The organism is Panacagrimonas sp. (genome assembly GCF_965216805.1).
Lineage (GTDB): Bacteria > Pseudomonadota > Gammaproteobacteria > Nevskiales > Nevskiaceae > Panacagrimonas.
The window spans coordinates 1,204,391-1,261,230 of record NZ_CBDCGN010000003.1 but is presented as its reverse complement, the minus strand read 5'-3'; the positions used below and the strand labels follow the sequence as shown (position 1 = coordinate 1,261,230).

Here is a 56,840-nt window from a genome sequence, read left to right as displayed (position 1 = left end):
TAGGCATCGACCGAGCCGTCGCCGGTCGGATAACGATCCATAAAGCCGAGTTGGCCGTGGGGCCGCCACACTTTCCAGGGCACCAGCTCGTATCCGGAGGCGGACAGGCCGGCCTCCAGATGCTGACGAAACGAGGTCCTGCAGTTACCGAAGCCCTGGCTGCGAACGGCGTCGTTGAAGTCGTCGCTCTTGACCAGCATGTCGCCCTGCGCCAGCAGCATGCCGACCACGCCCAGGCTCTCGCCCGGATGCACCACCATGCGCACGTCGTACTCCTCCGGCAGCGCGGGGGTCAGCACCGCCAGCCGCTGGATGCGCTCGCGCTGAGCCGGATCGTAGGGGCGGTGCTGGGGAGCGGCGCAGGCGGTGGTCGCAAGGGCGGCCAGGGCGATGAGCCAGTTATGAATTGCCGCCATGTGCCACTCCGTGCCTGTGGATCCCGGATCGCCTCGGTCGCGCCTGAGCGGCGCTGATCCGGTGCTCGTGGTGCACAGATTGCAAGAAGACCCATGACGATACGGTTGGGCACCGATAATCGGCAGCATCCGGCGGCTCCGGCGGAAAACTGACGCCCGTGACCGCCACGTGACGGAATTCCGGCAGTCCCGCCGGCAAGAAGGCGGAACTGTCTGCGGCGGCTCAGGCCAGCATGCCGGGCACGTCGAGCAGGGTCATCATCCGACCTTCGCGCGTGACCAGTCCCAGCACCGCGCGCGAGGGCGTGGCACCGGCCGGCGGCGCAGACTTGATCGCGCTGTCGGCAATCTGGCGCACGTGCGCCACCCGGTCCACCCGCGCGGCCAGGGTTTCGCTACCGGCATCGAACACGATCAGCGGGCCTTGCGGATTGGCGGCCGCAGCCAGGCCCAGACGCAGGCGCAGGTCGACGACGGTGACGATCTGCCCGCGCAGGTTGATCACGCCCATGACCTCGGCGGCGGTACCCGGTACGGGCTCGATCTCGGCCTGGGCCAGCACCTCCTGCACCGCCAGTATCGGCACGCCGTAGAGCTGGCCCGCCAGCTCGAAGCCGATCCAGCGCTGTACCGCCTCGCCGCTGCGAAACACGTCTCCGGGGCGATGTACGGCGGGTGGCCGCGCCAGGTCGGCGGTGACGTTGAGATCGATCATGGCTGGGCGTGCTCCTTGGGCGGACCGAGTGCAGCGAGATTGCGCTCGACTGCCGGCGCGGCGGCGGTGGGCAGAGCCGGCAAGTCCTGTGCCTCCTCGGCCAGCACCACGATCACGACGCGTCGGTTCTGGTTGCGGCCCCGCGCGTTGCCGTTGTCCGCGGCCGGCTGGTACTCGGACAGGCCGGTCACGGTCATGCGCCGCGGGTCCACGCCCTGGCGGGCGAAGCGATGCACCACGCTGGCGGCACGGGCGCTGGACAGCTCCCAGTTGGACGCAAACTCGCGGGTGGAAATCGGCACGTTGTCGGTATGGCCTTCGATCCGTAAGCGATTGGGAAACGGCTGCAGCACGCCCGCCAGGCGATCCAGCACCGGCAGCGCCGCAGCGCCCATCTGCGCCGAGCCGCTGGCGAACAGCAGGTCGGTCTGGATCTCCACTTCGAGCCAGAACTCGGTGCGCCGCACCACCACCAGGTCCTGCGCGATCAGTTCGCCCAGGGCCGCGTGAACCTTTTCGCCGATACGCGACAGCGCCTGCTGATGGCGCGCCGCCAGCGCCCGCGCCTGCAGTTCGCGCCCCGGCATGCGCGCGGTGATGGGGCCGGCGATGCGCGGCTTGTGCAGGCCCAGGGCATCGACATCCGCCCCCGGCGGTGGCGGTGCACCCTGAATGATCTGCGGCCGACGATCACCCGCGGGCGTGGCCTTGGGTCCGACCTGGATCGGCGCGGTCGAGCGTGGCGGTCCGCCGAACGCGGCCTTGAGCGAATCCGACAACACGCGGTACTTGCCCTCGTTGACCGAGGACATCGAGTACATCACCACGAAGAACGCGAGCAGCAGCGTGATCAGGTCGCCGTAGGGAATGGCCCAGGCTTCGTGATTGATGTGGTCTTCGTGTTTGTGTTTACGGGCCATGACGAGCAGCCGGGAATCGGCAATCGGGCATCGGGAATCGTCGAAAGCGCCCGGCACAACGACCCCGGGTTCGCAACGGCCGGCCGTCACGATTCTCGATTCCCCATTCCCGATTGCCGGTCTTCATCAGTGCAGAAACCCCTGCAGCTTGGTTTCGATCACGCGCGGGTTCTCGCCCTGGCTGATCGCGATCAGGCCCTCGATGATCATCTCGCGCACGCGGGTCTGATCCCCCACCACACCCTTGAGCTTGGACGCCATCGGCAGGAAGAACAGGTTGGCGCTGGCGATGCCGTAGATCGTCGCGATGAACGCCGCGGAGATGCCGTGGCCGAGCTTGGACGGATCGGCCAGGTTCTGCATCACCGCCATCAGGCCCATCACCGCACCGATGATGCCCAGGGTCGGCGCATAGATGCCCATGCCCTCCCACACCTTGGCGCCCATCAGGTCGAAGTGCTCCTTGGCCTGCATCTCGGTTTCCAGCGTGTTGCGGATGCTCTCGGGCTCGGCGCCGTCCACCAGCATCTGCAGGCCCTTGCGCACGAAGGCATCGGACTCGGTGGCGATGCTGCCCTCCAGCGCCAGCAGACCCTGCTTGCGCGCCGCATTGCTCCATTCCACGATCCGCGCGATCAGCGCCGCGCCTTCCAGCGCCGGCGGCTTGAAGATCCACTTGGCCATCTTCATGCCGTGCTTGAAAGTCCTCATCGGCGTCTGCACGGTGATCGACCCCAGGGTGCCGACGATCACGATCACGAACGCCGCCGGTCCCCACAGCGCAGCGACGCCGCTGCCCTTGAGGATGGAGCCGCCGATCAGCGCCACCATGGCGAGCACAAAACCGACGATGCTGAGCACGTCCATCTCAATGCCCCCGCGCGTGGGTCTGCACCAGACCCGGCACGTCCACGATCAGCGCCACGCGGCCCTGTGGCGTCACCGTGGCGCCGGCTACTCCTGAAAGGCCCCGCAGAGAGGCACCCAAAGGCTTGATCACCACTTCCTCGCGACCGCGCACCTGGCGCACGATCAGGCCGTAACGTTCCTCGCCGAGCGTCACCACCACCACGTGACGAACCGCGGCCTCGACCGTCGTGGCCGAAACCCCGGCCCACAACTCCAGATCGATCAGCCGCAGGTTTTCGCGCTTGAGCGGCACCACCTTCCAGTAGCCCATGTCGCGAACCGCGGTCGGGTCCAGCGCAAACACATCGGCCACCAGGGTCAGCGGCAGCGCGAACTGGCGCTGACCGGCGTCCACCATCAAGGCCGGCAGTATCGCCAGGGTCAGCGGCACGCGCAGATGGATCACCGAGCCCTGCCCTGCCTGTGACTCGATCACCGCGGTGCCGTTGAGCGCCTGGATACGCTGCTTGACCACATCCATGCCGACGCCACGACCGGACAGATCGCTGACCTGTTCCTTGGTCGAAAAGCCGGGCATGAAAATCAGTTGCAGGCATTCGTCCGGCGTCAGCCGCGCCGCGGAAGCCGGGTCCATCAGGCCTTTTTCCACCACCTTGCTGCGGATGCGTTCGGGATCGATGCCGGCGCCGTCGTCACGCACGCTGATGCGGATGTGATCGCCCTCCTGGCGCGCTTCCAACCGCACCTGTCCGGCCGCCGGCTTGCCGCGCGCCAGGCGCACCTCCGGCATCTCGATGCCGTGATCGACGCTGTTGCGCACCATGTGCACCAGCGGATCGGCCAGGCCTTCCACCAGGTTCTTGTCCAGATCGGTGTCCTGACCCACCAGGGTCACTTCCACCTGCTTGCCCAGGCTGCGCGCGACATCGCGCGCCAGCTTGGGAAAGCGCGAGAACACCTTGCCCACCGGCTGCATGCGCACCTGCATTACCGAGCCCTGCAGGCCGCGGGTGATGAAATCCAGCTCGCGCACCGCACGCGCCACGTCGCCGCCGGCGCCGGTGGCCAGAGCCTTGAGCCGGTTGCGCACCAGCACCAGCTCGCCGACCAGATTCATCATGCGGTCGAGCTTGACCGTGTCCACCCGCACGGTGGTTTCCGCGGCGGGCGCGGACACGGGGTTCTTGTCTTTGGCCCCCTCTCCCCCGCCCGAGCGGGGTAGAGGGTTGGGGTGAGGGGGGCTCGCAGAACCGAACTGCGCTCCGTTTGTTTGCGGCGCGCCCCTCACCCCGCTGTCGCGGAGAGAGGGAGCCAGGCCCTCGGGCGCGGCAGAACCTTTCTTTTGAGACGCGAGCTGATCCAGCAGCGCGTCAAACTCGTCTTCAGTGATCTCATCCGGCTTGATGCCGGTGGACGCCACCGATTTGGGTGGCTGCTTCTGCGCGGCGAGTTCGTCGAGCAAGGCGTCGAATTCGTCTTCGGTGATCGTGTCTTTCGATGCCGGCGCACCCGGTGCCTTGCCGCCGTGCAAGTCGTCGAGCAGGGCCTCGAACTCGTCGTCGTCGATCAGCTCGGGATCACGAGCCTCTGCAGGCGTCGGCGTGTTCTTCTTCGCCTTTTTCTTCTTTGCAGGCGCTTGGGCCGGCGCAGACGCAGACACGACGGGTGCCACCTCCATCAACGCATGCAAGACCTGGATCAGTTGCGGCGGCGCCGGCTGCGGATCTCTGCCGGCACCCAGATCAGCCATCATCGCCTGCACCTGGTCCACCGCCTGCAACACCGCGTCCATCAGGGCGGCATCCACCGCGCGCTTGCCGTTGCGCAGCGCGTTGAACACGTCCTCGGTGGCGTGGCACAGCTCGACCAGGGCGTTGACGCCGAGAAACCCGGCACCGCCCTTGACGGTGTGAAAGGCGCGGAAGATCGCGTTGAGCAGATCGGCATCGTGCGGGCGCGATTCCAGCTCCACCAACTGGTTGCCCAGGTTCTCGATCAGCTCGCCGGCCTCGGCCAGAAAATCTGCGCGGATATCGTCGTCGACGGCGGGCATTTGGGCTTAAAACCCCAGCTCGGCGAGCAGAGAATCGGCATCGTCCTGGCTCACCGCGACGGGTGTCACGCCATCGATGGCCGGGCCGTGCAGCACGCCTTCCGGCGCCTCGGCCGTACGGCCGCTGCCGAGCCCGCCGGAGGCGCGCAGTAGTTCGATCAGCGCACCTTCGACACTCTTGACCAGTTGCGTGACCTTGCGGATCACCTGTCCGGCCAGATCCTGATACTCCTGCGCCTGGGCCAGACGCGACAGCCGCTCGCGCAGGTTCACCGCGCTTTCGGCGATATGGCTGCGGGTTTCGTCCACGCTCACCACCAACCCCGACAGCGAGTACGGCGAACCCGAGTACGAGTGTGCGCGCTGGCAGGCCGCCGCCAGATCGTGCGTAGCCAGCGCAATGTCCTGGGTCAGCTTCTGGCATTCCTCCACCAGGTCCAGGGTCTTGTGGGCGGCCTCTTCGGTGACCTTGGCCACGTAATCCAGACGCGAGCAGGCATCGGGAATCTCGCGCCCGGCCAGGCTGGACAGGCGATCATCAAAGCGCAGTTCGCGCACGGCGTCGTGCAGGCTGCGGGTAAGTTTGGCCACGCTCACGAACAGGCCTTGTTCGCGCGCCTGCAGAAAGCTGGCGAAGCGCGCTTCGAAAGCGGTGTCGTCACCGGCCTGCAGCAGCGCAGTGAGTTCCTGCAGGCGCTTGATCTGTTCGGCGCGGCCCGGCGTGGCGTTCAGGGGAGCGTTCACGGGAGCACTACGCGGCTTCGGCGAGGCGCTGGAAAATCTTGTCGAGCTTTTCCTTGAGCGTCACCGCGGTGAAGGGCTTGATGATGTAGCCGTTCACCCCCGCCTTGGCCGCTTCGATGATCTGGTCGCGCTGCGCTTCGGCGGTGACCATCAGCACCGGCAGCCCGGCCAGCTTGGGTTCGCCGCGTATGGCGCGCAGCAGGTCGATACCGGTCATGCCCGGCATGTTCCAGTCGGTCACCACAAAATCGTAGCTGCCGGCCTGCAGCAGCGGCCACGCGGTCTTGCCGTCGTCGGCTTCGTGGGTGTTGGTGTAGCCCAGGTCGTGCAGCAGATTCTTGACGATGCGCCGCATGGTCGAGAAGTCGTCGACGATGAGGATTTTCAGATTCTTGTCCATGCTTCTGTCCCGATATTGATGAGAAAGAGTCCTAACGCAAAGGCGCAAAGGAAAGGTAGAGAACGCAAAGATCGTGGGGTGCGGCGCTTTTCATCCTTCGCGTCCTTATCTTTTTCCTTCGCGCCTTTGCGTTGAAATACTTTTTGATCGGCCGACGAAACTAGCCCAGCGCCACGCCGGCCCAATCGCCCAGCCGCGCACGCAGGCGCACCAGCGCCTGGCCGTGGATCTGGCACGCGCGGCTCTCGCTGACGCCCAGCACCTTGCCGATCTCCTTGAGGTTGAGTTCGCGCTCGTAATACAGCGACATCACCAGGCGCTCGCGTTCGGGCAGACGGCCGATCGCCTGCGCCAGCTCCTGCTGGAACTCCTCGCGACCAAACTGCTCGTCGGGGTCGCCGTGCTCTGCCACCGCGTCATAACCTTGGCCGTCGTCGTAACCGTGACTGGACAGCACCTGGCAACGCGCCGCATCGGCGACGGCATCGTGATAGTCGTCCAGCGACAGGTTGAGGCGCTCGGCCACCTCGGTGTCCCGCGCTTCGCGTCCGGTCTCCTGCTCGATCGCGCGCATCGCCGCCTCGACTTCGCGCGCGCGCCGATGCAGGGAGCGTGGCGCCCAGTCGCCGCGGCGCAGTTCGTCGAGCATGGCGCCGCGAATGCGGATGCCGGCGTAGGTTTCGAAGCTGGCGCCGCGATCGCCCTGGTAATGGCGCGCAGCTTCCAGCAGGCCCAGGCTGCCGGCCTGGATCAGATCGTCCACCTCCACGCTGGCGGGCAGACGCGCCGCCAGGTGATAGGCGATGCGCTTGACCAGGCCCGCATGCAGATGGACCAGGTCGGCGTCCGGGTGCTGCGCGGCGCGGTAACGCTGCACGGCTTCCTGCGGCAGCGCGCTCATGGCCGCGCCTCGTGGCGGATCGACGTGCGCATGTTCAGACCAGCGCCGGGACCAGCTCGCCGCCGCCGACCAGGCGCTCGACGAAGAATTCCAGATTGCCGCGCGCGCCCTTGGGACTGCCCCAGGCTTCGGCCTTCTTGGCCAGTTGCATGAAGGCCAGCGAGGCGGCGCTGTTGGGATACGCCTGCACCACCGCCTGCTGGCGGCGCACGGCGCGGCGCAGCCATTCGTCCTGCGGCACGAAGCCCATGAAGTTGAGCGTGACGTCCAGAAAGCGCTCGGCCACACGGCGCAGGTTTTCGTACACCTCCTTGGCCTCGGTGAGGTTCTGCACCATGTTGGCCAGCACCTGCACGCGCTCCACGCCGTGATCGCGGTTGAGCACCTTGATCAGCGCGTAGGCATCGGTGAGCGAGGCCGGGTCATTGCAGATCACCACAATCACTTCCTGCGACGCCTGGGTGAAGGTGATGACGGAATCGGCGATACCGGCCGCGGTATCCACGATCAGCACATCCAGCGGACGGCTCAGCTCGCTGAACGCGCGCACCAGCCCGGCGTTTTCGGCGCGCGTGAGTTCGGCCATGTTCTTGCGACCGCTGGAGGCCGGCACCACCATCAGACCGGCCGGGCCTTCCAGGATGGTGTCGTCCAGCGAGCACTGCCCTTCCAGCACGTGCCACAGATTGCAGCTCGGCTGCAGGCCCAGCATCACATCGACATTGGCCATGCCCAGATCGCCGTCCAGCAGCATCACCTGCTTGCCGGACATCGCCATCGCGGTGGCCAGGTTCACCGACACGCTGGTCTTGCCCACGCCGCCCTTGCCGCTGGTGATGGCAATCACCTGCACCGGCTTGGCGGGGCGCAGCAATCTCAGGCCCGCGGCCTGGTCATTGAGCGGCTTAGACATTCACGACTCCGGCGAACTGCATGGAAATCTCTTCGTCTTCCGCATCGGGGCGCGTCGCCAGCGCACGGTTGGCGCGCAGCACCAACTGGTCGGGCCGCGCGGCAGACAGGTCCTCGGGCACGCGCTGACCGTCGGTGGTGTAGGCCAGCGGCAGCGCGTGGCGGATCAGGCAGGAGATGGCACCACCCAGGCGCGAGGCCTCGTCGAGCTTGGTCAGAATCACCGCGCTCGGATCGGACGGCGCAAAGCGGCGGAACTGGTCGTCGAGGTCCGAAGCCTGGCTGCTGGCCGACAACACCAACGCGGTGCGGTTGGGTACCGGCAGACCCGACAACATGGCGAACTGCCTGGACAGGTTTTCGTCGCGCGGCGACATGCCGGCGGTATCGATCAGCACCAGCTTGCGGTCGCGCAGCTTGTCCAGCGCCTGGCACAGCTCGGTGTGGTTGTCCGCGGTGAGCACCGGCACGCCGAGCAGACGGCCGTAAGTGAACAACTGCTCCTGCGCGCCGATGCGGAAATGATCGGTGGTGACCATGGCCACGTCGCGCAAGCCCCAGCTCTGCACGTAGCGCGCGGCGAGCTTGGCGATGGTGGTGGTCTTGCCCACGCCGGTGGCGCCGACCAGCGAGATCACGCCGCCGGCGTCCAGCCATTCGGTCTTGAATGCAGGAATTCGGCGCGACAGCATCGCCATCGGCAGATAGCGCGCACGATCCGCGGCGATGCTGTCGGGCAGCTCGCAGGCCACTTCGCGCGCCAGCTTCAGTTCGATGCCGCAGGTGACCAGCTTGCGCACCACGTCGGCACGCACCGGGTTGCGCGTCTTGAGCGTGTTCCAGCTCTGACCCGCCAGTTGTTCTTCCATCATCTGGCGCATGCGCTGCATCTCGCGGCGCAGAAATTCGAACTCGTGCTCGGGGGCCGGCGTCGGCGTCGGCTTGGTCTGCAGGCCCGCCACACTCGCCGCCTGGTTGCGCGGCGGCACCGCGCGAACGGGGGCAGCCTCAGCGGAGCGCTGCTGCTCGCGTAGTTGGCGTTCGAAGCTCGAAGCCGCGGCCACAGGCTTGGCCGGCGGTGCCGACGGCACGCTGGCTGCGGCCGGCGCAGCGTCGGAGCGCAGCGCGGCGTGCTGCACCAGCGCGGCGTCGTAGTCGGTGGCGGCCACCACTTCGATGCCGCTCTCCATGCGCCGATTGGACAGGATCACCGCATCTTCGCCCTGTTCCTCGCGCACCATGCGCATCGCTTCGCGCATGTTGGGGGCAATGAAACGCTTGATCTTCATCTCAGGCTCCTACCGCCCCAGCAATGCGAATGCGGCGGGACTCGGGCACTTCGTTGTAGGCCAGCACCCGCAGCGCCGGGATGGTCTGGCGGGTGAAGCGCGCCAGCACCGGGCGTAGTGCCTGCGGCACCAGCAGCACCGGCACGCGGCCCTGGATTTCCTGTTGCTGAGCTTGATTGGCGAGCGACTGGTGCATGCGTTCGGCGAGTCCGGGTTCCAGGGCGGCGTTGCCCGTCGAAACGCTGGTCTGCAACACCTGTTCCAGTGCGGGCTCCAGAGTGAGCACTTGCAACTCCTCGTCCAGCCCATTGATTTCCTGCACGATCTGGCGGCTCAGCGCGACCCGCGCAGCGCCGATCAGGGCGACGGGATCCTGGCTGCGCGGCGCCGCCTCCGCCAAGGCTTCGGCAATCACGCGCAGGTTCTTCAGCGACACCCGCTCGCCCAGCAGGCCTTGCAGCACCTTGACGAAGATCGCCATCGGCAGACTCTTGGGTACCAGGTCTTCGGCCAGCTTGGGCGAGGTCTTGGCCAGGCTGTTGAGCAGCTGCTGTGCTTCGTCGAAACCGAACAGTTCGGCGATGTGCTCGCCAATCAAATGCGATAGATGCGTGGCCACCACGGTGGCGGCATCCACCACTGTGTAACCCAGGGATTGCGCGTGCTCGCGGCGGCCGCGCTCGATCCAGACCGCCTCCATGCCGAAGGTGGGGTCCTTGACCGTGATGCCCTCCACCGTGCCGAACACGCGCCCCGGGTTGAGCGCCAGCTCGCGATCCGGGTACAGCACGCCATCGGCCAGCGGCACGCCGAGCAGGGTGATGCGATAGGCGTTGGGCGCCAGTTCCAGGTTGTCGCGGATGTGCACCGGCGGCACCAGAAAGCCCAGCTCCTGGGTCAGCTTGCGGCGCACGCCCTTGATGCGCGGCATCAGCTCGCCGCCCTGGCGCTGATCCACCAGCGGGATCAGGCGATAACCCACCTCCAGACCCAGCGGGTCTTCGGGTTGCACGTCCTCCCAGCTCAGCTCCGCCGGACGGTCGGTCTTGGGTGCTTCGACGGCCGCCGATTGCGGCTGTCGCGCGCGACGCGCCATCAGCCAGGCGCCGCCAGCGCAAGCCCCCGCCAGCAGCAGGAACACCAGGTTGGGCATGCCGGGTACCACGCCCACCAGGCCCAACACGCCGGCCGCCACCCCCAGCACCTTGGGCGAGGAAAACACCTGCTTCATCACCGTGCCGGCAATGTCCTGCGAGCGCGACATGCGCGTCACCAGCACCGCCACCGCCACCGACATCAGCAGCGACGGCACCTGCGCCACCAGCCCATCGCCGATGGTCAGCAGGGTGTAGTTGCGGCCCGCGGTGCCGATGTCCAGCCCGTGTTCCATGGTGCCGATGAACAGGCCGCCGATGATGTTGATGAACAGGATCAGGATGCTGGCGATGGCGTCGCCGCGGATGAACTTGGAGGCACCGTCCATGGAGCCGTAGAAGTCGGCCTCCTCGCGCACTTCCTCGCGCCGCGTCTTGGCCTCGTCGCGCGTCAACAATCCGGCGTTCAGATCGGCATCGATCGCCATCTGGCGGCCCGGAAGGGCGTCAAGAATAAAGCGCGCCGACACCTCGGAGACCCGCTCGGCGCCCTTGGTCACCACCATGAAATTGACGATGGTGAGGATCACGAACACCACGATGCCCACCGCGAAACTGCCGCCCACCACGAACTCCCCGAAGCTCTCGATCACCTGGCCCGCCGCGTGCGGGCCCTCGTGCCCGTGCATCAGCACCACGCGGCTGGAGCCCACGTTCAAGGCCAGTCGCAACAGCGTGGCCAGCAGCAACACGGTGGGAAACGCACTGAAATCCAGTGGCCGCATGACGTTGACCACCGCCAGCAGAATCACGATGGACAGCGCGATGTTGAAGGTGAACGCCAGGTCCAGCACCACCGGCGACAGCGGCACCACCATCATCGCCAGGATGGTCAGCAACAGCAGCGGCGCGCCCAGGCCGCTACGCCCCAGCACCTGCAACCTGCCCAGAATTCCGTTGGTTTGCGTGGCCATGCCTTCTTCCGTTTCGGAAGGGCCAGGAGCAAGTTCCGGGCTAGGCCTGCGCGCGCATTACTATCTTGCTCCCCTCTCCCATGGGAGAGGGGCCGGGGGTGAGGGCCAGCAGAGCGTGGGCTAACCGGTTCCGCGCGCCGATGCTTCACAACTCATCCAGCGGAATGCACACCCCACGCCCGCCGCGGTTGAGCACATGCGTGTAGATCATGGTGGTACTCACGTCCGCATGGCCGAGCAGTTCCTGCACGGTCCTGATGTCGTAGCCGCCCTCCAGCAGATGCGTCGCAAACGAATGCCGCAGCACGTGCGGTGACGCAGGGCCTGTGATCTGCGCACGCACCGCCGCCCGACGCACCAGCTTTTGAACGGCGGACTCATCCAGATGATGACGCCGTGTCACACCGCTCAAAGGATCGGCCGACAAGCCGCTGGACGTGAACACGTACTGCCATCCCCACTCCCGCGACGCATTGGGAAACTTGGTGGCCAGCGCATCCGGCATCCACACACCCGCCACGCCGGCCGCACGGTCCGCGTCGAACAGCTTCCTGCGCTCCGCGAACCGCGCCATGAGCGGCTCCATCAGCGCGTGCGGCAACATGGTCACGCGATCCTTGGCGCCCTTGCCCCAACGAACCGTGATCTGGTGTCCCGTCACGTCGACATCCTTGACCCGCAGACGCAGGGCTTCCATCAGCCGCATCCCCGTGCCGTAAAGCAGTCGAACCACCAGCGCTGCCTGCCCCGACGAATCGGCCAGCTGCGAAAACAGCGCCTGCACCTGCGCCCGGCTCAACACCGTGGGCAAACGTTCCGGCTTCTTCGCGCGCGTGACACCGGAAAGCCAGGGTAGCTCCAGCTCCAAAGCCTCCATGTAAAGAAACAGGATGGCGCTCAGCGCCTGATTCTGCGTACTCGCCGAAACCTTGCGCTCCACCGCCAGACTGGTCAGAAACGCGTCCACCTCGACAGCCCCCATGTCCCGAGGATGCCGCTTGCCGTGAAACAGGATGAAGCGTTTAATCCAGTCCACATACGACGATTCGGTGCGGAGACTGTAATGCTTGGCGCGCAAACGATGCCGCACCTGATCGAGCAAGTGCGGCGCCTGCGCAGTGGCCGGGTTTGGTTCCATGTGAGACCTCCGCAAATCGGCGAAGTGCTGGACAAACAACGGAGTACAAAATCCCCACAAAGATTATACGGACGCGCGGCCGGGATAGGCTGCTGGCCGTGTTCCATCTAATTGGCGTTGAGGCTGTAGAAAAACTACAGCCATGACCGAATCCGAGCCCGAAGTGCACGCGACAGTCGCCTCAAACTGGTTTCAAAAAATTAGGCGGCGCCTTATCGCACTGTCGCGCTCGAAATGGGACCATCGGCGAAGAGCGAAACCGCTCTTCGGAGTTTTTCTACACTCTCGTTGGGCGTAGCTAATGGACATCCTCTCCTTCATCGCAGCCCTTGTGTCGTCACTGGCTTGGCCAACTGCTGTCACGTTGATTGCGCTCGCGTTTCGCAAAGAAATAAGGGCGCTTCTTCCCTTTCTGAGAAAGCTAAAGGCCGTGAACCGCCCCGGTTTTCCCGGAGGCTCGTTGTTGTGAGTCACGCCGCGAGGGCGAGACTCGGGATTTGTGAATAGTAGGCAGCTTCTGCTTCGGCGGGTGGGATGTTGCCAAGCGGTTCCATCAGTCGGCGATTGTTGTACCAGTCCACCCACTGCAGCGTGGCCCACTCGACGTCTTCGCGGCGTTGCCAGGAAGGCCGCCGGTGAATCACCTCGGCCTTGTACAAGCCGTTGATGGTCTCGGCCAGCGCGTTGTCGTAGGAATCGCCCACACTGCCCACGGAAGGTTCGAGACCCGCGTCGGCAAGACGCTCGGTGTAGCGGATCGACACGTACTGGACACCTCTGTCGCTGTGATGCACCAGCCGATCCGGGCCGACCGGTTTGCGCTCATGCAGCGCCTGCTCCAGCGCGTCGAGCACCAGGTCGGTCCGCGCCGAGGACGAAGCCCGCCAGCCGACGATGCGCCGGGCGAAGACGTCGATGACGAAGGCGACGTAGACGAAGCCCTGCCAGGTCGACACGTAGGTGAAGTCCGAGACCCACAGCTTGTTCGGCCGATCCGCCTTGAAGTGACGACGGACATGATCCAGCGGGCAAGGTGCGTTGGCATCACTCACCGTCGTGCGCACCGACTTGCCGCGGATGACGCCACGCAAGCCCAGGCGCTTCATCAGGCGCGCCACCGTGCAGCGGGCCAGATCAAAGCCTTCGCGCCGCAGTTGCCGCCACACCTTGCGCACGCCGTAGACCTGGAAGTTTTCGTTCCAGACCCGTTCGATCTCCGGCACCAGCGCTCGATCTCGCTGGTCCCTCGTAGAACGGCGCTGTGGGTCTGCCTCGCGAGCCGCGTGGGCGTAGTACGTCGACGGGGCAATCGGCAGCACCTTGCAGATCGGCTCGACCCCGTGGACCGAGCGATGCTCGTCGATGAACGCCTTCATCGTTTGAACGGGCGGTCGAGCTCCGCCTGCGCAAAATACGCCGATGCCTTGCGCAAAATCTCATTGGCCTGGCGCAGTTCACGGACCTCGCGCTCCAGCGCCTTGATCCGCTCGCCCTCGGCCGTGGTCAGGCCGGGCCGTACACCGGCGTCACGCTCGCCCTGGCGCACCCAGCGCCGCAACGTCTCGGCTGTACAACCAATCTTGGCAGCAATCGATTCAATCGCTGCCCACTGCGAGGTGTGCTGCGCCGCGTGCTCCGCCACCATCCGGACCGCGCGCTCCTGCACTTCCGGGGAATACTTCGATGCTCTGGTCATGGCTCCATTCTCTCAAGTGAGGGAGCCTCCGAGATTCCCGGGGCGGTTCACATCTGGAGCGCAATCGTGCGTGCTCTCTCAGCCACGTATAGCGGCCAAATGTTGCCCAACCAGGCGCTCTAGCCGACCCCACAGCCTCCGCTTCGCTACGGCTGCGGGTCGGCTGAGCTACGGCGTTAGAGCCCCAGAGTGAACTTATGGATAAGAGAGAACCGAATAATTTTGTCAGGTGTCTTATAGTTGCCTTGGTATTGGCACTATGCGCCCTCGTGTACTTTAATTTTTTCCGTAGAGAGCCGCCTTACCAGATAACCTCGGGATTGCTCGCTGTTGCGGCTCTAATAGTGCTTCTGTCGTTATCCGAATCCTTTGATCACCTATCCTTTGGAGCTCTTTTATCTTTAAAGCGGAAGGTGATAGAAGAGAAAGAATCGAATGAGTTGCTCCGAAGCGACAACCGAGAGCTAAGATCCCAGTTAGTAACTCTTGTTGCGAATATCCAACAGAGTCAAGTCAATAACACGTTTAATGCACCACCAGAAGCTTGGGCAAAACTGCTTGGGGTGGTTCCATCTTCGGATAAGAAGGAGGAAAGCGAAGAAACCGAGGTTGAAGAGCCTGTTGCGCCTGCTCAAGCACCAGTGGCCCAGGAGATGACCACCAGACAAAGGTTTGAGCGCTATCACGCAGCCGAGTCTGTGGCTATTAAGAAGTATCTTGACTCTATCCAGGTTCCTCAATCAGAGAGAATTCTCAACGCAGAATTTTCGTCCTCCTTCCAAAACATAGACCCAATCATGGATCGCAAAATTGTTTTCGACGCCTATGTGAAAGCGGACACACGAGAGCGGTTTATTGAAACAATTAGGGCTAGAAGCTCAGCCGGCATGTTCTCAGATCGGCTTTACGTAATGCTTAACAAAATATGGCTATATCGCCAAGCCAAGAAGGCCCAGGCAGAACTGATACTGCTGATTGTTGAAATAGAGGACGACGAACCTCTTAATAGACTAAGGTCAAGCAATAGGCTCATCGAGTTTTTCCAGCCCGCAATTGCAAACGATATTCTGAGAGTTGAATTCTGCAAAATTTCTTCTGAGGAAATTGAAATTGAGCTGGCAGGCAATCAGCAAAGTCTGCTCTAACAAATTCTTGCAGTCGGACCAAATCGTACTGTCATGCCTTTTGCAAAAAGCGCAAAAGCCACGCCAGCAAACTTTGGCCGCTGAAGAAAAGCGTTAGCCTTTATGGCCGAGCGAAATTTGGTCCAGCAGACCGACGCGCTACTTCGAGCCATCGGCCACACGGTTGTCCGATTTCAGCAAGTTGAGCAGTGGCTGGCTGAAGAATTGGCGCTTCTTCTCCGCATGCATGAGAAGGAAGACCAGTACCTTGTCTCAGCAGCAATGAGTTTCAAGCAGAAGGTTGACCTTCTTACAGAGATTTTTCCCCGTCGGGCAGAACGGCACCCGAATCTTCCCCAAGTAGATGTGGCGGATGTTCGGAAAGCACTTTATGTAGCCGAGGAATACCGAAATAGGGTGGTTCACTCGTTCTATGCGGTGGAGTGTAGCGATTCATCCAAGTGGATCCGCATGAAAGGTTCACTCCGGGGGCGGGCTGGGTTTTCTCTCAATTCGGCCGATGCCAATGTCCAAATTTTTGAGGAATGCAACAGCGCACTCGGAGTGATACGCGAGTGGAGCCTCAAAGAATCGGAAGCTCTGCGCGAGGCCACTGCAGTTCTCGTCAAGCATATGAAGGTTGGGGGCTTATGAAATGAGCGACCGGGAACATAGGTAAAAAATAGTCCGGAGACATCGGTAACCGTCACCGGTGCCCCCCGCGTCAGAATAGTTGCCGCCTTGATAGGACCATCCCTGGGGGCGTCAATGAAGGTAGAACGTGGCTCGATACGGACAAGGATTCAAGGACCGCGCGGTAGCGCGGCTGTTGCCGCCTGAAAGCGCGGCGGTGGAAGACGTGGCGTTAGCAGTGGGAGTGGGTGCCCAGACCTTGCAGCGTTGGCGAGAGCAGACGCAGTCCGGGCCGGTGAAGGCTCGGACGTGGACCGCGGGATCGCGTCTGGAGGCGGTGATTGCAACAGCACCGATGGCCGAAGCGGATCGGAGTGTGTGGTGCCGGGAACAGGGTGTATTTCCGACGGAGTTGGAGAAGTGGCGGGCCAGCGCAACGGCCGCACTGGCGGAACCCGAAGAAGCCCGTGCCAGTCCGCAGGCGACGCGACAGGACCGCAAGCGCATCAAGGAGCTGGAGCGCGACCTGCTGCGCAAGGACCGGGCGCTGGCGGAGACGGCGGCTCTGCTGGTCCTTTCAAAAAAACTCGCGGCGATCTTCAACAAGGCAGAGGACGAATGATCGACCTCGAAGATCGCCAACGCCTGGCCCACAACATTCAAATCGCCCAGGGTGCCGGTGCCCGGCTGCACGCCGCGTGCGACACCGCGGGCATCGACACCCGCACCCTGCAGCGCTGGAGAGCGTGCGGGGGGCTCGTGGACGGCGATGGAAGGCCCCAGGCCGTCCGACCCACACCGGCGCATGCCCTGAGCCTGGCCGAGCGTGCCGAGCTCTTGCGCGTGGCTAATGAGCCGCGCTTTGAGGCCGTGCCGCCAGCGCGCATCGTGCCGATGCTGGCCGACGAAGGCGTGTACCTAGCCAGCGAGTCCAGCTTCGCGCGTGTGCTGCGAGCACATGGCCAAGCCACTCACCGTGGACGCGCCCGCGAGCCGCACACGGTACGCCCACCGACCACCCACATCGCCACTGCACCGCGCCAGGTGTGGTGCTGGGACATGACCTATCTGCCGGCCACGGTGCTGGGACGCTGGTATCACCTCTACCTGATTCTCGACCTCTACAGCCGCAAGATCGTCGGCTGGGAGGTCCATGACCGCGACCATGCCGATCACGCAGCGCATCTGGTGCGGCGCACCGCCCTGGCAGAGGGCATTGCGGCCCTGGTGAACAAGCCCGTGCTGCACGGCGACAACGGCGCCACGCTCAAGGCCACCACGGTGCTGGCGATGCTGCACTGGCTCGGAGTGAAGCCCTCCTACTCGCGGCCGCGGGTGAGCGACGACAACGCCTACGCGGAATCGCTCTTCCGCACCGCCAAGTACCGGCCCGAGTTTCCGGCCAGAGGATTCGAAGACCTGGCGGCAGCGCGCGCCTGGGCAGCCGGCTTCGTGCGCTGGTACAACATCGATCATCGCCACAGCGGCATCCGCTACGTCAGCCCGGCACAGCGCCACGACGGCAGCGATGGTCCGATCCTGGCGGCGCGCCACGCGCTCTACGCCCAAGCCCGCGAACGAAACCCTGCACGATGGTCAGGCGCAACGCGAAACTGGTCGCCGGTACTCGCCGTCACCCTCAACCCCGAACGCGACTGCGTCATCAACACCCACGTCGCCGAAACCTTTAAGCAACTCGCTGCATGAATGAGGCGGCAACTACCTTGACGCGCGCCGGGTGGAGCAAGTCGCCATTTGAGCCGTTCGTTGGCTACCGTAAGCAGTCGGCGGGTTCGGCGGGTGGGTGCAGGTATCGCGCACAAAAAGCAGGAGAGCCCTTTGTATACCGGTGGTTGCTTGTGCGGCGGCATCCGCTTCCGTGTCGAATCGGAGCTTGAGCCGCTTCAGATCTGTCATTGCTCGCAGTGCCGCAAGGCACAGGGCGGGCCTATTGCGGTCAACACGCCGGTGTCGGAGGCAGCCTTTCGCCTGGTCAGCGGCACCGAGTTGCTGACTGCCTACGAGTCGTCTCCCGGCAAGCAGCGGGTGTTCTGCCGCCGCTGCGGCTCGCCCATCTACAGCAAGAAGGATGCATTACCAGAGGTGTTGCGCCTGCGGGCCGGCCTGATCGATGAGCCGCTGGCGGTCAGGCCGGTCGCGCATTCCTACGTGGGCTCGAAGGCGAGCTGGTGGCCCATTGAAGACGGCCTGCCCCGGTTCGAGGCTGCTTATGTGGCGCCCGCCATCGACGGGCAACAAGATCCGACGCGCAGCGGCTGATGGGGGTCGTGACGTCGCTTCATTGTTTTGCCGCGTAGCGCGGCGGCACGTCTGGCGGCCCATTGTTACGCCACCCGTGTCCGGTCCGGTTCTGAAAGGATCGCGCCGTGCGACGACATCGCGGGGGCGTGCGTCGCGTCCGCCATGCTCACCTGATTGCGCCCGTTCTGCTTGGCGGCGTACAGGGCCTGGTCGGCGCGCTTGAGCGCGTGATCCAGATCGTTGGCGTCGTGCGGGAACCGGGCGATGCCGATGGATACCGACAGTTGCGGCAGGCTGCGCCCGTCCACCACGATCTGCAGCGCGGCCACGGCCTGGCGCACGCGCTCGCCGGCGCGGTAGGCCTGGTCAGCGGAATCGGTTTCGAGCACGGCGATGAATTCTTCGCCGCCGACGCGTGCCAGGGCCTCTTCCGCACGCAGGCTGTTGCGCAGTTCGGCGGCAATCTGGCGCAGCGCCTCGTCGCCGGCATCGTGGCCGTGTTGGTCGTTGATGGCCTTGAAGCGATCGGCGTCCACCATCATCAGCGCAAAGCCCTGGCCGTCGCGGCTGTGCCGAGCCAGTCGCGCGCGCAGGTAGTCCTCCAGCCAGCGGCGGTTATGCAGGCCGGTGAGCGCATCGACGGTGGCCTGCTGCCGCAGTTCCTCGCGTAGCTGCAGATTGCCGAACGCCAGGCCGATCTTTTCCGCCACGTTTTTCACCAGCGACAGCTCCGGCGCCCAGCCGTCGGGGCGCTCGCCCCAGGCGAGTTCGATGAGGCCCAGCAATCTGCCCATGGTTTGCAGCGGCGTGCACAGATGCGGATGGCGGCGCGCATGCGGTGCCGCGTGCGGGCAGTAGAGCGCGTCGGTCTCGCCTTCGACGTGATGCGGCTCGGCGCGGCGCAGACCCCAGCAGTCGTCCACCGCAACCTGCACCGCTCCCGGTTGACCGTGGCCCCAGGCGACTCGACGGTCGAACAAACCGGCGCTGTTGCCGGCCAGGTACACGGCGCCGGTGGCCAGCGGGAAGATGCGCGGCAGGTAATGGGTGACGACTTTTCCGGCTTCTTCGAGGTCGGCCGACGCCGACAGCATGCGTCCCAGCTCGGTGGTGAGCGACAGCTCGGTGTTGCGCCGCTGGCCGGTCTGCAGCAGTTCGTTCAACTGCGCGGTGCGCGCCGCGACCTGGGCTTCCAGGTCGGCGTTGAGGGCGACGATGCGTGCCTCGGCGCTTTTGCGGTCGCTGATGTCGTCCACCACCGACACGAATCGGGTCGGCGTGCTGCCGCCGGCTTCCAGCCGGCGCACGTAGAGCATGGCCCAGACCACGCTGCCGTCGCGACGGATGTAGCGCTTCTCCAGACTGTAGTGGTCGATGCTGCGATCCATGACGGCGCGCGACAGCACCAGATCGCGTTGCAGATCGTCCGGGTGGGTGACGCGCTGGAAGTCAAGCTGCAGAAATTCTTCCAGCGTGTAGCCCAGTATTTCGCAGAGCTTGTCGTTGACATTGAGCCAGCGGCCGTCGGCATCCAGCAGCGCAATGCCGACCGCGGCCTGGTTGAAGATGCCGCGGAAGCGCGCCTCGCTTTCGTTGAGCATGCTCAGCATTTCCTGGCGCTCGGTCACGTCCATGCACATGGAAACCACCGACTGCAGCCGGCCCTGCACATCGCGTACCGCCAGGCGATGGACTTCCACCCACAGCGGCCGCCCGCTGCGATGGGCCATGGGAACCACGGCGAAGTGATGATCGCGCTCGCCGCCGGTGAGGCTGTCAAGCACCCGCACGCGCGGTGCAAGTTGGTGAGGCAGCACGTTGCCGAGTTGCTCCGCCGTTTGCCCGACCGCCTCGGCCTCGGTCCAGCCGAAGATACGCTCGGCCTGCGGCGACCAGCGTCGCACGCGCTGATCGACGTCGAACTCGATCGTCCCCACCGGCATGTGCTCGAAGTAAAGATCGCGCACGCGGCGCTCGGCCAGAATCCTCTGTTCGGCGGCGTGACGCTCGCTGAGGTCGGTCACCACGCAGATGAAGCGGCGCGGCATGTCCGGCGGCTGCGCCAGCTCGCGCCCGAACACCTGGGTGTGCACCACATGCCCGTCGCGATGGCGATAGCGCAGCGGCGACGTGAAGCCGTCGGCCTCGCGCGCCAACAGCTGCGCAGCCAGGCTTTGGCCGGTCGCCAGATCCTGCGGATCGCTGACGTCGGCGTAGCGAAGCTGCAACAGCGCTTCGACGCTGTAGCCCAGCATGTCGGCAAAGCACTGGTTGACCCTGACGTAGCGGCCGGTTTCGTCGCTGACGCTCATGCCCACGGCGGCCACTTCGAACACGCTGCGAAAATGCGCCTCGCTGCGCGCCACCGAGGCGTGCGCGCGGCGCGCGACCGCGGCAATGCGCGCATAACGCTTCAGTACGCGCTCATGACGCCGGGCGATCACGCCCAGCAGCACGATCAGCAGCCCGTGCGCGGGGCCGACAAACAGCAGCATGGCCTGCAGCGAATCGCGCCGGTCGGGCTGCTGCCAGTACGGGGCAGACAACCACCCGACGACGCACAGCACCGCCAGCCAGGCGGCCAGCGCCATCGCCTGCGCCGTGCGCACCGGCGACAACAGCAGGAAGCAGAACAGGTAGAGGATGGGCAGATAGGCGAACACCGGCATGAAGAAACTGTGCCGGCTGTCATCGAAATAGCCACCAGCGAACAGCCTGGCGATACGCTCCAGCATCATCCCGGCGAGGACGCCCAGGGTCAGCCAGGACGCCAGCGGCACGCCGATCATGCGCCGCCACAGCATCAAGGCCAGCGCTGCGAAGGTGACACCGGCAGCGGCAAACAGCAGCAGTTCCAGACGGCCGACGCCGGTTTGCTGAGCCACGATCGGCAGGTTGAGCCAGGCCAGCAGGGTCAGCAGCGGCAGGGTCCAACGCAGCACGTCGCGACGGTCCCCCGACAGGCGCACCGGATCGTCGTCGGCAGGAAGGTGCATGGCGACCGCTCCGGTCGGTGACGGCGTAAGGCCGGGATTGGCCCATGGGCGCGGTGCAAGTCCTGTGCTCGCCAGGTTTGGTGTCGGCCGCGTGGCGCTTGTCGCGGTGACGGCACCGACACCGCTTGTCCGCAGGCGGGTCGGAACGGGGTACTGGCACGGCTGTTGCGGCATACCGCCATCCACGCCTGTCCCGATACGGACATGTCCAAGGCGTACTACGATGACGTTTAGATAGCGAGGCTGGGTCTGTGTCTGCAGCAGCTGCTACGCCAAGCGCACCGGCCGAGCCGCGCGCGCGGATTGACGAATACACGCGCTCCAGCAATCTGATCGGGCTGCTGCAGGCACTCACCACGGTGGTACCGCTGGCCGCGCTGTGGTGGGCCGCGATCCTGGGCGCGGGATCGCCCCCCTACCTGGTCACGCTGCTGGCGACGCTGGTGATGAGCCTGTTTCTGGTGCGCGGTTTCGTGCTGATGCACGAATGCGGCCACGGCAGCCTGTTCCGCAGCGCAGCGCTCAACCGCGGTGCCGGCTTTGCGCTGGGCGTGCTGTGCGGGATGCCGCAGTACGTGTGGAGCCGGCATCACAATTACCACCACGCCACCAACGGCAACTGGGCACGCTACCGAGGGCCGCTGGCGATCCTGTCGGTGGACGAGTTCGGCGCGCTCAGCGGCCGCCAGCAACGCGCGTACGTGCGGGCCCGCTACATCTGGATGGCGCCGCTGGCCGGGTTTGTCTATCTGATCCTCAATCCGCGGCTGACCTGGCTCAAGGGAACCGCGAGTCTGCTGGTGCATCTGCTGCGCGAAAAACGGGCGCAGCCGCGGGTGTCGCTGCGCGCACACGCCGCCACCTTCCGCAGCGCTTACTGGGCGTCGCCGTCCGAATACCGGCACATGACCTACAACAACCTGGTGTTACTGTCGATGTGGGTGGCGATGAGTTGGCTGATCGGACCGCTGCTGTTCTTTTCGGTGTACCTGAGCGCCACATCGCTGGCGGGCGGGGTCGGCATCGTGCTGTTTACGGTGCAGCACAATTTCGAGCACTCCTACGCCAGCGCCGATGCGCAATGGGACCGCCACGACGCGGCGCTGCACGGCACCAGCTACCTGGACCTGCCCGCATGGCTCAACTGGTTCACCGCCAACATCGGCTATCACCACGTGCATCACCTGAGCGCACGCATTCCCAACTACCGTCTGGCGGCCTGCCATCGCGGCCATCCGGAATTGTTCGAGCCGGTGCGCCGGCTGCGCTGGCGCGACGTGCGGCCGTCGCTGAAGTTCGTGCTGTGGGATGCGCAGGCGCGGCGCATCGTGTCGGTGGCCGAGTATCGCAACGCGCAGTCCGCGGCTGCCGGCATGGCCTGAGCGATCGGTATCTGCCGCATCTCCTGCGAATGCCATGGGCCGAAAATCGGCCTGCCCTGGCTCACGCATCTGCCCCGCAATCACCACGGCGTCTTCCGATCAGGGCCCTGATGCGCCGACACGCAGCATATCGTCGAGCCGAACCAGCTTGTTGCGCGGCTGACCGTCGCGCGCATGCGCCCGCTCGTGGCGGTCGATGTTTCTCCAGCCCTGGAAGTCGACCACCTTGCATTGCCGCTCGCGCAGCAATGCCTCGATCGCCGACGCCGGTTTCGCTGGTTGGGCGAGTCGGCCGGCAGCGGCGTCCTCGACCAGCGCGCGCACGGTCTGCCGCGCGCAGGCCTTGTTGCTGCCGATGACACCGCGCGGGCCGCGCTTGATCCATCCGACGACATACGCGCCGGGCATGACGTCGTCGTCCAGCACGAGCACGCGCCCATCTCGATTGGGAACGATGCCTCTGCCATCGTCGAACGGCAGATCCGCAAGCGGCTTTCCGCGGTATCCGATAGCGTGTACCACCAGTCCTGCAGCAAGGTCTTCGGTCTGCTGACTGGCCACCGCCTTGAGGCCGCCGTCTTCGCTGGCGACGAGCTGGTTGCGCACCAGGCGGATACCCTCGACCCGGCCTCGTCCAAGCACCTCGATTGGCGACTGCAGGAAACGCAACACGAGTCGGCGAGCGCGCGTTTCATCGCCTGACTTCGAATAGGCCTCGAGCGTCGCGCGCTTCAGCGTGGCGTCGAAGTTGCCCTGATCCCAGCGCGCGCCGGACAGATCGTCCGGATCGACCACGACGCTGACGTCGTCGAGTTCGCCCAGCTCGCGCAGTTCCGGATGCGTGAAGGCCGCCTGTGCGGGGCCGCGCCGGCCGACGACGCACACTTCGCGGATGCGGCTGTGGGCGAGCGCTTCGCGCGCGTGCTCCGCGATGTCGGAGGAGGCAAGCGCTGATCCCGACTTGAGGAGAATGCGCGCCACGTCGAGCGCGACATTGCCGTTGCCGATCACCACCGCCCGTTCGCAATCGAAGGACACATCGAGGTCAGCGGCATCCGGGTGGCCGTTGTACCAGGCCACGAATCGGCTGGATTCATGGCACCCGGGAAGATGCTTGCCCGGAACATTGAGTGCCTGGCTGGCGCTGGCCCCCACCGCGTAGATGACGGCGTCGTGGTGTTCGAGCAGTTCGGCATGCGTGATGTCGCGCCCGATCTCGACATTGCCGTGGAAGCGCAGGCGACCGCCGCTGCGCGCCTGTCGCTGGTACGTGTCGATCACGAGGCGGCGATCGGCGTGGTCGGGCGCAACGCCCGCGCGGACCAGGCCACCGAGGGTCGGCAAGCGGTCGAACAGGTTCACGTACACCGGCGGGTCACCGAGCTTGACCAACTCGGCTGCCGCGTACAGGGCAGCCGGACCCGCCCCGACGATCGCGACATCCAGGCGCTGCGCATCAGGCTGGTTCACGTTTCGCTCCTTGCCGGAAGAAGGCCGCATTGATCTCCGGGTAGGCCGCCCATTGCGCGGGCAACTGATCGATCCGGTAGATCGCGTTGACCGGACAGGCCTCGGCGCAGGCGTTGCAGCCGACGCAGGCATCGGGGTCGATGTACAGCATCTCGGCGTGCGCGAAGTCGCGGGCTTCCGGTGAGGGCTGGATGCAATCGACCGGGCACACCTCGGTGCAAACGGCGTCGTTGACGCAGGAGCCGACGATGACGTAGCTCATTGGCCGACGGCCATCGGCAGGTCCTGCGTCGCCGAATGCGTAAACCTGGACGCAGCATCCTGCAGCGGTTCGATGCGGACCCGCGTCATGTTCAGCAGCGGCGTCTGCGACAGCGGGTCGATGCGCTGGTTGTCCACCAGCCGGTTGCGGTTCTCGCCCCAGCGCTGGAATTGTCCCGGCTTGCGGGTATCGAACACGCGCGAACCCCAGCCGTGCGGAATCGCCACCACGCCGCGCCGCCCGCCAGTGCCGGCCGTGACGGTGAGCTCGATCTTGCCGTTCGCCGAACGCACGCGCACCGCGTCGCCCTCGTCGATGCCCAGCGCCTCCATGTCGTCGGCGTGCATCTCCACCTGGTTGCCACGCTGGTGCTCGAACAGCCGTCGGTTGTCGTTCATCCACGAGTTCATGGATTCGCGGTGACGATGGTTGCTGAGGATGAACGGATAGTCCGCATCGTCCTGCGGCGGTGCCTGGCTCAGGAGACGACGGCATTCGTCCATCAGTATCGCGGGCGCGCATTCAATCTTCTTGCTCGGCGTGCGCAGGCATTTGGCAAGATCGCCGTAGCGCTTCTCGTCGTACAGATAACCGTGCGGCCGTTTCTTGATGTCGCGCAGCTTGACCCGACCTGCCGACGCCACCATCAGCGACTCGAACCAGCCGGGTCCGAATTCGAGCTTTGAGAGGCCGGGGATCTTCGCCAGCCAGCGGCTCGCGCGAATGATGCTGTTGAAGCCCTTGAAGCCGAACAGCGGGCGCTTCATCTTCAGCGCCAGGTCGACGAAGAAGCGCCACTCCTCGCGTGCGTCGCCCTTGGGGCGCACCGCGGCGCGCGCGTACTGCGCGTAGGGCTTGTCCATGAGGCTGCCGAATGCCAGGTGCAGGCCTTCACGCTCCAGCCAGTGCGTGCCCGGAATCAGCCAGTGCGCATGGCGATGGCTCTCCCTTTGTACGAAGTCCACCGCGACCAGCAGTTCGAGCTGCGACAGCGCCTTGTCGAGGGTGTCGCCGTCTGGGCCGGACACCACGGGATTTCCGGAACAGATCAGCATGGCGCGGATCTGGCCCTCACCGGGGGTGAGGATCTCGTCGGCGAGTTCGCTGATGCCGTGGAAGCCGGCGATCGTCGGCAGCTTGCGCAGGCGCGTGCGGTGCTTGGACTTGGGCGCCATCATTTCCCAGGCCTTGGGCAGGTCGACGAAGCCGCGCTCGTAACGCTTGCCGCCCGGCATGTCCATGCGATTGGTGATGATGTTGAGCAGTTGGCTCAGCCATTCGCCGACGGTGCCGGTCCCCGAATGCGCCAGCCCGGTGTGCGAGACGCAGGCCGCGGTACGCGCCTTGGCAAAGCGTTCCGCGACATCGCGCAGCTGCGCCACCGACACATCACAGCGCGCCGACAACTGTTCGAGGTCGGCCTGCTTGAGTAGTTCGAACACCTCCTCCAGCCCGTTCACCGGCACCGCCTGCGGCGCACGGTTCCATCCGGACTCGACGATGATCTTGAGCAGGGCCAGCAGGAACGCCCAGTCCTCGCCCGGCCGGATCTGGATGTGCGTTCTGGCTTCCTTGCTCGAGGTGGTCACGCGCGGATCGACCACGATCAGGTCTGCGCCGCGGTCGCGTGCGGCGAGCACGCGCTTCCAGCCGTGGGGAATGACCTCAATCCAGCCGAAGCGGCTGACCGCCGGGTCCATGCCGACCAGCAGGAAACACTCGCACTCGTCGATGTCGGTGGGCACCGACATCAGCTCGCAACCGAACATCTCTTCCTGCACCACATGGAGATTGTTCTGGTCCAGGGAACCCACCCAGTAGCGGTTGCCGGTGCCGATGGCGGCGAGCAGGCCGCTGTGCAGGTTCGAATCGCCGAAGTTGTGGCCCAGCGGATTACCGTGATACGAGCCCACCGCATCGGCGCCGTGCTGTTCGATGATGCGATTCATACGCTCGGCGATATCGGCGATCGCTTCCTCGTAGGTCGCCGGAACGTAGCGGTCGCCCACGCGACGCATCGGCGTCGTGATGCGCTGGGGATGATTGCGCAGCTCCGCCGCCGCCATGCCCTTGCGGCAGAAATCACTCCAGGTGAACGGATTGTTACGGTCCGGTTCGATGCCCAGGATCTCCTGGCCGGCATCGTCGACTTCGACTTCGACACCACACAGGGAAACGCAGTAGTGGCAGTGCGTGTAGACCTTTCTCGACATGCTGTTCTCCTCAGAAGCTGGTCCAGCGCGGCCTAACTGGAGGTCGTGCAGCCGGGTAGCCGGATAGCCGGAAGCGTCCGGCTTGCTACCTCCAAATATATTGTGTCGTTTGTTTAATTATGTCCTACGGACATAATAATCCGATCATCGATAGTTTTGAAATCAACCCCACCAGACTTCGATAGTCCATTGAAATATGGAAATATTCCGGTCGTTCGACTCGGCGATTCCGCCCCGATTAAGGCTGCACGTGGGCGTCGTCGGGCTCACCGCCGGGCACGTCACCCACCTGTGGCGGCGCCGGTGGTGGCGTCGCGCCGGTCCAGCGCCGCAACTGGAATACGTAGCTCAACACCTGTGCCACCGCCTGGAACAATGCGGCCGGAATTTCCTGGTCCAGCTCCACCGAGCGGTACAGCGCACGCGCCAGCGGCGGTGCCGAGACGACGGGAATGCGGTGCTCGCGGGCCAGCTCGCGGATGTTGGAGGCGATCACGTCGGCGCCCTTGGCCACCAACTTGGGCGCGCGCATCCGGCCGGCGCTGTACTTGAGCGCCACCGCGTAGTGGGTGGGATTGGTGACGATGACGTCGGCGCCGGGCACCGCATCCATCATGCGACGCTGTGCAAGCGCCTGCTGCGCCTGACGGATCTTGGCCTTGACCTCGGGCCGGCCTTCGGCCTGCTTGTACTCCTCGCGCACTTCCTGCTTGGTCATGCGCATGTCCTTGCCGTGGCGGAACAACTGCCAGGGCACGTCGAGCGCCGCGATCACCGCCAGGCCCAGCGCCAGCCAGCCAAGCAGGCCGAACACGATGGCGCCGGAATCGGCAATGCCGCTGCGCACCTCCATCGCCGCCATCACCGGCAGCTCGCTACGGCTGGACCACAGCACCGCTGCGCCGATGCCGCCGAGCACCACAACCTTGAACAAGCCCAGGCCCAGGTCCACCAGCGCGCGCGAAGAGAAAATTCTTCCCAGCCCGGCGACCGGGTCCAGCCGCGAGAACTTGGGTGCCATTGCCTTGGCACTGAAGTTCCAGCCGCCCAGCAGCAGGGGCGCCACCAGTGCGCCGAGAAATCCGAGCAACAGGATCGGCGCCACCACCAGCAGGCCCGCACGCAGCAGTTCCAGAAACGCGCGCGGCATGTCTTGCGCGGTGGCCAGATCGCGCGCCCGGAATTCGAAGCTGTCGCGCAGCAAGGTTTCGGCTTGCGCCACCATGTCGGCACCGTAGCCCCACAACACCGCCGCGCCGCCGGCAATCAGCACCGCGGTGGTCAGCTCGCGCGAACGCGCAAGCTGCCCCTGCTCGCGCGCCTCGCGCTCACGCTTCGGGGTGGCGCGTTCGGTCTTGTCCTGGCTGCTCTGATGTGACATGTGCGTTCAGTGCACCAGCGCGCCCATCACCGGCCAGGCCGCGTCCAGCCAGCCCGACAGCACCACCGCCAGGCTTGGCAGCAGCCATTGCAGCATCAGCAGTCCCAGCACCAGGGTGAGCGGAAAGCCCACCGACATCAGGTTGATGGTGGGCGCCGAACGCCCGAGCACACCGATGGCCAGGTTCACCGCGATCATCGCAGTCAGCACCGGCGCCGCCAGTTGTACGCCGCCGGCGAACAGACTGCCGGCCCAGTCCAGCATCAGGCGGATGCTGCCCAGGCTCAACGCCGAATCGGTGACCGGGCCGCTGCGAAAGCTGCCGACCAGGCCCTGAATCAAGGTCAGGTGCGCGCCGCTGGCCACGAACAGCAGGCTGCCGACCACGATCAGGAATTGGCCGACGATGGGCGTGTTCACGCCACGCACCGGATCGGCGAGCTGCGCGAAGCCCAGGCCCATGCTGTTGGCGATGAGTTCGCCGGCCAGCGCAAAGGATTCGAACACCAGGCGCAGGGTCAGGCCCATGGCCACACCGATCAGCACCTGCTGCGCCATCGCCGACCACCATTGCGCGCCGAACAGCGGCAGCGGCGCGCTCAGGGGAATCAGCGGCAGGATCAGCAAGGTCAGCGGCAGCACCAGCATCAGTCGCACCAGCGGCGGAATGCCGCGCTCGCCGTAGATCGGCGCCAGCATCAGCAGCGACGCCACCCGCGCCATCACCAGCAGGCCGGTCTGCACCCAGGTGAGCAGCTCGCTGGCGGAGATTTCGATCATGTACCGGCGAGCTTGATGTTCAGCTCACCAGCATCGGCAGGCTTTCAATCAACTGGCGCGTGTAATCCACCAGCGCGCGCAGCATCCATGGCCCGGTGGCGACGATCACCACCGCCATGGCGACGACCTTGGGGATGAAGCTCAGGGTCATTTCGTTGATCTGGGTGGCGGCCTGAAACAGACCCACGATCAGGCCCACCACCAGCGAGGTCAGCAGCAGCGGCGCGCCCAGCATCAGGGCCAGTTTGAGTGCCTGGTTGGACAGGCTGAGCACGGTTTCCGGCGTCATGCTGCGGCGCTCAAGGGTTGAAGCTGTTGGCCAGCGAGGCCATCAGCAGCGCCCAGCCATCCACCAGCACGAACAGCATCAGCTTGAACGGCGCCGACACCAGCATCGGCGACAACATCATCATGCCCATCGACATCAGCACGCTGGACACCACCAGGTCGATGACGATGAAGGGGATGAACAGCAGAAATCCGATCTGGAACGCGGTGGTCAGCTCGCTGGTGACGAAGGCCGCCGCCAGCACTGCGAAAGGAATGTCGTCCGGCGATTCGTACGGCCCGGTTCCGGAGATGCCGGCGAAGATCATCAGCTCGTTTTCGCGCGTCTGCTTGAGCATGAATTCGCGGATCGGCGTCACCGCCTTTTCCAGCGCGGGTTTGGGTTCGAGCGCGCCGTCCAGATAAGGCTGCGCGGCTTCCACGTAGATGCGGTCCACCACCGGCTGCATGATGAACAGGGTCATGAACAGGGCCAGGCCGATCAGCACCGGATTGGACGGCGTCTGCCCGGTTCCCAGCGCCTGCCGCAACAGCGCCAGGACCACGATGATGCGGGTGAACGCGGTCATCATCAGCAGGATCGACGGCAGCAGGGTGACCAGGGTCATCAGCACCAGCACCTGCAGGCTGAGGCTGTAGGTGGAACCGCCTTCCTCGCCGGGCGTGACCGTGACCGCAGGCAGGCCGCCGATGCTCTGGGCGAAACCGGGTGCGGCGATCAGCAGCAGGCCGATCAGGGCCAGGCCACGCAGCGCGTTCATCGCTTGAAGGCCTGGCGCAGTTGCAGCGCGAAGGCTTCGCGAAAGCTCGGCAGGCGCTCCGAGGACGCGTCGCTCATGTATCCCGCCTCGGCGACAGCTGAGGCGGGAGCGTGAATCGGTAGGGGCCGCTCGGTCTGCGACTGAGCGTCCCGGCTTCGCTGGCGCGAAACCGGGCTACTGGCTTCCGCGGGTCCGAGCGATTTCAGAATGCTGACCTGCCCCGGCGCTACGCCGATCAGAAACTGCTGGCCTTGCGCTTCCACGATCACCACGCGCTCCTTGAGCCCGACGGCCAGGGTCGAGCGCACACGCAGTTCGCTGTTGGCGATGGCGCGCATACCCTGCATGCGTCGCGTCATCCAGGCCAGGCCCAGAATCATCGCGACCACGGCAGCCAGACTGAGCACCATCTGCAGCAAGGCAGCGGCGTTTTCCATGCGCGTGGTTTCCGGTTGCGATCAGCGCAGCTTCTTGATGCGCTCGGCCGGGCTGACGACATCGGTCAGCCGCACGCCGAAGCGTTCGTTCACCACCACCACCTCGCCGTGGGCGATCAGCGTGCCGTTGGCGTACACGTCCAGCGGCTCGCCGGCGGCGCGTTCCAGCTCCACCACCGAACCCTGGTTGAGCTGCAGCAGGTTGCGGATGGGCAGGCGCGCGCGTCCCACTTCCATCGACAGGGTGACGGCGACGTCGAGGATCACGTCCAGATTGACGTCGTTGGCGCTCTCGGGCGCCACGCCGTCGCCAAACTGTTCGAATTGGGCGGTGGCAACACCGGCGGTGCCGGCAAAGGGTCGGGCTTGGGCAGTCATGGGGGGCTTCCGGTGAGATGACGCGAGGAGGTTGATGTCAGTGGGCGGCGCAGCACTTCATCGATGCGCACCGCGTTGTGTCCGTTGGCCACACCGAACTGGCCGCGGTACACCGGCACGCCCTCCACGCACACGTCGACGCGCTTGGGCATGTTGATGGGAATGATGTCGCCGGGCTTGAGGCGCATCAGGTCACGCAAGGAGATCACCGCCGAGGCGAGTTCGGACTCCAGCTCCACCTCGGTCTGCTGAAGTTGCTCGCGTAGCGTGATGGGCCAGCGCTCGTCCTTTTCCATGCGGTCGGACTGCAGGCCGGCGTCGAGCAGATCGCGGATCGGTTCCAGCATCGAATACGGAAAGGTGATGTGCAGATGCCCGCCGCCGCCTTCGAGTTCGATGTGGAACTTGGACACGCACACGATCTCGCTGGGCGACACGATGTTGGCGAAGTGCGGGTTGACCTCGGAATTCAGGTATTCGAATTCCAGCGGCATCACCGGCCCCCAGGCCTCGACCAGATCGGCAAAGCACTGGCGCACCATCAACTGGATCACGCGCAGCTCGGTGGGGGTGAATTCGCGGCCCTCGATCTTGGTCTTGAGCTTGCCGTCGCCACCGAAGAAATTTTCCACCACCGAGAACACCAGCCGCGGCTCGAAGATGAACAGCGCAGTGCCGCGCAGCGGCTTGACCCGTACCAGGTTCAGGCTGGTCGGCACGAACAGCGAGTGGGTGTACTCGCCGAACTTCATCATCTCGATGCCGACCACGGTCAGCTCCGGCTGGCGCCGCAGCATATTGAACAGGCCGATGCGGAACAGCCGCGCAAAGCGCTCGTTGACCATCTCCAGGGTCGGCATGCGACCGCGCACGATGCGGTCCTGCGTGGCGAAGTCGAAGGTGCGCGCCTCGTCCCTGGCGGCGGGCGGCGGCTCGGTATCGACCTGGCCGGAATCCACGCCGTGCAGCAGCGCGTCGATCTCGTCCTGCGACAGCAACTCCGAAGTGCTCATGCGGTGGCGTCCTGGCCTTACTGCATCACGAAGCTGGTGAAGTACACCGCTTCCACCACCGGCTGGCCGGTTTCTTCCTGCATCACCTTCTGCACCTCGGCCAGGGCCGCGATACGCAGTTGCTCCTTGCCCTCGCGCGAGGCCAGCTCGCTGGTTTTCTGCTGCGCGAACAGCATCAGCAGGCTGTTGCGGATGCGCGGCAGATGCACGCGCACGGTCTCCAGCGCCACCGGGTCGCGCGACATCACCTGCATGTCGACCTGCAGGTAGTGCGGGACCTCGGGATCTTCCAGGTTCACCACGAAGGCCGGGTCCAGCGCCAGATAGGCGGCCGGCAACGGCAGCGCTGGTGTTTCTGCGGCAGCCTCACCATCGACGGCCTCGCCTTCGGTCGCTGTAGAGAAAAAGAAGTAAGCGACGGCACCGGCGGCGGCCATGGCCACGACCACCGCGATCAGCAGAGTGCCCAGGCCGAAGCCGCGGCGGACGGGTGCCGCCGTCGCGGCAGGGGAGTCGGTGAGTTCGGCGGCGCTGGCCATGCGTCGGATTCCACGAGAGGTCGAATGCGCCAGCCCTGGTGCAACCCCTATGCCACGGCCGCCGGGCCCGCTGGCATCAGCGTCGCCGGGGAATTGACGCCCGAACCTGCGGCGCGCCGCGACGGATTGCCGGCGCGTTCAGCCCAGCAACCGCGCCACCACCGGTGCCAGTTGTGCGCGATCGCCGCTGGTGAGCCATTGCAGGGTTCCGGCGTGCGCGTGGTCCTGCCGCAGCAGACCTTCACGGCTGAGCACGCGCTGTGCCTGCCGCGCCACCGCGGCGCCGGTATCGATGAGGGCGACCTGCGCGCCGGCGACGCGCTGGATCAGCGGCCGCAGAAACGGATAGTGGGTGCAGCCGAGCACGACGACATCGGCGCCGGCCGCACGCAGCGGCTCCACGTAGCGCTGCACCAGCGCCTGCGTGCGCGTACCCTCGAGTTCGCCGGCCTCCACGCATTCCACCAGGCCCGGGCAAGGCTGGGTGATGACGCGCACGCCGCCGGCATGCCGGGCAATCAGATGGTGGAATTTTTCGCCGGCCAGCGCCGCACCGGTGGCGAGCACGCCGACCACACCGCTGCGCGTCTGCGCGCAGGCCGGCTTGACCGCGGGTTCCATGCCCACGAAGGCGATCGGGTAGGCGGCGCGCAGCGATTCCACCGCGGCGATGGTCGCGGTGTTGCAGGCCACCACGATCAGCTTGCAGGTCGCCGCGAGCAGCGTTTCGGTGATCGCCACCGCGCGCGCCTGGATGGCCGTGGCCGACTGGCCGCCGTAAGGGCAATGCGCGCTGTCGGCGTAGTAGATGAAATCCTCCGCCGGCAGCAGCGCCTGCAACTCGCGCAGGACCGACAGGCCGCCCACCCCGGAGTCGAACACCCCGATCGGGGACGCTGCGTTCAGCGGCGCGCCCGCGTCGTTCACCCTAAAAGCGGCAATTGGCCACGGATTTCACGGATAAACAATCGCCGGGTCAAAAACATAAACCTGCCGAGAATCGTTGCGTCACCGATTGGGGGCCTTGATCGGAGCTGGCAAGTCGCTGATTTTCAATCCGTGTCATCTGTGAAATCCGTGGCAAATGCTTTTTCCAGGTTCACGGCGCTTGCATCAACCCGGTCGGCGCTCGCGTGCGGCCGGCACGCCAAGGGCGGGTCGCGCCGCGCAGCCGCACGGCACTCTTGCCCCGGCGCGCTTCACGCCGCGGCGCTCATGGCATGCGTGGCGCGCGGTCGGGCGCGCACATGCAGTGGGCGTAGGCTCCGCGCGGATCGTTGAAGCGCCGCAACCAGTTGCCGGCGTCGGCCTGCTCGAGCGCACGCATCAGCGGATGCGTGGCGGGCGGCAGTCCCAGCACCTGGCCGAGGTCGAGCTTGAGAGAGCCGAAGAACTCGCCCAGCAGACCGCCGGCGAAGGTCGGAGCCGGCTCGAACGGTGTCAGCGCCCATTCGCCCTCGCCCAGGCCGGCGAGTTCGGCTGCAGCTGCAGCGGCCGGCTCCAGTCCGCCGAAAGCGTCGATCAGTCCGAAACCCTTGGCGTCATCACCGCTCCACACCCGGCCCTGGGCGATCGATTCGACCTTGGCCGGGTCCAGCTTGCGGCCGGCGGCGACGCCGTCGATGAACTCGCGATAACCGCGCTCGATCTCGGTCTGGAAGATCGCCTTGACCTCGTCGGACAGCGGGCGGTCGATGCGGAACGCACCGGCCAGCGAGGTGGTGCCGACCCCGTCGGTGCTGATGCCCAGCTTGGCCATCGGCTCGTCGATGGTGGGAACCAGCCCGAAGATGCCGATGGACCCGGTGATGGTGGTGGGGTGCGCCCAGATCTGGTCGGCATCCATCGCAACCCAATACCCGCCGCTGGCCGCAACACTGCCCATCGACGCCACCACCGGCTTGCCGGCCGCCTTGAGCGCCAGCACCTGGCGACGGATCTGTTCGGAGGCCCACACGCTGCCGCCGGGCGAGTCGATACGCAGCACCACCGCCGCCACTTCCTCGTCGCGACGCGCGTCTTCCAGCAGTTCGGACACGGTGTCGCCGCCGGCCTGCCCGCGCTCGCCCAGCCCGTCGACGATCTCGCCCTGCACCACCACCAGCGCAATGTCGGAGGCGGCGCGGCGGGCGCTCTTCTTACGCTTCTGGTCGTGGCGGGCGGCACGCAGATATTCGGAGTGATGGATCTGGCGGAAGCTGCCATGCTCCGGGTCCAGGCCTACGTCGGTGGCCATGCGCTGACGGAACTGTTCCAAGGTTTCGATGTGGGTGACCAGCCCGGCTTCCTTGGCGTACACCGCGCTGTTGCCGCGCAGATTCTCCACGCCGACCCGGTAGTTCTGCACGTAGCGGCTGACGGCGCCGGCCTCCAGCTTGCGGGCGGTGCCTACGGCATTACCGTATTCGGTCCACAGATCGCCCAGCCACTCGGCATTGGCCAGCCGTGCCTCCTCCGACATGTCGTTGCGGATGAAGGGCTCCACCGCGGCCTTGAACTCGCCGACGCGAAACACGTTCATGCGCACGCCAAGCTTGTCCAGGGCGTCCTTGAAATAGTTCTGGTAGACGCCGAAGCCTTCCAGGTAGACCGTGCCTTGCGGATCCACCGAGACGTCGTCCGCAGCGGCAGCGGCCAGGTAGCCGGTCTGGTCGTAGTACGGCGACTGCGCGTGAACCGGCTTGCCGGTGGCCTTGAAGCGCTGCAACGCGGCGGCCAGTTCCTGCATCTGCGGCATGCCGCCGCTCCACAGGTTGTCCAGCTTGAGCACGATGCTGCTGATACGCGAATCGGCGGCGGCGGCATCGATGGCTTCCACCAGGTCGCGCAACAAGGTCTGCGAGGGCGGCTCGCGGGTGAAGCGCTCGAACAGTCGCAGCTCGACATCCACCTGGTCCACCAGATCCCCCGAGGGCCACACCACCAGCGCGATGTTGTCTTCCACCGTTGGCCGCGGCCCGCCGCGCAGCGTGAACCAGGCAAAGCCGATGAAGACGATCAAACTGAGCACGATCAGCACGCGATAGAGCGTGATGACCGCGCCCCAGATGAATTCGAAGAAACGGCGCAGAGCGGACTTGGATTCGGACATGGACGACTCTCGACTCCGGCACTTGAATGACACGCCAGTATGACATGCAGCCTGCAGCGTTCCGGCTGGCGACGGCCCGCTTCAACCCGGCGCTTCGGCGCCCCGTCTGGCCGCTCGCACCCCAGACTTCAAAGGCCGGCGATGCTTGCGGGCAGGGCTACCGCCGCCGCTTGTAGCCGGCCGCCGGCAGCGCTAGCGCACCGCCAGTATCCACAGGCGCGCCAGCGCAGCGGCGCCGTCGTCGCCGCGGACCTTGCGGAATGCCTGCACCGCGCGTGCCTGGTCGCCGGCAAGAAAATAGGCGTAGCCCAGCCGCAGTCGGGCGTGTCCGGGGGCCTGCAAAGGTCCTTGCTTGGCGCTGTGCTCCATCATCGACAAGCCCTTGGCGGTGTCGCCGTAGGTCACATAGGCCAGGCCGGTGCGAAACAGCGCGTCGCCACCCGCGGCTTTGGCGTCGGCGGCGGTCGAAGCGATCGTGGCGCGATCCTCGGCCCGCTTGCTTTCGACCAGCTTGCGCAGGCGCTGCTGGCGCTCGACATCGGCTGCCGCACCCACACCCAGAACCTTGGCAGCGGTGCCACGCTGCAGGAAGTCCAGAGCCTCGCCGGGCAGGCCCTCCTGCATCGCCAGCTGCGCGGCCTCCATGTAGTCGGTGGCGCTGGCCATGGTGCCGGCGGCCAGGCGCAGGCGGTAGGTATCCAGGTCGAGCTTGCGCGAAAAGCCCGGCTGCGCCGCAGTACGCTGGATGACGTCGGTCCAGTACTCGGCCTTGGGGTAATGCCGTACCAGCCGCTCCAATGCCTGCGCGTACCCGCGCATGTCCGCGGCCTGGGCATAGGCGCTGGCGAGCAGGCGCAGACTGTCTTCGTCGGGACGCTGGCCGGCTGCCTCGGTCGCCTGCACCTGCTCGGCGGCTACGCGTGCAGCGGCGGCGTAGTCCCCGGCCAGGTAATGGGCCTGCGGGATCAGCTCCAGCACCTCGACGCGGCCACCACCGGCCTGGCGATAGCGGTTCAGCCAGTTCACCGCCTGGGCGTAGTTCCTGGCGCGGTAGAAGCTCCCGGCCACGCCTTCCATGATCTTCAACGCCTCTTCTTTCGGGAGTCGATTGGCGTCGAGGACCTGTTCGAAAGCGGTGGCGGCTTTGACGGCGTCGCCGGCACCGGAGTAGGCCGCACCGCGCATCTGGGCGATGACGAAGGCTTCGTAGTCGGTGAGCTTGCCCACCGCTTCGGCCTGATCGATGGGCTTGAGGGCCTGCTTGAATTGCTTGGACTGGATCAACTTCTGGGCGTCCTGAAGCGGCTTGCCCACTTCCGGGCGCAGGCTGTCGCGCTGGGCCAGGACCGGGCTGGCAGCGCTCAGACTCAGGCCGAGCACAACGGCGCCGAGAAGGCGCTTGAGAGACTTGAGGTTCATGCGGGTTCCGGACGTGAGGCGTGAGGCGTGAGGCGTGAGGCGTGAGGCGAAGAGCGTGCTGATGGCTAACGCCTGAAGCGAGCGCAGCAAGCGTCCTAACGGCTAACGCCTGCTTCAAAGGGCACCGACCACATCGATATCAGTCGGGAATGACCCACTGGTAGCGGACCGCGAACCAGGTCGGTGCTGGCACCCCGTCGACGGTGCCGACGATGAATCGGCAGGCGCCGAAGGCGCGCAAGGCGGCGGCATCCAGGCGCTTGTAGCCGCTGGATTCATCGACCCGGGTTTCCTTGACCTTGCCATCGGCGCCGATCAGCAGGCTGATGCCGCTGGTGCCCTGCTCGCCCAGACGTTCGGAGGCCGACGGATAATTGGGCTCGCGACAGGCGCGGGAGCTGCCTTCGAAATCGATACGGGCAGGTACGCGCACGACCTTGCGCGGCGGCGCCGGCGGTGCCGGTGGTTTGGGCGGCGGCTCCTTGGCAATCTGGGTGATAGCGCGCGGCGGTTTCGGCGGCGGCGCGATGACGATGTCCGGCGGCGGGATGAAGGGCGGCGGCGGCGGGGTCAGGTCGGGCTCCGGCGGCGGCGGCTCCGGCGGCGGCGGCCGGATGTCCTCGATGATCTTGGTCTCGATCGGCGACGGGATGAGCTCCACCACCTGCCGAGCCAGCCCGGTCAGGAGTCCCCAGATCAACAGCAGGTGCAACAGCACGACCACAACCAGACCGATCAGGCGGTGCAGATTCTGGCCGGGTTCGGAACTGAAATTCATCGAAGAGCGTTCAGGCGCGAGCGCGATCCGTTCCGGCACGCAAACACTGTGCGCGGGTCGACGCGGTTTCGGTCACGGTCGCAAAAGGGTCGCAATAGTGCACAACGCCGGCGCTTAAATGCAAACGACTCGCAATTGGAACGGAATCGTCGCCGCCCCGCTCGACACGGTCTGCGCCCTGAGGTCCGCATCTGCAACACGCTTCTGCGATACACGACGCTCAGGTGCCGCGCTCGAACTCCACCAGCGCGGCCCCCTCGGCAACCTGGTCGCCCACGCCGAAACAGAATGCCTTGACCTGCCCGGCAGCCGGTGCGCAGATGGTGTGTTCCATCTTCATGGCCTCCATCACCAGCAACGGCGCGCCCTTCTCGACCGCAGCTCCGGCCGCGGCGACCAGCGCGATTACCTTGCCCGGCATCGGCGCCTGTAGACCGCCGACCGCTTCGTCTGCCTCGCCCGCATGCAGCAGCGGATCCAGGTGTCGCAGCACGTGGCGGCGACCCTCCACAAAGAGGTGCAGGCTTTCCTGGTGTTCCACGCACCAAGCGCGCAGATGTTCGCCGCCCAGGTGCAGATCGACCGCGCCGTCGGCTTGCACACGACCTGTTGCGAGCTGTCCGTCGACGCGCAGCTGGCCGGCGCCGAGGTGCTCGACCGTCACCGTCTGCTGCATCTCCCCGACCTGAAACTCCAGGCTGCGCGCCAGCGTGGCGTTCAGCCGCCAACCATCGGCGATGGCCCAGGGCGATGCCGGCTCCCGCGTGACCGCACGCTCGTCGTGGGTGCTGCGCTGCGTGACCGCGAGCGCGGCGACCGCCAGCGCCGCCCGAGGAACCGGTGCGGGCGGCGGAAACAACAGCTCGCGCTCGCGCTCGATCAGACCGGTGTCGACCTCGCCGGCACGAAACGGCGCGCTACCGACCAGACGCGCAAGAAACTCGACGTTGTTGCCCACCCCGACCACGCGAAAATCACCCAGCGCCTGCAGCATGCGCTGGCAGGCACGCTCGCGATCCTCGTCCCACACGATGAGCTTGGCCAGCATCGGATCGTAGTGCGGGCTGACCGTATCGCCCTGCTCCACGCCGCTGTCCACCCGCACGTGGCACGAGGCCGGCGGCGGCGCAAAGTGCCGCAGCGTGCCGATGGAGGGCAGGAAACCCTTGTCGGGCTCCTCGGCATAGATGCGCACTTCGATCGCGTGCCCGCGCAACGGCACCTGTTCCTGACTCAGCGGCAGGGGCTGCCCCGCGGCGACGCGGATCTGCCATTCCACGAGGTCGAGGCCGGTGATCATCTCGGTGACCGGATGCTCCACCTGCAGACGCGTGTTCATCTCCATGAAGAAGAAGTCGCCGCCGGCATCGGCGATGAACTCCACCGTTCCGGCGCCGACATAGCCCACCGCGCGCGCAGCGTCGCAGGCGGCCTGCCCCATCGCCGCACGGCGCTCCGCACTCATGCCGGGGGCGGGAGCCTCTTCCACCACCTTCTGATGGCGCCGCTGCGCCGAGCAATCGCGTTCGTACAGGCTCAGGGTCTGGCCCTGGGCGTCGGCAAAGACCTGGATCTCGATGTGGCGCGGTCGCACCAGATACTTTTCCACCAGCACCTTGTCATCGCCGAAGCTCGAACGCGCCTCGCGCTGGCAGGAAGCCAGACTCGCGGCGAAGTCCCCGGCCTTCTCCACCACCCGCATGCCCTTGCCGCCGCCCCCCGCAGAGGCCTTGATCAGCACGGGGTAGCCGATGCGATCAGCCTGCTGCTGCAGCAGTGCGGGGTTCTGATCGTCGCCGTGGTAGCCGGGCACCAGCGGCACACCGGCCTTCTCCATCAGCGCCTTGGCAGCGGACTTGGACCCCATGGCGCGAATCGCCTCCACCGGCGGGCCGATGAAGACGATGCCGGCGGCCGCGCAGGCTTGCGCGAAGCCCTCGTTCTCGGACATGAATCCGTAACCGGGATGCACCGCCTGCGCACCGCTGCGTTGCGCCGCGGCAAGAACGCGTTCGGCGACCAGATAGCTTTCCCGCGAGGGCGCCGGACCCAGGCAATAGGCCTCGTCGGCCATGCGCACGTGACGCGCGCCGGCATCGGCCTCGGAGTACACCGCGACCGTGCGGATCCCCAGACGACGGCAGGTGGAGATGATGCGGCAGGCAATCTCGCCGCGATTGGCAATCAGGATTTTGGTGAACATTTCTTTCGGCTCGTGTTCGCAGCTGTTTAGCAATCGCAGCGTTTCTCTGAGAGAAGGCATTGGCCCTGCCGTCGATCCCGGCACTTCGCACCCTCTTGCCCTTCGGGCAATTCAACCTCGCCGGGTGGCTCATGCGCTTACATCCGGAACACGCCAAACCGGGTCTCGCGTACCGGGGCGTTGAGCGTCGCGGCGAAACCCAGCGCCAGGGTGCGGCGGGTCTGCGCGGGGTCGACGATGCCGTCGTCCCAAATGCGGGCGGTGGCGTAGTAGGGATTGGACTGGCGTTCGAACAGCTCCAGCGTGGGGGCCTTGAACGCGGCTTCCTCGTCGGGGCTCCAGACCTTGCCCTGGGCTTCGAGGGCGTCGCGGCGCACGGTGGCGAGCACGCTGGCGGCCTGCTCGCCACCCATCACCGAGATGCGCGCATTGGGCCACGTCCACATGAAACGCGGCGAGTAGGCGCGTCCGCACATCCCGTAGTTGCCAGCGCCGAAGGACCCGCCGATCACCATGGTGATCTTGGGCACCTGCGCGGTGGCGACGGCGGTGACGAGCTTGGCGCCGTCCTTGGCGATGCCACCGCTTTCGTATTTGCGGCCCACCATGAAGCCGCTGATGTTCTGCAGGAACAACAGCGGAATGCCGCGCTGCGCGCATAGCTCGATGAAGTGCGCACCCTTTTGCGCCGACTCCGAGTAGAGAATGCCGTTGTTGCCGACCACGCCGATCGGCATGCCGTGCAGATGGGCAAATCCGGTGACCAGGGTGGTGCCGTAACGGGTCTTGAACTCGTCCAGCCGGCTGCCGTCGACGACGCGAGCGATGACTTCGCGCACGTCGAAGGGCTTGCGCGTGTCCGACGGAATCACCCCGTACAGTTCCTCGGGGTCGTACAGCGGTTCTTCGGGCGCCTGCAGCGCGACGTTCGGATTCTTGACGCGGTTGAGCTTGGAGACGATGCGTCGCACGACGGCCAGCGCATGCTGATCGTTTTCGGCAAAGTGGTCGGCCACACCGGACAGGCGGGTGTGGACGTCGGCGCCGCCCAGATCCTCGGCGCTGACCACCTCGCCGGTCGCGGCCTTCACCAGGGGCGGGCCGCCGAGAAAGATCGTGCCCTGCTCCTTGACGATGACGGTCTCGTCGGACATCGCCGGTACGTAGGCGCCGCCGGCGGTGCAGGAGCCCATCACGCAGGCGATCTGCGGAATGCCGAGGCTGGAGAGATTGGCCTGGTTGTAGAAGATGCGACCGAAGTGATCGCGGTCGGGAAACACCTCGTCCTGCAGCGGCAGGAAGGCGCCGCCGGAATCCACCAGATACACGCAGGGAAGCTGGTTTTCCCGTGCGATCTCCTGCGCACGCAGATGCTTCTTGACCGTCATCGGGTAGTAGGTGCCGCCCTTGACCGTGGCATCGTTGGCGACGATCAGGCACTCGCGCCCGGAAACACGGCCGATGCCGGTGAGCATGCCGGCGCTCGGCACCTCGTCGCCATACATGCCGTTGGCGGCCAGCGCCGACAGTTCCAGCAAGGCCGAGCCTGGATCGAGCAGAAGGTTGACCCGATCCCGTACCAGCAGCTTGTCGCGCGCGATGTGCTTGGCGCGCGCCGCCTCGGACCCACCGAGCGCCGTGCGCGCAGTTCTGGTACGCAGTTCGTCGACCAGTTTCACCATCAGCTCGCGGTTGGCGGCGAACTCCGGCGAGCGCGGGTTGAGTTTGGATTTGATGGCTGGCATGGAGCGATGACTGTCCCTTCAAGAAATATTGGCCACGGATTTCACGGATACACACAGATCGCGGCGCTGCAATCTCGCCTGTCCATTTTCATCCGTGGTGCTCCGTGTTCATCCGCGGCAGAAAACTTCAAACCGTTTCGTCGAACAACTCGCGGCCGATCAGCATGCGCCGGATCTCGGAAGTACCGGCCCCGATTTCATAGAGCTTGGCGTCGCGCCACAGGCGGCCGGTGTCGTAGTCGTTGATATAGCCATTGCCACCGAGCGCCTGAATCGCCTGCCCCGCCATCCACGTGGCTTTCTCCGCCGAGTACAGAATGGCGCCAGCGGCATCCTTGCGCGTGGTCTCGCCTCGATCACAGGCCTTGGCGACCGCGTAGACGTAGGCCCGGCACACCGACAGGCCCACGTACATGTCGGCCAGCTTGCCCTGCATCAGCTGGAACTGGCCGATGCTCTGGCCGAACTGCTTGCGCTCGTGGACATAGGGCACCACCACGTCCAGGCAGGCCTGCATCAGCCCCAGCGGTCCGCCCGACAGCACGACACGTTCGAAGTCCAGCCCCGACATCAGCACGTTGACGCCGCGGCCCTCGGTGCCGAGCACATTCTCCACCGGCACTTCGCAATCCTGGAAGACCAGTTCGCAGGTGTTGGAGCCACGCATGCCGAGCTTGTCCAGCTTCTGCGCGGTGGAGAAACCCTTGTAGCCTTTTTCGATGATGAAGGCGGTGATGCCGCGCGGGCCGGCACCGGCATCGCTCTTGGCGTAGACGATCAGAGTGTCGGCGTCGGGGCCGTTGGTGATCCACATCTTGCTGCCGTTGAGCACGTAGCGGTCGCCGATTCTTTCGGCGCGCAGCTTCATGCTCACCACGTCGGACCCGGCACCGGGCTCGGACATCGCCAGCGCGCCGACGTGCTCGCCGCTGATCAGCCTGGGCAGGTACTTGCGCTTCTGGGCCTCGCTGCCGTTCTTGCGCAACTGGTTCACGCACAGGTTGGAGTGCGCACCATAGGACAGGCCGATGGAGCCCGACGCGCGCGAGACCTCTTCCATCGCGACCACGTGGGCCAGATACCCCATGTTGGTGCCGCCGTACTCCTCTTCCACCGTCAGGCCCAGCAGGCCCAGATCGCCCAGCTTGCGCCACAGCGGCATGGGAAACTGGTTGTCGCGGTCGGTCTGCGCGGCCAGCGGCGCGATCTCGTGCTCGGCAAACTGGCGCACGGCATCGCGCAACTGATCGACGTCGGATCCCAGGTCGAGGTTGAGGCTCTTCATGTCCATGTGTGGTCCTGTTGAGGCCGCGGGCTGTGCCCCGCAGCCAGTTCGTTGTTCAGGTCGATCCGGAAAATCCTGTCCGGGTATCCAGCCCCGCCATGGCTGGATGCGGACGGCTTTCGCACAGTGCGACCCCTTCCAGTCTAACGTCGCTTCAGGCTAAAGTGAATTCATATTCATTTTGATATTTTCGGTTCACTTCATGCGATACCAGCGCTCGCGTCTGATGCAGGAACGCTTGGCGGACAACCGTCAGCGCATCCTGCTATCGGCGCGCAAGCTGGTGTCCGAGGGCGGCTTTCGTGCCGCCCAGATCGCCGCGGTGGCCACCGATGCAGGCCTGTCCACGGGCTCGATCTACCGCTATTTCCCGTCCAAGGCCGAGCTGTTCGTGGAAGTGCTGGGCGAAGCGGTCCGCCATGAGATCGACATCCTGCGCGCGCTGGTACAGGCGCCGGGCAGCGCGGCGCAAAGGCTGCAGCGCGCGGTGGAATCGTTTGCCGGGCGCGCGTTCGACGGACCCTTCCTGGCGTATGCCTTCATTGCAGAGCCCGCCGATCAGGAAGTGGATGCCGAACGCATCCGCGCACGCCGCGCGTTCGGCGACGTGTTCGAGACCGTGCTGCACCAAGGCATCGCCAGCGGCGAGTTTCCGCCGCAGAACGCCGATGTCGCCGCCGCCTGCATCGTCGGGGCGTTCACCGAAGCCCTGATCGGACCCATCGGCCACGCTCGCGGCAGCCGGCAGGACCGCGGCGAGGTCATTCGCACCATCAGCCGCTTCTGCCTGCAAGCGGTGTCGGGTCGCCAGGAGGTGCCGGCCGCACCCGGCAAGGCACGCAGAAGGCGAGCCTAGCCCGCATTTCTCACAGGGGGATCGAGCGATGGCCGTATGTCGAGGACGTGCAGTGCGCCGGGACGGAGCGAACCCCATAGTGGTTCTATGGGGTGAGTGAGTCCCAAGCAATGTACGCCGCAGACAGGCCAGCGCCGATCCAGACGGAGAATCCTCCGACAGTCTGTTTCCGACGCAACATCGAAGAACCCCGCGATAACGGGAGTTGGCAATGGATTCTCCGGCGACCTGTGAGAAATGCGGGCTAGCCGCGGCCCGAAGGCGGCTTGCCGCTGGCGGCCATACGCGACGCCGTGTGCACGCCGCAGATCGAACACAAGCCTGTGCGACACTGCTCGGCCTGCGACACGAAACTTCACCGACACGGGGCATCCACATGGCCGGCAGGCGCAAGTTCGAATACGAGATCGTGCTGTTCGGCGCGACCGGTTTCACCGGACAGCTGACCGCGCAATACCTGGCCGAGCAGGGCGGCGACGGCCTGCGTTGGGCGCTGGCCGGGCGCAGTCTGTCCAAACTGCAGGCGGTGCGTGCCTCGCTGGCACAAAGCCATCCCGAACTCGCCGAATTGCCGCTGTTGCAGGCCGATGCCGGCGACGCCGATTCGCTGCGCACGGTGGCGCGTTCGACCAAGGTGGTCATCACCACGGTCGGCCCTTACATCCGCTATGGCGAGGCATTGGTCGCGGCCTGCGCGGAGGCCGGCACCGATTACGTCGATCTCACCGGCGAACCGGAGTTCGTCGATCGCATGTGGCTGGCGTATCACGATCAGGCTCAGTCCAGCGGCGCGCGCATCGTGCATTCCTGCGGATTCGACTCGATCCCGCACGATCTCGGTGCCTGGTTCACCGTACAGCAGTTGCCCGAAGACGTCCCGCTGACAGTGGAAGGCTTCGTGCGCGCCGGCGGCACCGTATCGGGCGGCACCTGGCACTCGGCGATCGCCGCGTTCTCGCGCTTCCGCGAGTACGCCGGCGTGGCGCGCGAACGGCGCACGCGCGAGGGCTGGCCGGTGGACCGCAAGATCGGCAGCACGCAGCAGCGCATCCGTTATCACAAGCTGCTGAAGACCTGGGTGGTGCCCTTTCCCAGCATCGATCCGCAGATGGTCAGGCGCTCGGCAGCGGCCGACGACCGCTATGGGCCCGAGTTCCGCTACGGCCATTACATCCAGGTCAAGAAGCTGAGCACCGTCATCGCGCTGCTCGGTGGTGTGAGCGCGGCGTTTGTGGGCGCGCAGTTCAAGCTCACCCGCGAGCGCCTGCTGCGGCTGCGCGATCCCGGCGAAGGGCCGGACGAGGACGCACGCGCCAAGGCCTGGTTCCGCGTTCGCTTCATCGGCCGCGGCGGCGGCCGCCGCGTGATCACCGAGGTCAGCGGCGGCGACCCCGGTTATGGCGAGACCTCCAAGATGCTGGCCGAGAGTGCGCTGTGCCTGGCCCGCGACCGGCTGCCGAAGAAATCCGGCGTCCTGACGCCGACCTCGGCGATGGGCAACAAGCTGATCGAACGGCTGCAGGCCGCGGGCATCCAGTTCAACGTGATCGAGCAGGTCTGAAGAACGCCATGATCCCACTGGCTCACGCTGCACTGGGCATCGGCGCGGCCCTGGGTTTTCTGGCCGTCATGTTCGGCGCCTTCGGTGCGCATGCGCTGAAGACACGGCTGACGCCCGAACTGCTGACGATCTGGAAGACCGCGAACGAATACCACTTCTACCACGCGCTGGCGCTGGTGCTGGTCGGGCTGCTGGCGCGTCAGACGAAGCTGGCGGGTCTGGACATCGTCGCCGCCTGTTTTCTGGCGGGGGTGTTGGTGTTCTCCGGCAGCCTGTACGTGCTTGCACTGACCGGGACGCGCTGGCTGGGCGCGATCACTCCGATCGGCGGGCTGCTGTTCCTGGCTGGCTGGGCTTGGTTGAGCTGGAGCGCGCTGCGCAACTGAGCGCGCCGCAACGACGCGCCACTGCAAGCGCGATCACTTGCGCCCGACCGCGCCGAGAATAGCGTCGGCGAGCTGATCGGAGATGCGCAGCGCCGCGGTCATCACCGTACGTTCCGCCACCACCTGAGCCTCCTCGGCGGCGGTCTGACGCGCGAACTGCACCATCTCGGTCAGACGATCGTTCTGGGTCTTGAGGTTGGCATCCAGGTGCGTACGCATCGCGGTGAGCTGCGAGAACACTTCGCGTTCGATGCCTTCGATGCGCGACGTCACCAGACGCAGCGCCTGGTTGGTTTCTTCCAGCCCGGTCCTGAGTTCGTTGCGCACGCCCGCAGGTTGCTCGGCCAGACGTGCCTGCTGGTTGGCCAGGTGCGCGACGGTGGCCTTGATCTCGGCAAATTGCACCAACAGCCCCTGCGACACTTTCCGGAGCCGGCTGTCGAGTTGTTCGCGCAGGGCCTCGTCGCCGGACTTGAGCGCCAGACTGGTACCGTCGCGCGAGGCGGTCATCGCGGTTCCGGAGGGAGCAGAAGATACGGTGTGCGGCTGCAGGGATTGATCCACGGGATTCAGGCTCAGGGCAAGGGCGTCGCCGGACACGGCCGCCACGCCGGCAGACACGTCCATGGGATTTTCTCCGCGCTCCAGTGCGTCCAGGATGCGGTGCAACTGCTCGGGGTTGGGCGGCTTCTGCAGCACCGCATTGGCGCCGTGGGCGCGCGCCTGTTGGTTGAACTCGGGGCCCTCGTTGGAGGAGCAGATCACCACCGGCAGGCCGGCGGTCGGGCCGTTGCGACGTAGCGTCTGCAACACCTCGAAGCCGTCGACGCCGGGCATGACGTGGTCCAGAAACAGCACGCCCGGCAGCTGCAATTCGATAGCCCGATACCCCTCGTCTGCCGTCTCCACCGCTTCGACCTGGTAGCGATAGCCCTCCAGGTAGCGGCGCAGCGCGAATCGGGCCGACTTGGAGTCGTCGATGATCAGGGCGTTGCGGGCGATCATGTGAGGTCCGAAAGCACGGCGGGCGACGCGGCAATCTAGCACCGGTGTCGCACCCGGCGAAACGCGCCGACGATTTTCGCCGCCGGTGTTGAGTCACACTACCTGGATGGATATCGGCCCCTACACCGTCGACCCGCCCCTGGTCCTGGCCCCGATGGCGGGCGTGACCGACCGCGCCTTTCGCAGCCTGAGCCGCCGGCTCGGCGCCGGTCTCACGGTGGCGGAGATGACCAGCTCCGACCCCAGCCTGTGGCACACGGAAAAATCCCGGCTGCGCCGGGAGCACGATTGCGAGAGCGTGCCGATCGCGGTGCAGATCGCCGGCTACGACCCGCAGCGGATGGCGCAGTCCGCGCGACTCAATGTCGAGCACGGCGCGCAGATCGTCGACATCAACATGGGTTGTCCGGCCAAGAAAGTCTGCCGTGTCGACGCCGGTTCGGCATTGCTGCGCGACGAGCCCCTGGTCGGTCGCATCCTCGACGCGGTGGTGGCGGCGGTGGACGTGCCGGTGACGCTGAAGATCCGTACCGGATGGTCGGCGACCGAACGCAACGCGGTGCGCATCGCGCGCATCGCGCAGGACTGCGGCGTCCGCGCGTTGACGGTGCACGGCCGCACGCGCGCCGACCGCTTCGACGGCGAAGCGGAGTACGACACCGTTGCAGCGGTCAAGCAGGCGGTGCGCATCCCGGTCATCGTCAACGGCGATATCGACAGCGGACCCAAGGCGCGCCGCGTGCTGGAGCATACCGGCGCCGACGGCGTGATGATCGGCCGTGCGGCCTTGGGCAATCCGTGGATCTTCGGTGCGATCCGCCAGTTCCTGGAGACCGGCATCGACGCCCCTGCACCGGCACGCGAGGAGGTTCGCCTCACCCTGCTCGCTCATCTGCGCGAACTGCACGCGCTCTATGGCGAGGCCCGCGGCGTGCGCGTGGCGCGCAAGCACATCCAGTGGTACTGCCAGAGCCGTGACGACGCCGAGGCGTTCTGGAGCCGCATTGCCCGCGTCGAATGTGCGCAGCAGCAACTCGAATGGGTGGACGCCTTCTTCAGCCCGGCGTGGACGGCGCAGCACGCGGCCTGAGTGCTACCGTCGGATGACGCGCAAAAAAAACGCGGCGGAAAATCCGCCGCGTGAACCTGCAATCGACAACGATCAAGCTTTCTTCGCAGGCGCCTTCTTGGCAGCCTTCTTTGCCACTTTCTTCACGGCCTTCTTGACCGCCTTCTTGGCGGCGGTGGCCTTCTTGGCAACCTTTTTCACCGCTTTCTTTGCCGCCTTCTTCACCGCCTTCTTGGCGGGGGCTTTCTTCGCGGTCGCTTTCTTCGCGGCCGGCTTCTTCTTTGCTACAGGCATGAGAGCCTCCTTGCAGTAAGTCAAAGCGGTCAGACCCGACGACGCCCACCGCCGACGGCAACCAACCACGCTCTATGGTGTACTGCGATAAAATAAAACACAAGATATTGTGTCAATAGCTCGGGCGCATTTTTTTGCCGTCTGTCGGAAAGTTCATCGCATATCAGCCCGCAGCGGTGCTCAAACGATGCGCGATCACGCGCAGCACCTCGTGATTGAACGCAAGACCGAGATGCGTCCCGCGCACTTCCACGTTCTCGGTGTTGGCGGCGGCGTCTTCACAACTGGCCTGCCATGCCACGATGCCGTCGCTGCGCGTGTAGATCGCGATGCACGGCACCGACGGCGCCAGCTTGCGGCGCTCGAACCCCGCGCGATCAACGCGAGCGCTGCGGCCACGGTTGGCGAGGCGAAACAGCGGCGCCATGTTGTTGGCCTCGGGATCACCGTTGATGGGACTGCCCAGCGTCATCACGCAGCGCACCCACTGCGGATGGGCGCGCGCCAGCTCGCGTGCGAACACGCCGCCCAGGCTCCAACCGATCAGACTCACCTTGCCGCCCGAGCGCTCGAACAATATCTGCAGCTGCTGCGTGAGTCCCTGCTTGATGTGCGAACGCATGCCCAGGTTGCGTCCGTAGCCCCAATCGTCGGCGGCGTAACCCAGCCGGCGCAAGGCCGTGCGCAGCGGTCGTAACGACCACGCACCGGCGCCGAATCCGGGCAGGATCAGAACCGCGTGACCATCGCCTCTGGGTAAGCGGTTCAACGCCGGCCACTGCGCTGCAAAGCGCAGCGCATCCAGCGGCGCGCACAACTCGCCAGCGAGCAAACGCAGCGACGGCGCACGCAGACGCGACTCGAAATCCGTTGGTGTCATGACGCGATCCCTCTAGCCCGCATTTCTCACGGGTCGCCGGAGAATCCCTTGCTGTTTCCCGAGGGCACATCATTGCTCCAGTGTCGGTTCGCGAACAGGGTGTCGGAAGATTTTCCGGCGCGTTTGGCCTGTCTGTGGGGCCCTGCACGTCCTCGACCTACGGCCATCGCTCGATCCACCCGTGAGAAATGCGGGCTAGGAAGAAGCGTGACGGTGGCGGAACTCGCGATACGCGGCGCTGCGCCATAGCCGCAACAGACTTGCGCAGTGCCGATAGAAATGCTGCGAACTACGCAGCGTGCGGCGACGCGGCGGATGCAGCACCCATTCGCCCGGCACCACCTGCACGCGCAGCGACGCGTTCCACGCGCGCAGGCACAGATCGACGTCCTCGCAGTACAGGCGATAGCGCGGATCGAATCCACCGAGCTGTTGCCAGGTGGTCCGCCGCAACCCCATGAACAGGCCGGCGACCCAGTCGACATCCAACGCCGTCGACAGCTCCGGCGAGTAGCTAGCGCGCGCGCCGCCGACATGGCGGGCCAGCAGCCGGCGCGGCGTGGGCAGGGGGCGGGCGTGGTCGGCCACGCAGCCGTCCGGCTCGCGCACTCGGGTAGCCACCACCCCGACGTCGGCGGCCTCCAGCGCGGACGCAAGCCGCGGGAAGGGATCGGACGACAGCCGCAGGTCGGGATCCAGCAGCGCCACGTAGCGACCACGCGCAGCGGCCAGCGCGGCATTGTGATTGGCGCCGAAACTTTGCGAACGCTGGTTGCGGATCAAGCGCAGGGGCCCCTGCCAGGGCAGCCCCGCCGCGTCCACCGATTCGGGCACGTCCAGGGTCAGCACCATCTCGTGCCGCGACGGGTCCAGCAGCCGTGCGCAGTCGCTCAGCAGGTCCAGCACACGCGGCCAATGCCCGTGGCTGACAATGGACAGGCTCCACTGCGGCGGCTCAGGTGTGGTCATGGGGGATGGGGAGCGACGGCCGATCTCCGCGGCGGTGCGACTGGCATACCGGTTGCTTACCCTTCAGGCGAGGCGGAACAACCCGCCTCGGCATTAGCTCATGCTATTGACCACTTTAAAATTTTTACCAGCAGCCGCGTGGAACTCCGCCTATTCTTAGCACTCAAACCGGCCGACTGCTAACATTGGGCGTCGAGCCCGTACACCGTCTCCAAGGGAGGTTCAAATGGGTGCGTCAACGGCAATTGCACTGCGTCAGGCGGCCTTTCCGGTCCCGCTGACCGGTAGCCTGGATGCGTACATTCAATCGGTCGGCCAAATCCCGGTGCTGGCGCCGGAGGCCGAACAACAGCTTGCGCGTCGCCTTCGCGACGATGGCGACCTGTCGGCTGCGCAGGAACTGGTGTTGTCCAATCTGCGCTTCGTCGTGCACATCGCACGAGGATACATGGGCTACGGCCTGCAGCTTGCCGACCTGATCCAGGAAGGCAACGTCGGACTGATGAAAGCGGTAAAGCGCTTCGACCCCGATGTCGGCGTGCGTCTGATCAGCTTTGCGGTGCACTGGATCAAGGCAGAGATTCACGAATTCGTCCTCAAGAACTGGCGCATCGTGAAGATCGCCACCACCAAGGCGCAGCGCAAGCTGTTCTTCAACCTGCGTTCGTCCAAGAAGCGGCTGGGCTGGATGTCGCAGGCCGAGGTCGAAGCCATCGCCCGCGATCTCAAGGTCAAGCCCGAAGAAGTGCTGCAGATGGAGGGCCGCCTTGGCGGCGGCGACGTGTCCTTCAACGCGGTGCCCGAGGACGGCGAAGAGAGCTACGTGCCGGAAGATTATTTGTCGGTCGAAGACGCCAACATCCGCCGCATCGAGGATGCCGACTGGCACGAACAGCGTGAAGAGGCCATGCATCAGGCCATCACCGCGCTGGACCATCGCTCGCGCGACATCCTCATGCGCCGCTGGCTTGCGGACGGCGAAAAAGCCGGCCTGCAGGAACTGGGCGACGAGTACGGCGTGTCGGCCGAGCGTATCCGTCAGATCGAATCCGCCGCGATGAAGAAAATTCGCAAGGCTATCGAAACGGTAGAGGCCTGAAGCGCCTCCCGCTGCACGAAAAAGCCCGGCAATGCCGGGCTTTTTCGTGTCCAAGCACAACCGTTTTCGACGTTCGTCCCGGTGTGTTCGAATCGCCCAGGGGTCGATCCGCGCTCATCCTTGAAATCCGTGGCCAACCAACAGCTCAGCCCGCCGCACGTCCGCGAAACGCCAGCACCACCTGCATCAACTCCGCAAAGTTGCCAACGCCCATCTTGCGCATCAGCCGCGCCCGATGCGCCTCCACGGTCTTGTAGCTGATGCCCAGCGCGCGGCCGATGACCTTGTTGCTCTGGCCGTCGATCACCAGGTCCAGGATCTCGCGCTCGCGGCCGCTCAGGGCATCGATGCGCGTCGCGGTGTCGCCCTGCTGCTGGCGCAGGCTGCGATTCTTGCCATCCAGCTCCAGCGCGTAACGCACACGCTCCAGGAACTGCTGGTTGTTGTACGGCTTCTGCAGAAAATCCAGCGCGCCGCCCTTCATGGTGCGCACCGCCAGCGGCACGTCGCCGTGAGCGGACAGAAAGATGATGGGCATGGAGATGCCCAGCTCCTTGAGCCGATCCATCAGCTCCGGGCCGCTCATGCCGGGCATGCGCACATCCAGCACCAGACAGCCGGCGCGATCGGTGGTGACCTTGGACAGAAAATCCTCTGCCGACTCGAACGTCTCCACACGCAATCGGATGGATTCCAGGAGCCAGCGCAGCGAGGTGCGGACGGAGTTCTCGTCGTCGACAACGAAGACTGCAGGTTCTTCTTCGCGTTTGACGGAGTTGCGTTCCTGAATCATTCAGCGTTCTCGGATGGGTAGCGTGAAAGTAAACGCGGCGCCGCCGTGGACATTGCGGTTGACGGTCAAGCGGCCACCGTGGGACTCGACAATGGAACGGCATACCGCAAGACCCAATCCGATTCCGTTCGGCTTGGTGGTGTAGAAAGGGTTGAAGATCTGCGTAAGCTTCTGCTTGGAGATGCCGGGGCCACGGTCCGACAGGCCCACGATCACCTGGCCGGCCTTGAGGCCGGTGGAAATCTCGATGATGCGCTGCTCGGGCGGCAGATCGGACATCGCCTCGAACGCGTTCTTGAGCAGGTTGATGAGCACCTGCTTGATTTCCAGGGGGTCGACCCACACCGCCGGCAGACCCGGCGCCAGGTCCAGTTGCAGCACGGTCCGCGACTGTCGGCGTTCGAACTCCAGGAACGACAGCATCTGTTCGATAAGATCGTTGAGTTGCACCCGTACCGATTCGGGGTCGTGCTTGCGCACGAACTGGCGCACGTGGCGCACGATGGCACCGGCCTGTTCGGCGTGATAGATCGCCTGGGAGATGGCGGAGTCGAACAGCTCGCGGTCGTACTCGCCGCCCACCAGACGCAATTGACAGCCATGCAGGTAATTGAGTGTTGCCGCCAGGGGCTGACCAAGCTCGTGAGCCAGCGCCGCGGCCATCTCGCCCATGGTGTTCAGACGCGACACCCGCGCCAGTTCGGCCTGCTGCGCTTTTTCGCGCTCCTCCAGCCGGCGGCGCTCGGTGATCTCGGTGTAGGCGACCATGGCGCCGTAGCCCTTGACCGGAATCGGCGCGGCGGTCACCTGGAACCAGCGCAGACGACCGTTGCCGTAGCGCACGCCGACTTCCACGTCCGCCACCACGCGCTGCTGTTCGATGGCCTGGGTGCTGGGCAGGTCTTCGTGTTTCCAGGCCTCGCCGTCGGGCCGGACCAGCTGCGCGTTGACGGAGCGCAACTCCAGATCGCTGGTGATGCGTGCGACGGTCGGCAGGGAGCCGATCCGCGACAGCTTGCGGTTGATCTCGATGACCTGACCCTGTTCGTCGGTAATCGAAATGCCGATGGGAAAGCTCTCGAACAGGGCGCGATACTTTTCCTGACTGGCGCGCAATTCCTCTTCGGTCTCGCGACGGATCTCCATTTCCTCGCGCAGCGCCTCGTAGGCGCGCCGCAGATCCGCAGTACGTTCCTGCACCCGGCTTTCCAGGCGCTCGTTGGCGCGCTGCAGGGCATCGGCCGCGCGTTTGGATTCGGAGATGTCCTGAAAGATCCAGATGCCGTCACGGGTGGGGCGATCGTGATCCAGCGCGCGTCCGGCGACCTGGCACCAGAACAGCTCGCCGTCGATACGCCGCATCATGCGCTCGTCGGAATAGGTCTCGTGCTTGGCCAGATGGTCGTAACCGACGCGCCCGATGCGATCGTAGTCCTCGCGCGAGGGATACAGCATGAGCACGTCCTGGCCGGTCAGGGCGCCGGGCTCGTAGCCGAACATCTCTTCGAAGCGGCGGTTGCAGCGCACGATCACGCGCTCGCGGGTATTGCAGACCCCGACGAACACGTTGTCGAAAATGATCTGCAGTTCGGCCAGCGCCGCACGCAGCGCGCGCGCCGTTTCCGGACCGCGGTCACGAACCGCAGTCATCCCGTTACCGGGTTATGCACGACCCGACCGGCTACGACGCTCACCGCACGCTCCTCTGTTGTCGCTCTAGGTCGGCGCATCCGTCTCGCGCGGAATTGCACCTGCCGACCCCGCCATTGTCGCCCGATTCGAGGATTCGCGCCTATCTCGTCAGCGTGAACTGGCAGATTCAGGCAGCGGCATCTTCGCTGGACAGCAACTCTCGCAGCTGGGTCTTCAGAATCTTGCCGTAGTTGCTCTTGGGCAGCGCCTCCAGCATGCGGTAATGCTTGGGCCGCTTGAATCGCGCGATGTGATCCAGGCACAGGGCGTCGAGTTCGGCAGCGGTCACCGCGACGCCAGGCTTGGGCGCCACGAACGCCACCACTTCCTCGCCCCACTCGGGATGCTTGCGCCCGACCACCGACACTTCGTGCACGCCAGGGTGCTGCAACAGCACCTCTTCGATCTCGCGCGGATAGATATTGGAGCCGCCGCTGATGATCATGTCCTTGGAGCGATCCTTCAGCGTCAGGAATCCATCGGCGTCGAAGCAGCCCATGTCGCCGGTAAACAACCAGCCGTTGCGGATCGTCCTGGCGGTCGCCTCGGGGTCGTTCCAGTAGCCCTTCATCACGGTATCGCCGCGCACGATGATCTCGCCGACCTCGCCCACCGGCAGCTCGTTGCCGTCCTCGTCGGTGACCTTGACCTCCACCAGCGCCTGCGCCACGCCCACCGAGGCGATGCGTTCCAGGTAACGCGGATGCTCGCGATCGGCCAGCAGGCTGGAAGACAAGGCCGTGATCGTCATCGGCGTTTCGCCCTGCCCGTAGATCTGTACGAAGCGGTCACCCATCACGCGCAGCGCGTACCGGATGTCTTCCAGATACATCGGCCCGCCACCGTAGAGCACCGCCTTGAAGCCGGAAGGGTCGGCACCGCTGGCCTCGACATGCTCCGCCAGACGCTTGACCATGGTGGGCGCAGCGAAGGTAAACACGTTGCCGTGAAACGCAGCCAGACGCACGATCTCGGCGGGGTCGAAACTGGCAGACCGCGCCACCACGTGGCGCCCTCCCACCAGCATGTGGGGAAAATTGGCCATGCCGGAGGCATGCGACATCGGTGCGGCATACACAGCGCAATCCTCCGGCGCCGTGGCGGTGACGTTCATGAAATGGCAGGACAGCATGGTGAACAGGTTGCGCTGCGTGAGCATCACACCCTTGGGCCGCCCGGTGGTGCCCGAGGTGTAGAACAACCAGGCCACGTCGGCAGCGGCGCGCTCCACTGCCTCGACCGGCGTTGCGTCGTACATCGCGCCGAATGCGTCGCTGCCGGGCTCGATCGCCACGCGCACGGTTGCGAGTTCGCTCAGCAGCGGGTTCAGACCCGTGGCCAGGTCGTGCGTCACGAACAGCGCCGATGCCCCCGAATTTTCGATGATGTACTGCGCCTCGCGCGGGTGCAGCTTGGCGTTGATCGGCACCACCACCAGTCCGGCGTACCAGGCGCCGTACATCAACTCCAGATACTCCGGCACATTGGTCATGAACAGCGCGACCCGGTCACCGGGCTGCAGGCCGTGCTCGCGGCTCAGAAACCCGCCGATGCAGGCGGCGCGATGCCCCAGTTCGCGGTAATCGCACAACAGTTCTTCGCCGTGGAACAGCGCAGGGCGGTCCGGAAACAGGCGGGCAGCACGCACCAGCAACTGAGCAAGGTTCATCGGCTTGGGGTCTCCATGCAGGGCGCGCCCGGACCGGCGCCGCAAGCAGCTTCGGACAGCCCCGTACGCAAGTCACTTAGGGCGCGCCCGGACCGCGTTGCGGGTATGGCCGGCATCGCCGCCAGACCCGGACTTGTGCCGCCTAGGGAGCAGGCGCCAGCCGCAGCACGCGGGCCGTCGCTGCCGGCGCATGACGCAGCAGCGCCGCAACGGGCGTCGACACACGCGCCGGAGCAGCCAGTGCGGCATCGAGCGCCACGCACGCATCCGAGGTACGCGCCACCAAGAACAGCTCGCGCGCCTGCAACAGGCTGCGCAGACCCAGGCTGACGCCTTCAAAATCTGCGATCCGGCTCAGTCCAAGCGGGAGCGACCAGCGCGGATCGAGCATCGCGGCCAACGCCGGCATGTCCGGATACAGGCCGGCAACGCCGCCGTCGCCACGCACGGTCAGCAGCAGGACATCGAGCGGCCATGGCCAGCGCTGAACCTGTTCCACCAGGGTCGGCATCGCGGCCAGCGCGCCGAGTCGAGCATCGCGCAGCTCGTTAATCGAAGCCTCAACCGCGTCCCCCACGGCGAACGCCTTGCGCAGACGATGCGCCGCATCCGCTGCAAAGCCCGGTGCCACCGACAGCGTGTCGGTGAAGTAAATCTCTACCCGCGCCCAATCCAGCGTCTGCCGCGACAGCCCCGCGCACGCATCGGCCAGATCAACGTCGGCGGTCAGCGCCAGACTGGCCCGCTCTCCACGTGCCAGCGCGCGCTGCAGGCAGAACGCCACGGCCTCGACCAGAGCCTCATCCAGTTCCCGCGTCGACTCGAACTCGTATTCCGTCACGCCCGTTCATCCTTTGGTGCAGGCCGCAGCCTAGCCTGCATTTCTCACGGGGGGATCGGGCGAAGGCCGTAGGTCGAGGACGGCGTTTGGCTTAGCGGGGAGAGACATTGAGTCACTCCCCGCCGTGGCCGAACGCGGGCGCCGGGGTGGAGCGAACCCCATAGTGCGCCGGCGACACGGTGCCTGCGCAGCGGTTAAACCCGAATCGCCGACTTGCAAGGGCCGCCCACGCCCGCCTCAGCCGCCAGCCGCCAACCGCTTCCATCGGTCCAGCCGGGAGTCGGTTGGTAGCAGGTCATAGACTGTATATATAATCAGCATTCTTCATGAGCAGAGCAATGCACGACGCTTCCCAGCCGCCGTGGCGCGGACGCGGCGCGAACCTCAACCCCGCTCCGCGCTACGGCCGCACCTCTCAGGAGCGCTGCGCGGACGGATGGGACCTGGACGAGGACGAACTTCGCGCGCCGGGCACCACGGTGCTGGCGGAACGCGCACGCAGCGTGATCAGCTACAACGATTCGCCCGACATCGGCTTCGACCGCTCGCTCAATCCTTATCGCGGCTGCGAGCATGGCTGCATCTACTGCTACGCGCGGCCGGCGCACGCCTACATGGACCTGTCGCCCGGTCTGGATTTCGAAACCCGGCTTTTCTACAAGCAGGACGCCGCGAAACTGCTGGAACAGGCGCTGCGCAAGCCGGGCTACGCACCGGCGATGATCTCGCTGGGCGCCAACACCGATCCCTACCAGCCGATCGAACGCGAGTACCGCGTCACCCGCTCCGTTCTCGAAGTGCTCAGCGCCTATCGCCACCCCGTGGGCATCGTCACCAAGGGCGCGGCGCTGATCGGTCGCGACCTGGACCTGCTTGCCGAGATGGCCGCAGCGAAGCTGGCGATGGTGGCGATCTCCCTCACCACCCTGCGCGATGAACTCAAACGCACCCTGGAGCCGCGCGCGGCCTCACCGGGGGCACGACTGCGTGCGATCCGCAAGCTGTCCGAGGCCGGCGTGCCGGTGATCGTGATGGCCTCGCCGATCATCCCCTTCATCAACGACGCCGAACTCGAGGCGATCCTGGAAGCCGGTCGTGAAGCCGGCGCCGTTGCGGCCAGCTACATCCTGGTGCGCCTGCCCAACGAGGTGGCGCCGCTGTTCC

52 protein-coding genes and 1 other annotated feature (2 of these 53 running past the window's edge) are annotated in these 56,840 nt (G+C 65.6%); of the genes, 12 read left to right on the top strand and 40 right to left on the bottom strand.

What is annotated here, in order from left to right; genetic code table 11:
* The 12 genes from ACOOHP_RS18740 to ACOOHP_RS18685 form a co-directional block, all read right to left on the bottom strand.
* Positions 1-416 carry the 5' portion of a hypothetical protein gene (locus ACOOHP_RS18740; protein ID WP_420467999.1) on the bottom strand. Its footprint begins 298 nt before the window's first position, so only the first 416 of its 714 coding nucleotides appear in the window; its start codon is at positions 414-416; its stop codon lies beyond the left edge, outside the window.
* Between the two features lie 223 nt (positions 417-639).
* Positions 640-1,131: a chemotaxis protein CheW gene (locus tag ACOOHP_RS18735; protein WP_420467998.1), complete on the bottom strand. Its 492-nt coding sequence runs from the start codon at positions 1,129-1,131 to the stop codon at positions 640-642.
* Positions 1,128-2,051: a flagellar motor protein MotD gene (gene motD, locus ACOOHP_RS18730; protein ID WP_420467997.1), complete on the bottom strand. Its 924-nt coding sequence runs from the start codon at positions 2,049-2,051 to the stop codon at positions 1,128-1,130. Before motD ends, ACOOHP_RS18735 begins: the two co-directional genes overlap by 4 nt.
* A 126-nt stretch (positions 2,052-2,177) precedes the next feature.
* Positions 2,178-2,918 (bottom strand): flagellar motor protein, encoded by a 741-nt coding sequence (locus ACOOHP_RS18725; RefSeq protein ID WP_420467996.1) that lies wholly within the window; start codon positions 2,916-2,918, stop codon positions 2,178-2,180.
* Between the two features lies 1 nt (position 2,919).
* Positions 2,920-4,974 carry a chemotaxis protein CheA gene (locus tag ACOOHP_RS18720; protein WP_420467995.1) on the bottom strand — a complete coding sequence of 685 codons (2,055 nt, stop codon included), beginning with the start codon at positions 4,972-4,974 and terminating at the stop codon, positions 2,920-2,922.
* A gap of 6 nt (positions 4,975-4,980) precedes the next feature.
* Complete coding sequence (locus tag ACOOHP_RS18715) at positions 4,981-5,718, bottom strand: protein phosphatase CheZ (RefSeq protein WP_420467994.1); 738 nt, start codon at positions 5,716-5,718, stop codon at positions 4,981-4,983.
* A 7-nt stretch (positions 5,719-5,725) separates the two neighbouring features.
* A complete protein-coding gene (locus tag ACOOHP_RS18710; protein WP_420467993.1) occupies positions 5,726-6,118 on the bottom strand; it encodes a chemotaxis response regulator CheY in 393 nt (130 codons plus the stop codon).
* 160 nt (positions 6,119-6,278) lie between these two features.
* Positions 6,279-7,019 carry an RNA polymerase sigma factor FliA gene (locus ACOOHP_RS18705; RefSeq protein WP_420467992.1) on the bottom strand — a complete coding sequence of 247 codons (741 nt, stop codon included), beginning with the start codon at positions 7,017-7,019 and terminating at the stop codon, positions 6,279-6,281.
* A gap of 34 nt (positions 7,020-7,053) precedes the next feature.
* The gene (locus ACOOHP_RS18700; RefSeq protein WP_420467991.1) at positions 7,054-7,932 is read right to left on the bottom strand and encodes a MinD/ParA family protein; all 879 of its coding nucleotides are present in this window, start codon (positions 7,930-7,932) and stop codon (positions 7,054-7,056) included.
* Positions 7,925-9,220: a flagellar biosynthesis protein FlhF gene (flhF, locus tag ACOOHP_RS18695; RefSeq protein WP_420467990.1), complete on the bottom strand. Its 1,296-nt coding sequence runs from the start codon at positions 9,218-9,220 to the stop codon at positions 7,925-7,927. Before flhF ends, ACOOHP_RS18700 begins: the two co-directional genes overlap by 8 nt.
* 1 nt (position 9,221) lies before the next feature.
* Entirely contained in the window at positions 9,222-11,288 is a 2,067-nt protein-coding gene (flhA, locus tag ACOOHP_RS18690) for a flagellar biosynthesis protein FlhA (protein WP_420467989.1), read from the bottom strand.
* A 145-nt stretch (positions 11,289-11,433) separates the two neighbouring features.
* Positions 11,434-12,426 carry an integron integrase gene (locus ACOOHP_RS18685; RefSeq protein ID WP_420467988.1) on the bottom strand — a complete coding sequence of 331 codons (993 nt, stop codon included), beginning with the start codon at positions 12,424-12,426 and terminating at the stop codon, positions 11,434-11,436.
* Positions 12,427-12,727: 301 nt separating this feature from the next.
* On the opposite strand from ACOOHP_RS18685, the gene ACOOHP_RS18680 reads away from it, so the two are divergent.
* Entirely contained in the window at positions 12,728-12,895 is a 168-nt protein-coding gene (locus ACOOHP_RS18680; protein ID WP_420467987.1) for a hypothetical protein, read from the top strand.
* 1 nt (position 12,896) lies between these two features.
* Here ACOOHP_RS18680 and ACOOHP_RS18675 read toward each other — a convergent pair.
* A protein-coding gene (locus ACOOHP_RS18675) for an IS3 family transposase (RefSeq protein ID WP_420466000.1) occupies positions 12,897-14,122 on the bottom strand; the annotation gives its coding sequence in 2 pieces (ribosomal slippage) (positions 12,897-13,837 and positions 13,837-14,122; 1,227 coding nt in all).
* Positions 13,728-13,844 (bottom strand) — a sequence feature (AL1L pseudoknot). Its footprint overlaps the gene before it by 117 nt.
* A gap of 197 nt (positions 14,123-14,319) precedes the next feature.
* On the opposite strand from ACOOHP_RS18675, the gene ACOOHP_RS18670 reads away from it, so the two are divergent.
* The 4 genes from ACOOHP_RS18670 to ACOOHP_RS18655 all read left to right on the top strand — a co-directional run bounded on the left by ACOOHP_RS18670 (position 14,320) and on the right by ACOOHP_RS18655 (position 18,159).
* Positions 14,320-15,267 (top strand): hypothetical protein, encoded by a 948-nt coding sequence (locus ACOOHP_RS18670; protein ID WP_420467986.1) that lies wholly within the window; start codon positions 14,320-14,322, stop codon positions 15,265-15,267.
* A gap of 117 nt (positions 15,268-15,384) precedes the next feature.
* Positions 15,385-15,900: a hypothetical protein gene (locus ACOOHP_RS18665; RefSeq protein ID WP_420467985.1), complete on the top strand. Its 516-nt coding sequence runs from the start codon at positions 15,385-15,387 to the stop codon at positions 15,898-15,900.
* 127 nt (positions 15,901-16,027) lie between these two features.
* Positions 16,028-17,586, top strand: a protein-coding gene (locus tag ACOOHP_RS18660) for an IS3 family transposase (protein ID WP_420465030.1) whose coding sequence is annotated in 2 segments (ribosomal slippage) — positions 16,028-16,466 and positions 16,466-17,586 — 1,560 coding nt in all. Because the reading frame shifts where the segments join, the coding sequence is not laid out codon by codon here.
* 93 nt (positions 17,587-17,679) lie between these two features.
* Positions 17,680-18,159, top strand: a complete 480-nt coding sequence (locus ACOOHP_RS18655) for a GFA family protein (RefSeq protein ID WP_420467984.1) — start codon at positions 17,680-17,682, stop codon at positions 18,157-18,159.
* Positions 18,160-18,224: 65 nt separating this feature from the next.
* On the opposite strand, the gene ACOOHP_RS18650 is transcribed toward ACOOHP_RS18655, so the two are convergent.
* The gene (locus ACOOHP_RS18650) at positions 18,225-21,137 is read right to left on the bottom strand and encodes a sensor domain-containing diguanylate cyclase (protein ID WP_420467983.1); all 2,913 of its coding nucleotides are present in this window, start codon (positions 21,135-21,137) and stop codon (positions 18,225-18,227) included.
* Between the two features lie 251 nt (positions 21,138-21,388).
* On the opposite strand from ACOOHP_RS18650, the gene ACOOHP_RS18645 reads away from it, so the two are divergent.
* Entirely contained in the window at positions 21,389-22,519 is a 1,131-nt protein-coding gene (locus ACOOHP_RS18645; RefSeq protein WP_420467982.1) for a fatty acid desaturase, read from the top strand.
* Positions 22,520-22,618: 99 nt separating this feature from the next.
* Here the strand turns inward: ACOOHP_RS18645 and ACOOHP_RS18640 are convergent, their stop codons facing one another.
* The 18 genes from ACOOHP_RS18640 to ACOOHP_RS18555 form a co-directional block, all read right to left on the bottom strand.
* The gene (locus ACOOHP_RS18640) at positions 22,619-24,019 is read right to left on the bottom strand and encodes an FAD-dependent oxidoreductase (RefSeq protein WP_420468743.1); all 1,401 of its coding nucleotides are present in this window, start codon (positions 24,017-24,019) and stop codon (positions 22,619-22,621) included.
* The gene (locus ACOOHP_RS18635; RefSeq protein WP_420467981.1) at positions 23,976-24,251 is read right to left on the bottom strand and encodes a 4Fe-4S dicluster domain-containing protein; all 276 of its coding nucleotides are present in this window, start codon (positions 24,249-24,251) and stop codon (positions 23,976-23,978) included. Before ACOOHP_RS18635 ends, ACOOHP_RS18640 begins: the two co-directional genes overlap by 44 nt.
* Positions 24,248-26,464 carry a molybdopterin-containing oxidoreductase family protein gene (locus ACOOHP_RS18630; protein ID WP_420467980.1) on the bottom strand — a complete coding sequence of 739 codons (2,217 nt, stop codon included), beginning with the start codon at positions 26,462-26,464 and terminating at the stop codon, positions 24,248-24,250. The genes ACOOHP_RS18635 and ACOOHP_RS18630 overlap by 4 nt, the downstream gene beginning before the upstream one ends.
* A gap of 238 nt (positions 26,465-26,702) precedes the next feature.
* The gene (gene flhB, locus ACOOHP_RS18625; protein WP_420467979.1) at positions 26,703-27,845 is read right to left on the bottom strand and encodes a flagellar biosynthesis protein FlhB; all 1,143 of its coding nucleotides are present in this window, start codon (positions 27,843-27,845) and stop codon (positions 26,703-26,705) included.
* A gap of 6 nt (positions 27,846-27,851) precedes the next feature.
* The gene (fliR, locus tag ACOOHP_RS18620; RefSeq protein WP_420467978.1) at positions 27,852-28,625 is read right to left on the bottom strand and encodes a flagellar biosynthetic protein FliR; all 774 of its coding nucleotides are present in this window, start codon (positions 28,623-28,625) and stop codon (positions 27,852-27,854) included.
* Positions 28,626-28,644: 19 nt separating this feature from the next.
* Positions 28,645-28,914, bottom strand: a complete 270-nt coding sequence (gene fliQ, locus ACOOHP_RS18615; RefSeq protein ID WP_420467977.1) for a flagellar biosynthesis protein FliQ — start codon at positions 28,912-28,914, stop codon at positions 28,645-28,647.
* Between the two features lie 10 nt (positions 28,915-28,924).
* Complete coding sequence (fliP, locus tag ACOOHP_RS18610; protein ID WP_420467976.1) at positions 28,925-29,674, bottom strand: flagellar type III secretion system pore protein FliP; 750 nt, start codon at positions 29,672-29,674, stop codon at positions 28,925-28,927.
* Complete coding sequence (fliO, locus tag ACOOHP_RS18605) at positions 29,671-30,111, bottom strand: flagellar biosynthetic protein FliO (RefSeq protein WP_420467975.1); 441 nt, start codon at positions 30,109-30,111, stop codon at positions 29,671-29,673. Before fliO ends, fliP begins: the two co-directional genes overlap by 4 nt.
* 21 nt (positions 30,112-30,132) lie before the next feature.
* Positions 30,133-30,489 (bottom strand): flagellar motor switch protein FliN, encoded by a 357-nt coding sequence (fliN, locus tag ACOOHP_RS18600; protein WP_420467974.1) that lies wholly within the window; start codon positions 30,487-30,489, stop codon positions 30,133-30,135.
* Complete coding sequence (fliM, locus tag ACOOHP_RS18595) at positions 30,486-31,502, bottom strand: flagellar motor switch protein FliM (protein WP_420467973.1); 1,017 nt, start codon at positions 31,500-31,502, stop codon at positions 30,486-30,488. The genes fliN and fliM overlap by 4 nt, the downstream gene beginning before the upstream one ends.
* 17 nt (positions 31,503-31,519) lie before the next feature.
* Positions 31,520-32,041, bottom strand: coding sequence for a flagellar basal body-associated FliL family protein (locus tag ACOOHP_RS18590; protein WP_420467972.1), 522 nt, complete (start codon positions 32,039-32,041; stop codon positions 31,520-31,522).
* A 138-nt stretch (positions 32,042-32,179) separates the two neighbouring features.
* Positions 32,180-32,968: a glutamate racemase gene (gene murI, locus ACOOHP_RS18585; protein WP_420467971.1), complete on the bottom strand. Its 789-nt coding sequence runs from the start codon at positions 32,966-32,968 to the stop codon at positions 32,180-32,182.
* Positions 32,969-33,254: 286 nt separating this feature from the next.
* Positions 33,255-35,132 carry a signal peptide peptidase SppA gene (gene sppA / locus ACOOHP_RS18580; protein ID WP_420467970.1) on the bottom strand — a complete coding sequence of 626 codons (1,878 nt, stop codon included), beginning with the start codon at positions 35,130-35,132 and terminating at the stop codon, positions 33,255-33,257.
* Between the two features lie 192 nt (positions 35,133-35,324).
* Positions 35,325-36,551, bottom strand: coding sequence for a tetratricopeptide repeat protein (locus ACOOHP_RS18575; protein WP_420467969.1), 1,227 nt, complete (start codon positions 36,549-36,551; stop codon positions 35,325-35,327).
* Between the two features lie 139 nt (positions 36,552-36,690).
* The gene (locus ACOOHP_RS18570) at positions 36,691-37,329 is read right to left on the bottom strand and encodes an energy transducer TonB (RefSeq protein WP_420467968.1); all 639 of its coding nucleotides are present in this window, start codon (positions 37,327-37,329) and stop codon (positions 36,691-36,693) included.
* A gap of 220 nt (positions 37,330-37,549) precedes the next feature.
* Positions 37,550-39,532, bottom strand: coding sequence for an acetyl/propionyl/methylcrotonyl-CoA carboxylase subunit alpha (locus tag ACOOHP_RS18565; RefSeq protein WP_420467967.1), 1,983 nt, complete (start codon positions 39,530-39,532; stop codon positions 37,550-37,552).
* A 137-nt stretch (positions 39,533-39,669) separates the two neighbouring features.
* Positions 39,670-41,277 (bottom strand): carboxyl transferase domain-containing protein, encoded by a 1,608-nt coding sequence (locus ACOOHP_RS18560; RefSeq protein ID WP_420467966.1) that lies wholly within the window; start codon positions 41,275-41,277, stop codon positions 39,670-39,672.
* A 127-nt stretch (positions 41,278-41,404) separates the two neighbouring features.
* Positions 41,405-42,568, bottom strand: coding sequence for an isovaleryl-CoA dehydrogenase (locus ACOOHP_RS18555; protein WP_420467965.1), 1,164 nt, complete (start codon positions 42,566-42,568; stop codon positions 41,405-41,407).
* A gap of 196 nt (positions 42,569-42,764) precedes the next feature.
* Here ACOOHP_RS18555 and ACOOHP_RS18550 point away from each other — a divergent pair, with 196 nt between their 5' ends.
* The 3 genes from ACOOHP_RS18550 (at position 42,765) to ACOOHP_RS18540 (ending at position 45,365) form a co-directional block, all read left to right on the top strand.
* Positions 42,765-43,418 (top strand): TetR/AcrR family transcriptional regulator, encoded by a 654-nt coding sequence (locus ACOOHP_RS18550; RefSeq protein WP_420467964.1) that lies wholly within the window; start codon positions 42,765-42,767, stop codon positions 43,416-43,418.
* 376 nt (positions 43,419-43,794) lie between these two features.
* Positions 43,795-44,979, top strand: coding sequence for a saccharopine dehydrogenase family protein (locus ACOOHP_RS18545; RefSeq protein ID WP_420467963.1), 1,185 nt, complete (start codon positions 43,795-43,797; stop codon positions 44,977-44,979).
* 8 nt (positions 44,980-44,987) lie between these two features.
* Positions 44,988-45,365, top strand: coding sequence for a DUF423 domain-containing protein (locus tag ACOOHP_RS18540; protein ID WP_420467962.1), 378 nt, complete (start codon positions 44,988-44,990; stop codon positions 45,363-45,365).
* A gap of 33 nt (positions 45,366-45,398) precedes the next feature.
* On the opposite strand, the gene ACOOHP_RS18535 is transcribed toward ACOOHP_RS18540, so the two are convergent.
* Positions 45,399-46,370, bottom strand: a complete 972-nt coding sequence (locus tag ACOOHP_RS18535; RefSeq protein WP_420467961.1) for a response regulator — start codon at positions 46,368-46,370, stop codon at positions 45,399-45,401.
* Positions 46,371-46,476: 106 nt separating this feature from the next.
* On the opposite strand from ACOOHP_RS18535, the gene dusB reads away from it, so the two are divergent.
* On the top strand, positions 46,477-47,460 hold the full coding sequence (gene dusB, locus ACOOHP_RS18530; RefSeq protein ID WP_420468742.1) for a tRNA dihydrouridine synthase DusB: 984 nt from the start codon (positions 46,477-46,479) through the stop codon (positions 47,458-47,460).
* Between the two features lie 72 nt (positions 47,461-47,532).
* Here the strand turns inward: dusB and ACOOHP_RS18525 are convergent, their stop codons facing one another.
* The 3 genes from ACOOHP_RS18525 to ACOOHP_RS18515 all read right to left on the bottom strand — a co-directional run bounded on the left by ACOOHP_RS18525 (position 47,533) and on the right by ACOOHP_RS18515 (position 49,582).
* Positions 47,533-47,733, bottom strand: coding sequence for a hypothetical protein (locus ACOOHP_RS18525; RefSeq protein WP_420467960.1), 201 nt, complete (start codon positions 47,731-47,733; stop codon positions 47,533-47,535).
* Between the two features lie 163 nt (positions 47,734-47,896).
* Positions 47,897-48,613 carry an esterase/lipase family protein gene (locus ACOOHP_RS18520; protein ID WP_420467959.1) on the bottom strand — a complete coding sequence of 239 codons (717 nt, stop codon included), beginning with the start codon at positions 48,611-48,613 and terminating at the stop codon, positions 47,897-47,899.
* A gap of 195 nt (positions 48,614-48,808) precedes the next feature.
* The gene (locus ACOOHP_RS18515; RefSeq protein WP_420467958.1) at positions 48,809-49,582 is read right to left on the bottom strand and encodes a glycosyltransferase; all 774 of its coding nucleotides are present in this window, start codon (positions 49,580-49,582) and stop codon (positions 48,809-48,811) included.
* A 226-nt stretch (positions 49,583-49,808) separates the two neighbouring features.
* Between ACOOHP_RS18515 and rpoH the strand changes: the two genes are divergently transcribed.
* On the top strand, positions 49,809-50,681 hold the full coding sequence (gene rpoH / locus ACOOHP_RS18510; protein ID WP_420467957.1) for an RNA polymerase sigma factor RpoH: 873 nt from the start codon (positions 49,809-49,811) through the stop codon (positions 50,679-50,681).
* 145 nt (positions 50,682-50,826) lie between these two features.
* Here the strand turns inward: rpoH and ACOOHP_RS18505 are convergent, their stop codons facing one another.
* The 4 genes from ACOOHP_RS18505 to ACOOHP_RS18490 all read right to left on the bottom strand — a co-directional run bounded on the left by ACOOHP_RS18505 (position 50,827) and on the right by ACOOHP_RS18490 (position 55,676).
* Positions 50,827-51,474, bottom strand: a complete 648-nt coding sequence (locus ACOOHP_RS18505) for a response regulator transcription factor (protein WP_420467956.1) — start codon at positions 51,472-51,474, stop codon at positions 50,827-50,829.
* On the bottom strand, positions 51,475-53,124 hold the full coding sequence (locus tag ACOOHP_RS18500) for a PAS domain S-box protein (protein ID WP_420467955.1): 1,650 nt from the start codon (positions 53,122-53,124) through the stop codon (positions 51,475-51,477). It abuts the gene before it with no gap.
* Between the two features lie 169 nt (positions 53,125-53,293).
* Positions 53,294-54,835 carry a class I adenylate-forming enzyme family protein gene (locus ACOOHP_RS18495; protein ID WP_420467954.1) on the bottom strand — a complete coding sequence of 514 codons (1,542 nt, stop codon included), beginning with the start codon at positions 54,833-54,835 and terminating at the stop codon, positions 53,294-53,296.
* A gap of 142 nt (positions 54,836-54,977) precedes the next feature.
* Positions 54,978-55,676 (bottom strand): 6-phosphogluconolactonase, encoded by a 699-nt coding sequence (locus ACOOHP_RS18490; protein WP_420467953.1) that lies wholly within the window; start codon positions 55,674-55,676, stop codon positions 54,978-54,980.
* A 338-nt stretch (positions 55,677-56,014) separates the two neighbouring features.
* Here ACOOHP_RS18490 and ACOOHP_RS18485 point away from each other — a divergent pair, with 338 nt between their 5' ends.
* Positions 56,015-56,840, top strand: partial view of a PA0069 family radical SAM protein gene (locus ACOOHP_RS18485; RefSeq protein WP_420467952.1) — the 5' portion only. Its footprint extends 275 nt past the window's final position; only the first 826 of its 1,101 coding nucleotides appear in the window; its start codon is at positions 56,015-56,017; the stop codon falls past the right edge of the window.

Excerpts from the sequence above, each read along its gene's own strand:
- dusB (WP_420468742.1), top strand. The coding sequence starts at position 46,477 with ATGGATATCGGCCCCTACACCGTCGACCCGCCCCTGGTCCTGGCCCCG.
- ACOOHP_RS18570 (WP_420467968.1), bottom strand. The coding sequence starts at position 37,329 with ATGAATTTCAGTTCCGAACCCGGCCAGAATCTGCACCGCCTGATCGGT.
- ACOOHP_RS18735 (WP_420467998.1), bottom strand. The coding sequence starts at position 1,131 with ATGATCGATCTCAACGTCACCGCCGACCTGGCGCGGCCACCCGCCGTA.
- ACOOHP_RS18540 (WP_420467962.1), top strand. The coding sequence starts at position 44,988 with ATGATCCCACTGGCTCACGCTGCACTGGGCATCGGCGCGGCCCTGGGT.
- ACOOHP_RS18670 (WP_420467986.1), top strand. The coding sequence starts at position 14,320 with ATGGATAAGAGAGAACCGAATAATTTTGTCAGGTGTCTTATAGTTGCC.
- flhB (WP_420467979.1), bottom strand. The coding sequence starts at position 27,845 with ATGTCACATCAGAGCAGCCAGGACAAGACCGAACGCGCCACCCCGAAG.
- ACOOHP_RS18575 (WP_420467969.1), bottom strand. The coding sequence starts at position 36,551 with ATGAACCTCAAGTCTCTCAAGCGCCTTCTCGGCGCCGTTGTGCTCGGC.
- ACOOHP_RS18525 (WP_420467960.1), bottom strand. The coding sequence starts at position 47,733 with ATGCCTGTAGCAAAGAAGAAGCCGGCCGCGAAGAAAGCGACCGCGAAG.
- ACOOHP_RS18505 (WP_420467956.1), bottom strand. The coding sequence starts at position 51,474 with ATGATTCAGGAACGCAACTCCGTCAAACGCGAAGAAGAACCTGCAGTC.
- ACOOHP_RS18500 (WP_420467955.1), bottom strand. The coding sequence starts at position 53,124 with ATGACTGCGGTTCGTGACCGCGGTCCGGAAACGGCGCGCGCGCTGCGT.
- ACOOHP_RS18555 (WP_420467965.1), bottom strand. The coding sequence starts at position 42,568 with ATGGACATGAAGAGCCTCAACCTCGACCTGGGATCCGACGTCGATCAG.
- ACOOHP_RS18725 (WP_420467996.1), bottom strand. The coding sequence starts at position 2,918 with ATGGACGTGCTCAGCATCGTCGGTTTTGTGCTCGCCATGGTGGCGCTG.
- fliQ (WP_420467977.1), bottom strand. The coding sequence starts at position 28,914 with ATGACGCCGGAAACCGTGCTCAGCCTGTCCAACCAGGCACTCAAACTG.
- ACOOHP_RS18515 (WP_420467958.1), bottom strand. The coding sequence starts at position 49,582 with ATGACCACACCTGAGCCGCCGCAGTGGAGCCTGTCCATTGTCAGCCAC.
- fliR (WP_420467978.1), bottom strand. The coding sequence starts at position 28,625 with ATGATCGAAATCTCCGCCAGCGAGCTGCTCACCTGGGTGCAGACCGGC.
- ACOOHP_RS18520 (WP_420467959.1), bottom strand. The coding sequence starts at position 48,613 with ATGACACCAACGGATTTCGAGTCGCGTCTGCGTGCGCCGTCGCTGCGT.
- fliP (WP_420467976.1), bottom strand. The coding sequence starts at position 29,674 with ATGAACGCGCTGCGTGGCCTGGCCCTGATCGGCCTGCTGCTGATCGCC.
- ACOOHP_RS18720 (WP_420467995.1), bottom strand. The coding sequence starts at position 4,974 with ATGCCCGCCGTCGACGACGATATCCGCGCAGATTTTCTGGCCGAGGCC.
- ACOOHP_RS18710 (WP_420467993.1), bottom strand. The coding sequence starts at position 6,118 with ATGGACAAGAATCTGAAAATCCTCATCGTCGACGACTTCTCGACCATG.
- sppA (WP_420467970.1), bottom strand. The coding sequence starts at position 35,132 with ATGTCCGAATCCAAGTCCGCTCTGCGCCGTTTCTTCGAATTCATCTGG.
- ACOOHP_RS18545 (WP_420467963.1), top strand. The coding sequence starts at position 43,795 with ATGGCCGGCAGGCGCAAGTTCGAATACGAGATCGTGCTGTTCGGCGCG.
- ACOOHP_RS18700 (WP_420467991.1), bottom strand. The coding sequence starts at position 7,932 with ATGTCTAAGCCGCTCAATGACCAGGCCGCGGGCCTGAGATTGCTGCGC.
- ACOOHP_RS18590 (WP_420467972.1), bottom strand. The coding sequence starts at position 32,041 with ATGGCCAGCGCCGCCGAACTCACCGACTCCCCTGCCGCGACGGCGGCA.
- fliM (WP_420467973.1), bottom strand. The coding sequence starts at position 31,502 with ATGAGCACTTCGGAGTTGCTGTCGCAGGACGAGATCGACGCGCTGCTG.
- rpoH (WP_420467957.1), top strand. The coding sequence starts at position 49,809 with ATGGGTGCGTCAACGGCAATTGCACTGCGTCAGGCGGCCTTTCCGGTC.
- ACOOHP_RS18685 (WP_420467988.1), bottom strand. The coding sequence starts at position 12,426 with ATGGAACCAAACCCGGCCACTGCGCAGGCGCCGCACTTGCTCGATCAG.
- ACOOHP_RS18630 (WP_420467980.1), bottom strand. The coding sequence starts at position 26,464 with ATGTCGAGAAAGGTCTACACGCACTGCCACTACTGCGTTTCCCTGTGT.
- ACOOHP_RS18560 (WP_420467966.1), bottom strand. The coding sequence starts at position 41,277 with ATGCCAGCCATCAAATCCAAACTCAACCCGCGCTCGCCGGAGTTCGCC.
- flhF (WP_420467990.1), bottom strand. The coding sequence starts at position 9,220 with ATGAAGATCAAGCGTTTCATTGCCCCCAACATGCGCGAAGCGATGCGC.
- ACOOHP_RS18550 (WP_420467964.1), top strand. The coding sequence starts at position 42,765 with ATGCGATACCAGCGCTCGCGTCTGATGCAGGAACGCTTGGCGGACAAC.
- ACOOHP_RS18640 (WP_420468743.1), bottom strand. The coding sequence starts at position 24,019 with ATGCGGCCTTCTTCCGGCAAGGAGCGAAACGTGAACCAGCCTGATGCG.
- fliN (WP_420467974.1), bottom strand. The coding sequence starts at position 30,489 with ATGACTGCCCAAGCCCGACCCTTTGCCGGCACCGCCGGTGTTGCCACC.
- flhA (WP_420467989.1), bottom strand. The coding sequence starts at position 11,288 with ATGGCCACGCAAACCAACGGAATTCTGGGCAGGTTGCAGGTGCTGGGG.
- ACOOHP_RS18495 (WP_420467954.1), bottom strand. The coding sequence starts at position 54,835 with ATGAACCTTGCTCAGTTGCTGGTGCGTGCTGCCCGCCTGTTTCCGGAC.
- ACOOHP_RS18705 (WP_420467992.1), bottom strand. The coding sequence starts at position 7,019 with ATGAGCGCGCTGCCGCAGGAAGCCGTGCAGCGTTACCGCGCCGCGCAG.
- ACOOHP_RS18535 (WP_420467961.1), bottom strand. The coding sequence starts at position 46,370 with ATGATCGCCCGCAACGCCCTGATCATCGACGACTCCAAGTCGGCCCGA.
- ACOOHP_RS18565 (WP_420467967.1), bottom strand. The coding sequence starts at position 39,532 with ATGTTCACCAAAATCCTGATTGCCAATCGCGGCGAGATTGCCTGCCGC.
- ACOOHP_RS18650 (WP_420467983.1), bottom strand. The coding sequence starts at position 21,137 with ATGCACCTTCCTGCCGACGACGATCCGGTGCGCCTGTCGGGGGACCGT.
- ACOOHP_RS18635 (WP_420467981.1), bottom strand. The coding sequence starts at position 24,251 with ATGAGCTACGTCATCGTCGGCTCCTGCGTCAACGACGCCGTTTGCACC.
- ACOOHP_RS18680 (WP_420467987.1), top strand. The coding sequence starts at position 12,728 with ATGGACATCCTCTCCTTCATCGCAGCCCTTGTGTCGTCACTGGCTTGG.
- motD (WP_420467997.1), bottom strand. The coding sequence starts at position 2,051 with ATGGCCCGTAAACACAAACACGAAGACCACATCAATCACGAAGCCTGG.
- fliO (WP_420467975.1), bottom strand. The coding sequence starts at position 30,111 with ATGGAAAACGCCGCTGCCTTGCTGCAGATGGTGCTCAGTCTGGCTGCC.